The organism is Hymenobacter lucidus, from assembly GCF_020447265.1.
GTDB lineage: Bacteria > Bacteroidota > Bacteroidia > Cytophagales > Hymenobacteraceae > Hymenobacter > Hymenobacter lucidus.
This window is the reverse complement of record NZ_JAJADR010000004.1, coordinates 403,701-461,020: the sequence shown is the minus strand read 5'-3', so window position 1 is coordinate 461,020 and position 57,320 is coordinate 403,701. Positions and strand designations below refer to the sequence as shown.

The window sequence follows — 57,320 nt, the reverse complement described above, 5'->3', positions numbered from 1 at the left end:
ATCGTCTTCGCACTCAATACTAAATAGTTGATATACACTATTGGATAAATTGTTTTAAAAGGCAAAAATTATTTTGGTTTTGACGCAACCATGCATTGCGAATGGTGTTGCCGTTTTCTACATTTGGAAACTTCATCTCCCCTTCAGAAACTTTCTCAATTTCACCGGCAACTGCACTCTATGGCCTAAAGCTCTACGTTCCTTTAACCCGTAGCCTTTATGGACACCATGCAGCCGAGCGATTCCGCTCTCATATCCCTTTACATCGCCGGTAAGGAAGATGCTTTCGCCCTATTGTTAGATCGGCACAAAAGCCGCGTTTTCACCACTATCATGTTGATTGTGCGCGATGAAGACGTTGCCGAAGACCTGCTGCAGGATACTTTCATCAAGGCTATCCACACCATGAAGAGTGGGCGCTACAACGAGGAAGGCAAATTCTCGTCCTGGATCTGCCGTATCGCCCACAATCTGGCCATCGATTTCTTTCGGCGCGAAAAACGTAGCCCTTTATTGAACCTTGATACAACAAGTCATGCGTTCAACTCGTTGTCGTTGGCAGAAGAGGGAGCGGAAGCAACCATCACCCGTGAGGAAACTTACGCCCGTCTTCGAGAGCTGATTCAGGACTTGCCGGCCGTACAGAAAGAAGTGCTCGTCATGCGCCACTACGGCGACATGAGCTTTCAGGAAATTGCGGATGCAACCGGGGTCAGCATCAACACGGCGCTGGGGCGTATGCGTTACGCGCTGATCAACCTGCGGAAGAAGATGGCCGCACAACCCGTTTTCTATGATCAAAACCTTTACCCACGAGAAACTGCTCCGGTACGTATACAACGAATTGCCGGCTAACGAGCACCAGGAAGTAGAGCAGACGCTGCTCCACGACGCCGAGCTGGCGACAGTGTGCGCCGACCTCTTACTGGCCCAGCGCTGCCTGGAAGGCCTAAAAAGCACGCCTTCCCAGCGCACCACCGATTCGATTTTACAGTACTCCCGCACCTTTCTCAAGGCTGGGTAAAACGTACAATCCTCTTAAGTCATCCTGAGTTTGCTGAGTGTCTTGGCGCGCTGGTCTGCTTCGTTTCCCACGAAGTCGGGCGGTAACCAAGCTTCCGGCTAGCTCAGGATGACTTTTTTTGGCGTTATTTTGCCGCTCTCCCAGTGCTTATAGCTTTCTGCCATGCGCAAGCCCGAGCGGTTCCGCCACTTCCTCAATTACTTTACCACGCACTTTCCTGAACCTCAAACGGAGCTGCACTACGGCAATCCGTACGAGCTTATCGTGGCCGTGGTACTCAGCGCCCAGTGTACCGATAAGCGGGTTAATCAGATTATGCCGGCGCTGCTGGAGCGGTTTCCTACACCGGCTCACCTAGCCTTAGCATCGGCCGAAGAGATTTTCCCTTTTATCCGCAGCGTCTCCTACCCCAACAACAAAGCCAAGCACCTAGCTGGTCTGGGCCGTCTGTTGGTTTCCGAATTCAACTCGGAAGTACCTAGCACCATCGAGGAATTGCAGCGCCTGCCGGGCGTCGGCCGCAAAACGGCCAATGTCATCGTCTCAGTGATTTACAATCAGCCGGCAATGGCCGTCGACACGCACGTCTTCCGGGTGTCGCACCGGCTGGGGCTAGTACCGCAAAAAGCTACTACGCCGCTGGCCGTGGAGAAGGAGTTGGTGCGTTATATACCGGAAAGTCTTATTCCCAAAGCCCACCATTGGCTTATTCTGCACGGGCGCTACGTGTGCGTGGCCCGGAGCCCAAAGTGTGAAATATGCCCACTGAAGGGATTTTGCAAGTATTATGCTACCCATTTTGGCAAGCCTAGCGCGGAGGATCTGAATCCAGCTACCAACGTAGAAATCTGATTCAGCCTGTCCATTGGTACAACTTAGTATAAAACCAGTTCTCCTGGGTTTAACAGCCCGTACTGCTTTCCAGAATGTCTTGCACGGTTTGCGCAATCTGCTGTCGGTCGAATTGCGCGGCGGCTACTACCTGGCCATTGCGGCCGGCTTCCGCCAGTTTATCGGGCTGTGCCAGCACTTCCGTCAGCAGCCTTTGTAAGGCGTCGGCATTGCTGCCCGGTACATACCAGCCGCAACGGTACTGCTGTACAAAACTCTTTGTCCAGCCCTGGTTGGTGACGACGACCGGTGTGCCGACGGCCAGGCTATCATAGAACTTGGCCGGCGAGTTGGCGTCCAGCACGGGCATATCCAGGAAGGAAACCACGGATATATCGGCCAGCTTAAACCACGAAAAAACGGCGTGGCGCGGCTGGGGCGGTACTATCCGAATGGCAGCACACCGGGCCGCGGCGGCCCGCACCAGTGGCTCATGAAAGCCCAGCCCCATGAATAGCCACACAATATCGGGCTGGGTGAGGGCCAGCTGCTCGGCGGCGGATACCAGGGTCGGAATATCATTGGCCCGCCCAAAAGTACCGGCGTACAACACCACGCGCTTGCCCTGCAAGCCGTGCGCAGTCCGCAGATTCGCTACGGTTTCGGCAGTAGCCAGCGCTGCCAGCTCCAGGTCAGTGCCGTTGAGCACCGTCGTGATTTTAGCGGGCGAAATGCCGAGGTTTTCGACGTAGCGCGTCATGTCGGGCGACAGGGGCAGTATATGACTAGCACTTTGGTACAGGCTTTTTTCCAGGGCAAATAACCGCCGTTGCGCCAAACCGCTCGGCACGGCCCCCATAGCAATAGGGAAAGAGGGCCACAGATCCTGCACTTCGAACACCCACGGCACCCGCCGCCACCGGGCTACCCGGGCCGCGGCCCAGGCGGCCGTCAGCGGCGTGCTGATGCCCCAGATAACGTCGGGGCGCTCCAGGCGCAGGCCTTCCCGCACGGCATAGGCCGCGTATTGCCCAAACGACAGTACGCGCCGGGCCACACCCATCTTGTTTTCGTAAGGTACCTCAGCGGCTCGAATTTCTACGCCTTCCGGCAGCCACGGATACTCCTGCGTCAGGCGCTGGGCTTCCCAGGTGCTGGTGGTAATGAGCGTAACGCGGTGCGACCGGGCCAGGTGCGCCAGCAACGAGTAGTGCCGGCTCGTGGCCGGACAGTCGGGGTTGGTGTGGTACTGGCTGAAAACGGCAATGTGCACCGGCTTTTTACTTACGAATTAGGGATTAGCAATTAGGAATTCGCCCCTAATTCCTGAAAGAACGAAATGCAGGTTACTGCGCCGCTATTGGCTGCTCCTACTGTTTTATCACTTCCGCCGGGGCCGGTAGCGCGACTCGTTCAGGATGCGCTGGGGGTCTTTCTGCGCCATGAGCTGGGCCAGGGTTACGTTGGGATGCTCGCCCATGTACTTGCGCACAATCTGCCAGCCCACCCAGGCCCCTACCCGACCGGGGCAGGTTTTGTCGATTTCGGGCACATTAGGCCGCTCCCCGATATACTTTTGAATCGTGAACGGGCTGGTGTTGTAGATGAGGTTCTTTTCAATGAAGTGGGCCCACACCTTGCCTTCGTTGAACTGCACGTTGGCCAGCTCCTTGTCCGTGAAGCCAATCAGCAACGAATCGGCGGTGCAGGGCAACACTTTCTCGGCGAAGTAGAGCGACTTGCCAAACTGCACCATCTCGCTCAGCATTGTCTGGTCGGTGAGCTTCTTCTGGTTGTACTTGCTGGAAATGGCCAGCGCGGCCGTGGGCAGCATGTAGGCCGGCTCATAGCGGCGCAGAATATACTCGGGCACGTTGGGCCGGTAACTAGCTTTGGGGCCGGCAAAGAAGTCGATGCTGAGCACCATCAGGCTATCATTCACGAACATATCCTGGCTCAGCCCGCTCACGAAAGTCTTCACCGGCGGCACCGGAAACGCGGGAAAATAGTAGCGCACGTGCTGAAACAGCTGCTTGAGCTGGCCCCGCAGCGCCTCGGTGTCCTTGAAGGCGGCTTCCGAATCCTGCCCCAGCTTGCGTAGCCCCGGCTCAGTGGAGAGCCCCACCAACTGCTTGGCCAGCACCTCTTCCGAGGGAAACTGCTTGCGCCCCAGAAAATAGGTAGCAAAAGCCGGCTGTTGGCGGATAAACTCCTTGGCCTCATCCACTGTCTTGATTTTAAAGAATGGCTGCTCCAGTCGTTCCAGTAGCACCGTTACGGGCACTTTGGCCACTTCCGGGTCGGGTTGGCAGGTTTCGTTGGAAGTGCAGCCGCTCAGCAGCACGCCGGTGCACAGAAAACAGGCCAGCAAAAGGCGCATATAGGCAGGAATGTACGTCACGCTTCTATCTTTAGGGCGAAAATAGCCAAAACGAAACGCCGCACGGCTGTCTTTCGTCTAAAGCCTGACTCTTTTCCTCTTCTTATGAAAAAATTGCTTCTCGCAATGCTGACGCTGGGTGCGTCGGCTGGCACGGCTTCGGCACAGGTTGAAATTGGCTTGAAACTCTCGCCGTCCATTACCTATCTGCGCGCCGACTCCCCTTCAGCCTTGAATTTCCAGAACGAAAAGAGCAAGCTCAGTCTGGGTGGCGGCTTGGTGGTCGACTATTTCTTTGGGCAGAATTACGCCTTCAGCACCGGCCTGTGGCTCACCGGCAAAGGCGGCACCATCAGCTACCGTGACCGTGACCCAGCTTCGGTTTCGTCAGATCCCAGCCTGACCCGGGAACAGAAAATCGGTCTGCAGTACCTGGAAGTGCCCATTAGCGTGAAGCTCTTCACCAACGATATTGCCACCGACACCAAACTCTACTTCCAGCTTGGTGGCACGGCCGGCGGCGTTATTGCCACCCGCATTAATGGTGAGAAACGCTATACCGACCCCAGCAACGGCAACGCCGAAACCGAATCTTCCAAGCACGTCATCATCCCCGACTTGTCGGGCCTTGTTGGCGCCGGTGTTGAGTATCAGTTGGGCCAGAGCACCAAGGTATTCGGCGGTATTTCCTACCACCGCGGCCTAGTCAACATCGACAAGTACTTTGATAAGGACCGGGGCTTCCAGGACGTAACGCTCAAAAACAACGAAGTAGCCCTGGATTTCGGCCTGAAGTTCTAAACCGGCTCTGTCCTTGCGAGGTGCAGCCGTGGCAACCAGTCCTCTGCACAGTACGACACAGCCTTCTACCAGAAAGCCCTTTATCGTTGGTTCGATAAAGGGCTTTTCACCTTAGGAAACTCGCCACATTCCAGAGGACGGATTGCTACGTCTGCGCCTCGCAAGGACAAGTTGTACATACCCTCCACATTTAGCACATTCCTCACATTAAGAATTAGCACATTAAAACGAAAAAGCCCCCGCTGCTCTTGCCGAGCAACGAGGGCTTTCTTCTTATCAGGAAGGTTTTCGCAGAAAAACCGTCAATCAGTAATTTCTTCCACCTCCCGGTCCTGGAGGCGGCTCATGGCGGCGGCGGGGGAATGCAATTCGATTTCCTCGCCTCGCTCATCCTCGATGCGGTAGTCAGTGAGGCCCAATGAAGTATCCTTCATGATTTTCACCCACTTATAATATTTCAAATACCACTTCATCTGCTTCGACACCAATCCCTTGGTGTAATAAGCGTGCAGGAAGGGGTGTACGTACAGCGTGATGCCCGACTGGTTTTGGGTAACCAGCAGGTCCTCAATGCTATTGTCGATTTCGTCCGTTACGAGGATAGAGGCCGAAATCTTGCCCGTGCCGCCACAGGTGGGGCACACTTCACCGGTCACAATGTTCTCGGCGGGGCGTACGCGCTGCCGCGTAATCTGCAGCAGCCCGAATTTGGTAATGGGCAGAATCGTGAAGCGCGCTTTGTCGTTCTTCATGATGTCCTTCACGGCATCTTCCACCTTTTTGCGACTATCGGCACTCTTCATGTCGATAAAATCGACGACGATAATGCCGCCCATGTCGCGCAGGCGCAACTGCCGGGCTACCTCCTTAGCTGCCAGCATGTTGATCATGAGAGCCGTAGCCTCCTGGTCACTTTCCTGGTTGCTCTTGTTGCCCGAGTTGACGTCGATGACGTGCAGGGCCTCGGTGTGTTCAATCACCAAGTAGCCGCCGCCCGGTACCGTTACGGTTTTGCCAAACAGCGTTTTAAGCTGCTTTTCAATCCCGACGTGCTCAAATACTTTCACCTTGCCGGTGTGGAGCTTGAGCAGGCCGAGCCGGTCGGGCGCAATTTTCTGGAGGTAGCTGCGCATTTCCTCATACATCGGCGCCGAATCCACAGTAATGGAGTCGAAGCTTTCGTTGAGCATGTCGCGAATCATGGAGCTGGTGCGGCCCAGTTCCCCCAGCACCTTGTCGTTCGGCTTGGCCGTGCGCAAGGCAGTGAAGAGCTGTTCCCAGTTGGCCGTCATGCTCTGCATATCCCGGTCGAGCTCAGCCACCTCGCGGCCTTCGGCCACAGTGCGGATGATTACGCCAAAATTGTCGGGCTTGATAGATGCAATGAGCCGCTTAAGCCGCTCCCGCTCCGTCTTGCTGACGATTTTCTTGGATACGCTAATCGTATTGGAAAAAGGAACCAGCACCAGATACCGGCCCGCCATGGAAATATCCATGGATAAGCGCGGCCCCTTGGTGGAAATCGGCTCTTTCACAATCTGAACCAGCAGCTGCTGGCCCTTCTTGAAGACGTCGGCGGCCTTGCCGACTTTGTCGAGCTGCCCGTCGAACTGGAAGTTCTTGAGCGCCCCGACGGTAATTTTCTGCGATTGTACGCCTCTGCTCCACTTCAGCAGCGAAGGGAAGTTCTCCCCCAAGTCGCCGTAGTGCAGAAACGCGTCTTTTTGATACCCGATGTCAATGAACGCGGCGTTCAGACCGGGCATAACTTTCTTGACCGTACCCAGGAAGATGTCACCAACGGAATAGTTGGTGTCATTGCGGTCAAAGTGGTATTCAATGAGCCGCTTATCCTGGAGCAGGGCAATCCGTTCTCCTTCCTGAGTAGAATTAATGACTAATTCGTTACTCAATGGGTCAGATAAGTTAAGTGAGCACCGAAATCAGCCGCAGCCCTATCCCCCGAAACCGTCAAAGGGAAGCCAGTGCACAAGGCACCAGCTTCCCTTCTTAGCCACGGGAAAAGCGAACTTTTAGCCACTCTCGAGATACTCTACGTGAGAGATAGACGGCCTTCGAAGTCAAAGCGTTTGACCGGCCGCCAGCAAACCCGGAAAGGGCTTACTTCTTCTTGTGACGGTTCTTGCGCAGACGCTTCTTCCGCTTGTGAGTGGCAATCTTATGACGCTTTCTCTTTTTACCGCAGGGCATGTTTGATGAGGTTAGGGTTGTAAAAAACTTAATTCAATTTCTGCAATTGCTCGTCCACGGAGGCGGTGAAGCCGGGGTCCGTGCTCAAGCTTTTGGCCTTGGTGAAGGCCTTGCGGGCGTCTTCCTTGGCGCCGGTCAGGGCCAAAGATACGCCCAAGTAGAACTGTCCGTTGGCATTTTCCGGATTTACCAGCGTTAACTCCCGGAACCGCTCCACCGCTTTATCGTTCTGATTGCTTCGCAACGACAAGACACCCAGGTTGTAGAGGGCCTCTTCGTTTTTAGGATCAGCAGCCAGCACTTCGCGCAACAGCGTTACGCCCGCCACCGGATTGTCGCCAGCCATCAGCGCCATTCCCAGGTTGGTTTTGGCCTTGAGGTTATCGGGGTTGTTTTTCAACACCCGCTCATAGAGCTCCTTGGTTTTGGCACCCAACAGCTTCGCCCGCTCCTCAGTAGTAGCAAAGCTAAAGGCCTCGTAGTAAGCATCGGCGGCACGCTGCCAGGCTTGCTCACCGGGGCGGGCCACGGCAATCTGCTCGAAGTAGTAGCCGGCACTGTCGAACTTCTCGACGGCGCGGTACTTGCCCGCCAGATCCGAAGCCAGCCGCAGCTTAGCAGCGGGGTCAGGCTCGGCCGTGTACTTCGCCAGCAACGCCCCGATTTCGCGGCGCTGCTCGGGAGCTATTGCCATGTGCGGCTGCTCGGGAGTAGCGCCAGTCGGGGCCGCGCCATCTACGGAAGCCGTAGAGGGTGCGGCCGCGCCGTTGTCACGGTTGGCCGTGCGGGCCGCGTCTTTGCTCAGTTCCGCTTTACCTTCCTTGGGTTTTACGATTCCTTTTGGCAACAGGAATAATCCGGCCACCAGTGCGAGGGCGACGGCCAGAACTAAAAGCTGATGGGAAGAAGGACGTGAAGCCATGTGGAAAAAGCAGGCCGCCGGGCTCCCAAACTTGGAATCCCCGGCGGCTCGGCCGGCAATGTTACGAAGAAAGAAAGTTAGGCCTGAGCCGTCTCTTTGATCTTCTTGCTGTTTTTGATCTTACCGATGAAGGTCTTCGACGGCTTGAAGCTCGGAATGAAGTGCTCGTCGATGATGATCGAAGTGTTTTTTGAGATGTTGCGAGCGACTTTCTTTGCCCGTTTTTTGTTTACGAAGCTACCGAAGCCACGCACGTAAATGTTGTTGCCATCGGCCATCGAATCTTTTACCACTTTGAAAAATGCTTCAACGGTAGCCGATACGTCGGTCTTCTCAATGCCGGTCTTGTCGGCGATTTCGGCGATTACTTCTGCTTTAGTCACGCTGGTATGTGTACTAAGGTGTGAAAAATGTATGCTGGGCAAAAACTCCCGATTCAACACGTAAGCCCTTGCCCGGTAGGCTTTTCGCTTAAGAATTCGGGCCACAAAGGTAGTCCCCTTTTTTGGTTTTGCAATACTTTTTCCGCAATCCATTTAGCGTCCCATTTGTTCTTCAAACATCTATATATCAAACATTTGTCTCTTTCCGTTTTTGCTTCTGCTCATCCCTATTTTGCCCAGGCTCTCTTGGAATGGTACCCGCGCCACCGCCGCGACCTGCCCTGGCGCCACACCCGCGACCCATATGCCATCTGGCTCTCCGAAGTTATTTTGCAGCAAACCCGGGTAAAGCAGGGCTTACCTTATTACCTGGACTTTATCACGACCTACCCCACGGTGCACAACTTAGCTGCCGCGCCCGAGGATGAAGTGCTGCGTCACTGGCAGGGGCTGGGCTATTACTCCCGCGCCCGCAACATGCACCACACGGCTCAACAGGTAGTGCGCGAGTATGAAGGCGTCTTTCCCAATACCTATACTGAGTTGCTTAAGCTGCGTGGCGTGGGCCAGTATACGGCGGCGGCTATTGCCTCCTTTGCCTTTGGCGAAAAAGTAGCCGTGCTGGATGGCAATGTGTACCGGGTGCTGGCGCGCGTGTTTGGTATTGCCTCCGATATAGCCGCGCCAGCTACTCGCAAGGAGTTTCAGGCCCTGGCCGACACGCTGATTCCGGCCGCCGCGCCCGATGAGTTTAACCAGGCCATTATGGAGTTTGGAGCTATTCAATGTACACCCCTGAAGCCGGACTGCCTGTTTTGCCCATTGCAAAGTCAGTGCTACGCCTTTCAGCACGGTATGGTGCAGGAACTGCCGGTAAAAAGCAAGGCCAAAGCCAGCCGCACGCGCTACTTCCATTATATAGTACTACGGCACGGCGACACGCTGTATCTGAAGAAGCGCGTTGCCAAAGACATTTGGCAAGGCCTTTACGATTTCGCCCTGACCGAAACCGATGCCGCTGAGCTACCGGCCCTCGACCTGGTAGAAGCCGTAGCCGGGGTAGGTGGACAGATAGCTACTGGCCAGGCCGAGGAGCCGGTGCTGGCCTTACGCCATGTGTTGAGCCACCAGAAAGTAGAGGCGCGCTTTCACTCGGTTTGGCTGGCCCAGCCCCTGCCGGTGGCGGCGCTGGCGGCTTCTGGCTTGGCGCCTTTTACGGCTGAACAGGCCCACGATTTGCCTAAACCGGTGCTCATTGCTAATTACATTGACAAATTCTGGAAATAAAAACTAAAATATTTGGTTTTATAATCAAAAAGCCCTATTTTTATAAAAGGTAAAGATATTTTATCGACAACTCTTAACTACTTAACAACCAAGCAATGGCTGGCATCAACAAAGTAATTCTGGTAGGCAACCTGGGCAAGGATCCAGAGGTTCGGCATTTGGAAGGTGGCTCGAGCGTAGCCCACTTCACCTTAGCTACCAACGACTACTACAAGGATAAATCTGGGACCCGCGTGGAGCGGACCGAGTGGCACAACATTACGGCATGGCGCGGCTTGGCTGAGATGGCTGAGAAGTACCTCAAAAAAGGCCAGCAGATCTACGTTGAGGGCAAGTTGCGCACCCGCCAGTACCAGGATAAAGACGGCCAGACGCGCTACATCACCGAAATTGTAGCCGATGAAATTTCGATGCTGGGCGGCCGGCCGCACACTGAGGGCCAAGCCAACGGCCAAAGCACTGAGCAGCCGGTGGAAGCCCAGACCTTCCGCCAAGAGCCCGAAATCGACCAATTGCCCTTCTAAGAGAACTGGTAGCCCCTGATTTCAGCAAAGCCCTGGCACGTCGCCGGGGCTTTTTGCGTTGGAGCCAATAATAGTAGTAACCAGGCTTTTTCTGCCTTGCATTGCTCGGCTGGATAGGTATCCGATTCTAGTTACCTTTGAACAGTAAATTTGCGCTGCTCTAAATGCCTGTATCCCCACTTTTGCGCGGTCTGCGGGCCACTCTGGCCTTTGGCATCCTGTTGCCGGCCTGCTCGTCGCCGGCCGACTATACGCCCAAGCCCAAGGGCTATAACCGCATCGATCTGCCGGCGGCCAGCTACCAGTTGTTGGCGCCGGGGCGCCCGTACAGCTTCGAGTATTCGCGGCAGGCCAAAGTGTTGCGCGACTCGTCGTACCTGGCCCAGCCCAACTGGATTAACATCTACTACCCCCGCCTGAAAGCCAACGTGCAAATAACCTACGTACCGCTAAGGCAAGACCCAAAGCTGCTCAACAAGCTGCTGGAAGATGCCCGCAAGCTCACGGCCAAGCACCAGATTAAGGCTTCGGCCATTGATGAAAGCGTGATAAAAACACCCGGCGGCATGCGGGTCGCCATTTTTGAGCTGTCTGGAGAAGTGCCTAGCCAGTTCCAGTTCTACACCACCGACAGCACCCACCACTTCTTTCGGGGCGCGCTGTACTTCCGCACGGCCACGGCTAACGACTCGCTGGCCCCGGTTATCGACTACGTGAAGAAGGACGTGGTGCACATGCTCAATACCTTGAAATTCCGCTAATCATTTGACATTTATCAATTAACATTTAACAGCCTGCTGCTCATCAGGGGTAAGCCGCCTGGCAACGTGAACTTGTTAAATGATAAATGTTGATTGTTAAATGAAATGAGTTTTTTCAATACCAAAATTGAGAATCTGCGGGGCGTGGGCAGCCAGCGGGCTACCCTGCTGCAAAAGGAGCTGAACATCTTCACTTACGGTGACCTGATTCAGCGCTATCCTTTCCGCTACCTCGACCGGACCCAGTTCTACCAGATTGTCGATTTGCACGAGGATTTGCCTTACGTGCAGGTCAAGGGCGTTTTGCGTAACCGTGAAGTCATCGGGGAAGGCCCGAAGAAGCGCATGGTGGCCAAGGTTTCGGATGGCAGTGCCGAGCTGGAGCTGGTGTGGTTTAAGGGAGTAAACTACCTGGAGAAAGTCATCAAAAATCACCAGGAGTATATCGTATTCGGCAAGCCGACCGTGTTCAACGGCCGGCCCCAGATGGCCCACCCCGACCTGGAGGAAGTAACCGAAGCCAAGCCCGGCCAGAGCTTTCTGCAGCCGGTGTACAATACCACCGAGAAGCTCAAGAACTACCACCGCATCGACAGCAAGGCTATTGCGCGCATGGCCAGCGACTTGCTCAAGATTGCTCTGCCGCACGTACAGGAGTCGTTGTCGCCGGAGCTGGTGCAGCACTACGGCCTGATGGGCAAGGCCGAGGCGTACCAGCAGATTCACTTCCCGCAGAGCACCGAGCTGCTGCAGGCAGCCCGGTTCCGGCTCAAGTTTGAGGAGCTTTTTTACGTACAACTCAAGCTCCTGCGCCAGCGCGACCAGCGCAAAGTGACCTTGGCCGGCCAGATTTTCAAGGAAGTACCCACGCTGGTCGACTTCTACAAAAACCACCTCACCTTCGATTTGACCGGCGCCCAGAAGCGCGTAATTCACGACATCTACAAGGATTTTTGCGCCGGCCGGCAGATGAACCGCCTCTTGCAGGGCGACGTAGGCTCGGGCAAAACCATCGTGGCCTTCATTTCGATGCTGATGGCGGCCGATAACGGGGCCCAAAGCTGCCTGATGGCGCCCACCGAAATCTTGGCCGACCAGCACTACGTGGGCCTTAAGGCCTACGCCGATCAGCTCGGCATCAAGCTAGGCAAGCTCACGGGCAGCACCCGCACCTCGGAGCGTCGCGTGCTGCACGAGCAGCTCCGCGACGGCACCATGCACATGCTGGTGGGCACCCACGCGCTGCTGGAGGATGTGGTGCAGTTCCGCAATCTGGGCCTCACCATCATGGACGAGCAGCATCGTTTTGGGGTGGCCCAACGCTCGAAGCTGTGGCAGAAAAACCCCCACGTAATTCCCCACGTGTTGGTAATGACAGCTACGCCGATTCCCCGAACGCTGGCCATGACGCTCTACGGCGACCTGGATGTGTCGGTGATTGATGAGCTGCCTGCCGGCCGCAAGCCCATTGTGACCGTGCACCGCTACGATGCCAATCGGCTGAAAGTATTCCAGTTTCTGCGCGACCAGATCAACCTCGGGCGGCAGGTGTACATCGTGTACCCGCTGATTGAGGAATCGGAAACGCTGGACTACAAGGACCTCACCGATGGCTACGAGAGCGTAGCGCGGGCTTTTCCGGAATTCGAGATAAGCATCGTGCACGGCCGGATGAAGGCCGAGGAAAAGGATTACGAAATGCAGCGCTTCGTGAAGCGCGAAACCCAGATTATGGTGGCTACTACCGTCATCGAAGTGGGCGTAAACGTGCCGAATGCCTCCGTAATGGTGATTGAAAGCGCCGAGCGGTTTGGCCTTTCGCAGTTGCACCAGCTGCGGGGCCGCGTGGGCCGTGGCGCCGACCAGAGCTACTGCATCCTGATGACGGGCTACAAGCTCAGCAAAGACAGCCGCACCCGCATCGAAACGATGGTGCGCACCAATAACGGCTTCGAAATAGCCGATATCGACCTAAAGCTACGCGGCCCCGGCGACCTGATGGGCACCCAGCAAAGCGGCGTGCTCGACCTGCTCATTGCCGACCTGGCCAAGGACGGCCGTATTCTCTCCGAATCGAGGGCAGCGGCCCAGCGGCTGCTGGCTGAAGACCCTGGCCTGAGCCAACCCCAGAACCTGAACATTCGGCGCCACATTGAGTCGCTACCAGCTACGGCCGTCAACTGGAGCCGGATCAGTTAAAGCGGCTTTTGGCGGTGCGCAATCGTTTGGACATAAAAAAAGGCGACTTATAAAAGTCGCCTGCCGATACTTTTTACTCGAATGACTCCGCGGAACGGGAAGAGGGAGAAGGTGCCGTAGCCTGCCATAGCCGGCTTCCACCACCGTGCGAGGTGTGCTCTAACCTTACCTGTCGGGTAAAAAATGAAGCGGCCTGCACAGGTAGCTTGGGCTGAACACGCTTGGCCTCGGCCAGGGACGTTTCCGATTCTTTGGCAAACTTACCAACCACAATCAGACCGAAGAGTAAGACGAACTTGAGTAGAAATTTCATAATGCTGGAATGCTAGACAATAGGCGGCGCGGCAATCACAAAGTTTAAGCCAAAAGCCCTTGTCAGGGAGAAAAACACAAAACTTTGATCATCTAAAGCACACTTTCTGTGCTGACAAGCAACTACTCAAAGAAAAACGGACTGTTCAGATTGAATCGATATTGTATTCAAATATTACAATATTGGTTCAACTGCCGGCAGAACTGTTTCTTCTTTCGCTCTGCAAAGTAACGCAAGGGGTACCTCAGAAACGACTATCAGAACGTTATCCTAACGTGAACAAATCATGATAACCCGAGCCGGTTGCCACTGGGGAGCGTGGCCTTTACGGGCGGCACCCAAAGTTGGATACCTTTGGAGAGTACATTTTTTTGTTCTTTGCACTTTTTCACACTTAACTGCCTTTTTACGTGCGCTTTAAATTTCTTCTTACCGTTGGCACGCTGCTGGCCGGCCTGCTCACGGCACCGATAGGAGCTTCCGCCCAAAAGGTAAAGTCGGTACCGTTCAGCTACTTACCCGAAAGCTCGGAAGACCGTTATAACCAGCGCGTAACCCGCAAGATGCTCCCTCTCAGCGGGGGTGGGTTCGTTATTCTGGCTCACAAATCGGCGACGCAATACGCCGTGGAGCGCTACGATGCCGAACTGAAGCAGCTCTGGACAGCCGCCGTGCCCGTGGCCGCGGGCGAGAGTGTGGAAGCCTTTGGCCACGGCACAGAGCAGGCTTTCGTGGTCATTCACCATAAAGAAGAGGCCAGCCAGAATCTGTCGGCAGTACTGGTAGACCTGCGCAACGGCCAGAAGGCCGCTCCCAAGAAACTTATCGACGCTTCGGCCCGCGACCGGCGGCCTGGTGTGGCCGTTTCGCCCGACGGCTCCAAGCTGGTAGCCTTCCGCTACCTCACCCGCGATGTGCAGATCCGCGCCATCAGCGCCACGGTGTACGACCAGAAACTCACCAAGCTCAAGGACCGCACCTACGACTTCCACGACCTGGGTGACTTCTTCTCCCCTACCGTGCACATCGGCAACGACGGCGCGCAATATGTGGCCCTCATCAGCGACCAGATGAAGAAGCTTACCGTGCGCCGCTACCTCAACGACAAGCCCGAAACCAAGGTGATGTCGGTGGCCGTAGGCGGCAGCTTCGGTGGCAAGTCGGTAGCGGTGTTCGATGCCAAGTTTGGCCTGCAGCCCAATAATACGCTGTATGCCGCCGCCATTTGCACCGAGCGCGAAACCGGGCAGTACTACAGCCTGAAAGTGGTGAAGTTCGACTTTGCGGGCGAAGGCGACATGAAATTTGCCCCCGAATTCCGCTTCACGCCCGAATATCTGGCCGAGGTGAACAAGGCCGGCCAAACCAGCGCCAAGCGCCTGGAGGATGTGTACCTGTCGGAACTGCTGCTGACCGGCGAAAAGCAGCTGGTGGTCATTGCTGAGAAGAAGTATGAGGAAGGCGGTGACGACTCGCCAGTGCACGCTCGGGAGCTGCACGTATTCGGCTACAACGAGTTTCAGAGCCCCACCTGGCACAGCATTATTGCCAAAGACCAGGTAGCGCCGCCCGCCGAGTCGTTTACTGGCATCGGCTTCCGGGCCGCCGTGTTTGGCCCCGAGGTGCAGATTCTGACCCAGGAGAAAATCAACGGTAAATCCGACCTGTACGTGCGCCGCGTGAATATCCAGACCGGCGTGGTGGCACCCGCAAAGGGCCTTGGCCTGAGCGTAGCCAACGACCAGAACCTGGCCTACGTGAAAGACTTTACCGGTTGGCTCGACGCTAAAACGATTATCGGCGTGAGCCGGCCCAGCAAGAAGTCGGCGGCCTTGATGCTCAACAAGATTGTGGTGAAGTAAGTAGCCCGAATTTGGCTTGCTGCGTCGTATTCCGAACCAGAGCCAGTTCTATACAAGTAATGGTGCATTGGATTGAGAAGCAATTGTAGTTCCTTGCTTCTCAATCCAGTGCACCATTACTTTTTAGTATCCAAGCCTTATCCAAATGCAACACTCTACTCCTGCCGGGCTTTTGCGCCCTCAACTTGTACGACACTGGTCGAAATCCTTCCTGCTACTCATTCTGGCATTTCTTAGCTCGTACGGCAGCTACGCCCAGCTGCCGGGCTGGGCCAGCGGCCAGGTGCTGTTCTCGACCTTTACACCGCAGACGATTAAGTGCTTAACCGACCCAAACGGCGACCTTATCGTGTACGGCACCGGTGGGAGCATCACGTTCGGCACTTTGCCGGCGGTGAGCGGCTTGTACGTGGCCAAAATGAAGGCTAGCACTCGTCAGTGGCAGTGGGCAGTGCAGGCCAACTCCCTGCAAATGAGCAACACCAGTGCAACCGTAGATAGCAATGGCAACGTTGTGGTGGGCGGTACTTTCTACGGCTCCGCTACTTTTGGCTCCTTACCCCTGGTGCCGGGCGGTGATAGATACACTTCTTATTTGGCCGTTATATCCGGCAGTGCCGGGCAGTGGCTCTGGGCCAAAAGTACCCCAAACTTCTCGGTCAAAGCACTAGCGGCAGATGCTAGTGGCGGGGTTATCGTGAGTGGGCCTTTGTTCGATGACGTGGTATTCAGCAATCTGCCCGTAGTCCGCGCTTACACCCGCGCCGACTCTTATGTGGCACGCATGACGACCATTACTGGAGAATGGCAATGGGTAAAGCAAATTACCCCGACGGCCGCAAACTCTTCAACCCAAATCTTCCCTACGGTGGCCGCCTGGACTACTTCAGGGGAGTTTATTGTGGCCGGCACGTTTTCCGGCACTTATCCTTTCGGCAGCAGTGCGACGCTGACCAGTAAGCCAAACATCTTTGAGTTCTATATAGCAAGCTTAGATACCAATACCGGCCAGTGGCGCTGGGCAACCCAGAGCGAAACGGCTAATGGGCAGTCTTCTAACCCAGTCATAAACCTGGTCGTGAGCGGTAACGATATTCTGATTGGCGGCAAAGCCTCAGTGAATACGAGCTTCGGCAGCTCGTTCACAACGGGCTCCTCTAGCACCTACTTAGGCCGCCTTGATCGGATGAGTGGCGCATGGCAATGGTTTGGCACGATACCCGGCAGCAGTGCCAACATCTCATCCATCACCCCCACGGCAGCAGGCTACGTGGTGGTGGGCACATTCACCGGCCGGCTACCTTTCAGCGCCAGTAACGTTCTGACCAGTGCGGGGAACACCGATATTTTTGTGGCGGGTCTCAATAACGCCGATCAGTGGCAATGGGCTACCCGAGGCGGCGGCATAAACAAGGAAGTGTCTACTGGTGGCACAGTTCTCGGCTCAGGCGAAATCGTGGTAGCGGGCTCCTACAGCCCTAGAAACCGTACGGAGTTAAGTCCGCAGTTAAGTTTAAGCCATAGCTCTACTTTTGGCAATGAAAGCTTCTTTCTGGCCAGCTTGAATTCCACTTCTTTTCTGCTGAATGATATCAGCCCTTATCTTAATGCGCCCGGCGTTGTGCCCGCCAGTGCGGTTGTGGCTACTTTCAATCAAAGTATTGCGCCGACCACGGCTACCAATCTGCGGGTAAGCAGCAGCCTGAGCCAGGGTCGGCGCACCGGAACCCTCGTCTTAAGCAGCAGCGGCAATGCGACGAACAACGTAATAAGTTTTCAGCCCACACTTCCGTTTCTGCCCAATGAGCTGGTGAGCGTTTCCATTCCACGCACCATCCGTAGTCTTACCCAGCAGGACATAGCGCCATTTCTTTACCAGTTTCGCACGGCCGCCGGCGGTTCGGGACGGGGCTTGCTTACGGGCACCGACAGCCTGAGTGGCGCCCGCACTGCAGATTTCGCCCGCTGTGCCGATATGGATAACGACGGTGACCTGGACTTGGTAACCAGTGGAGCCACCGGAAGCAGCATTCAGGTCAGCTTCAACGACGGGACGGGGCATTTCCCCCGCATTGCCACTATTGCTTCCACTGGTACGGTAGCGGGCTTAGCCCTAGAAGACATCGACGGCGACAGTGATATAGACGTAACTTATACCGCCCTGCACGCCGCCGCCCCCGACTCGGCCATTGTGCAGTTCAACACGGGTGCCGGCACGTTCAGTGGCCGATCTGCCGTGGCCGTGGGAGAAAATCCGCGCGGGCTCTGCTTTGGTGACTTGGATGCCGACGGTGATGCTGACCTGGTAATAGCCAATGCCAATGCCAGTGGCACGCTAAGCATCCGCCTGAATGATGGAACAGGGCGTTTTACGGGCACGACGACGATACCAACCGGCAGCAGCACCCGCAGCGTGGCCATCGGTGATTTGGATAATGATGGAGACCTGGATATTGTGGGAGCCAATGAAGGCAGCAACACTGTGTCGGTAGCCTATAATAATGGCGCGGGCGGCTTCGGCATCCCGGTCTCGGTAGCCACCGGGCCGGCACCGCATACTGTCGTCTTAGGCGACCTGAATGCGGACAATACCTTGGACATTGCCACGGCGGGGCAAGGCGGCTCGAAAGCCATTACCCTGCTGCTCACATCTACCTTTTCCGGGCAGGAATATGCCCCCACAAACTACGCCGCCCCGGACGCATCCGCTATAGAGCTGGCCGACCTCGATGCAGATCAAGACCTGGACATTTTGGTACTGGATAAAGCCAACCGCGTTGTTCGCCCGCTAGTCTGCTTTCGGCCGGGTGATTTTGGCGGTGCCCCCGCAGTGCGGGTCAATTTACTCCCCGAAACCTTGCTTGTCGGCGACTTGGATGGGGACTCAGACCTTGATATGGTAACCGTAAACCGGACTGGCTCGCTAAGCCCCCGGTTCAATACGGGCCTGGTTACGGCCGTTGTAGCGGGGTCGAAAGCCGGCCCACCAGCGGCGGTGTATCCGGTGCCGGCTCATGATCATCTTACCGTACAGCTCCAGCCCGGTACCGGCTCCACCTCATTGACGTTGTTCAATACCCTTGGTCAGCAAGTGCTGGCCCGGCTAGCTCAGCTGCCCGCCGCCGATGGCACGCTGCAAGTTCCGCTGTCCAGTCTTCGCCCGGGCATGTACCACTTGCGCATCAGCACCCCGAAAGGCACCAGCGTACAGCACGTAGTAATCGAATAGTCGACCATTCGACGAAGCTGTCAACCAAACAAAGAAGGCCGCCCCTAGCTTAAGGGCGGCCTTCTTTGTTCAACCAAACTAATTATTCGTGCCTAGTACACGTACTCGTTGGCCGCAATCAGCACGTCGGCAATGCGGCGGCGGGCTTCCTTGGCGTTGTAGAGGTCGGCTTTGGTGAAGCGCTTCAGGCCCATGGCCAGCAGCTTCTGCTCGTCGCCTTCGGTCATGGTGCCGATGGCGTCCTTACCGAACTTGTTCACCAAGTCCACCGTGTCGTAGAGGTACACGCGGGCAATGTCAATCTGGGTCGACACAGCCTCTTCACCTTTCACGCCGGCTTCCTTCTCCACGCGCAGAATGGTGCTTTCGGCGGTGTAGACCTTAATGGCCATGTCGGCAATGTTCATCAGTACTTCCTGCTCTTTAGCCAGGGAGTTCATGTACTTCTGCACCGCCGTGCCGGCTACCATCAGAATAGCCTTCTTCAGCTTGGCAATAGTCTTTTTCTCGGCGGCAAACAGGCCGGTTTCTTCTTCGGTGTTGAAGTCCGGAATAGCCATCAGTTCCTGCTGCACGGCCTGGGCCGGGCCCATCAAATCCAGCTCGCCCTTCATGGCCTTTTTCAGGATCATGTCGACGGCCAGCATCCGGTTGATTTCGTTGGTGCCCTCGAAGATGCGGTTGATGCGCGAATCCCGGTAGGCGCGGTCCATGGGGTAGTCGGCCGAGAAGCCGTAGCCACCGTACACCTGCACGCCTTCGTCCACTACGTAGTCCAGCACTTCTGAGCCTTCCACTTTCAGAATGGCGCACTCCACGGCAAACTCGCGGGCGGCACCCAGCAAAGCTTCGTTATGGCTCTGGCCTTTGGCCAGCAGCTCCTGCTCCATGCGGAAAATGTCCATGCCGGCGCGGTAGATAGCCGATTCAACGGCGTAAATCCGCACGGCCTGCTGAGCTAGCTTATACTTGATAGCGCCAAACTTGCTGATCGGCATTTTGAACTGCACCCGCTCGTTGGCATACTTCACGCTCAGCGTAGCGGCCATCTTGGTAGCACCCAGGCAGGCCGCAGCCAGCTTGATACGGCCAATGTTGAGGATGTTGAAGGCAATGAGGTGTCCCTTGCCGATTTCGCCCAGCACGGCCGTCTTCGGCACCTTGGCATCCGAGAGGAACACCTGGCGGGTCGACGAGCCTTTAATGCCCATCTTGTGCTCCTCGTTGCCGAGGCTCAGGCCGGGCGTGTCTTTGTCCACGATGAAACCGGTGAACTTGTCACCGTCTACCTGGGCAAATACCACGAATACGTCGGCGAAACCGGCGTTGGTAATCCACATTTTCTGGCCGTTCAGCACGTAATGCTCGCCGTCTTCGGTCAGAATGGCTTTGGTTTTGGCCCCCAGCGCATCAGAGCCCGAGCCGGGCTCGGTGAGGCAGTAGGCACCCATCAGCTCCCCGTTAGTGAGGCCGGGCAGGTATTTGGCTTTCTGCTCCTCGTTGCCGAAGTACAGAATGGGCAGCATGGCAATGCCGGTGTGGGCCGCAAATGCTACCGGGAACGAGTGGCCGCCGCCCACGCCTTCGGTTACCCGCAGCGAGGTGGGGAAGTCCATATCCAGGCCGCCGTACTGCTCCGGGATGCTCACGCCGAACAGGCCCAGTTCCCCGGCTTTTTCCATCAGACCACGCATCAGGCCTTCCTCGTGGTTGTCGAGGCGCTCCAGCAGGGGCTGCACTTCTTTGTCCACGAAGTCCAGCGCGGTCTGGTGCATCATGTTCTGCTCCTCCGAGAAGTCGGCGGGGGTGAATACGTCCTGGGCGTCGGTTTCTTTGATGATGAATTCGCCGCCTTTTACAAGCTTGTTGGATACTTCCATGGCCAGGGTGAGAGGTTGGGTTAAGGAATGTTTATGTCGAAAGTCAAGGACAAAGTACTCGGCTTACCTACTAAAATAGAACAAAGGCAGGCCGCAATACATTCGTACCGAAATATACGAAATTATGTTATGCTTGCAGCGTACTTTACCCGAAAAAAAGAAGCCTCATGGTCGTGAGGCTTCAGTAATGAGGTTTAGCCGCGAAACGGACCGTAATAGGCATCGGTCAGCTCGGAGCTGGTGGCTTCGGCTACTTCGGGCCGGGCCGCCAGCCACTGCTGCAGCTGGTCGCGCTTTTCCCGGGCCTGGGCTTCGGCCAAGCGCTTCACCGGCGTGGCCGCAAAATCGTTCAGCGTGCCGCCAATGATCAAATCCAGGTCTTCCACCTGCTCCAGCAGCGTGTCGGAGAATTCCAGGTAGTTGTTGGGCTGATCGTCGTTGAGGCGGTACGACACGTTCCAGCTGAATTCCTGGAACTCTTTGCGGTACGTTTTCTTGCGGAGGCGCTTTTTCATAGACGAAGCTAACAAAGAACTTCTACTCGGACCGGGCGGGAGCTGAGTTTTCCGGTGGAGAAGCGCTGCCACGCTTTCCGGCCCGCACCCGGCCCGAGTAAAAGCGTGAACTTACTTGAGCAGCTCGTAGATGCCGGCTACGCCTTGGCCACCGCCCACGCAGGCGGTTACCATGCCGTACTTTTTGTTCTGGGCCCGCAGCTCGTGGAACAGCTGGATGCTGAGCTTGGCGCCCGAGCAACCCAGCGGGTGGCCCAGGGCAATAGCGCCGCCGTTCACGTTCACCTTGCTTTGGTCCATGCCCAGCTCGCGCATTACGGCAATTGACTGGGAGGCAAAGGCTTCGTTAAGCTCAAAGAGGTCGATGTCTTCGAGCTTCATGCCGGCCTGTTTCAGGGCTTTCGGCACGGCTTTGATGGGGCCCATGCCCATGATGCGCGGATCGATGCCTTCGGTGGCGTAGGTTACCATGCGGGCAATGGGCTCCAGGTTCAGCTCCTTCACCATGCGCTCCGACATGACGATGACGAAAGCCGCGCCGTCGGAAGTCTGGGACGAGTTACCGGCCGTAACGGTGCCATTGGCGGCGAATACCGGCCGTAGCTTGGCCAGGGCCTCTACCGACGTGTCGCCGCGGGGGCCTTCGTCGGTATCCACCACGTACGAACGGGTTTTCTTCTTGCCCGAAGCCGCGTCGAGGTAAGTTTCCTCCACCGTGATGGGCACAATCTGCTCTTTGAACTTGCCGGCCTCAATAGCCTTAATGGCCTTCTGGTGGGAGTTGTAGGAGAACAGGTCTTGGTCTTCGCGCGAAATCTTGTAGTCGTTGGCTACGGCTTCGGCCGTTAGGCCCATGCCCAGGTAGTAATCGGGGTGCTTCTGGGAGAGGTTGTAGTTGGGAACCGTCTTCCAGCCTACGGTAGGCACCATGCTCATGCTTTCGGTACCACCGGCCACGATGCAGTCGGCCATGCCGGCGGCAATTTTACCGGCGGCCATGGCAATGGTTTCCACACCCGAACCGCAGTAGCGGTTCACAATCAGGCCCGATACGTTCATGGGCAGGGCTAGCAAGGAAATCAGACGGCCCATCTGCAGGCCTTGCTCAGCTTCCGGCACGGCGTTGCCCACAATCACGTCGTCGATGCGCGTGGGGTCGAGGGCGGGCACGGAGGCTACCAGATGTTTGATAACGTCCGCGGCTAGGTCGTCGGGACGGGTGAAGCGGAAGCCGCCACGGTTTGCTTTACCAACCGCGGTGCGGTAACCGGCTACGATATATGCATTCATGGTATTGGAGTCTTAAAAAGAGGTGGGATTAGAGCTGCTTTTTACTGGTTCCCCTCCTTATTGAAAGGAGGTGTGGCTGAAGGCAGGGATGGTTACTAGAGCTAGAGAATTAGGATCTAGTATTCGTTCAACGATTGTCAACCACCCCGCCCTTCGGGCACCCCTCCTCATCTGAGGAGGGGAACTAGGTTTAGCTCTAGTTTCTCAAAGGTTTGCCGGTGGTCAGGATGCTCTGGATACGCTCCAGCGTTTTCCGCTCACCGGTCAGGCTCAGGAAGGCTTCGCGCTCCAGATCCAGCAAGTACTGCTCACTCACCTGGGTCGGCGACGACAAATCCCCACCGGTCATGACGTAGGCCAGCTTGTTGGCAATCTTAACATCGTGGTCGGAAATGTAGTTGCCGGCGCGCATGGCGTGCACGCCCGTCAGGAACATACCCAACGCACCGCGGCCGTGCACCTTGATGTCAGTTTTCTGCACGGGCTGGGTGTAGCCGGCATCAGCCAGGGCAATAGCCTCGGCTTTGGCTTGAGCAATGAGGCGGTTGTTGTTGACTACCACTTCGTCGCCGCGGCGCAGGAAGCCCAGGTCGAAGGCCTCAGCGGCCGAAGTCGATACCTTGGCGGTGCTGATGGTCACGAAGGCGTTGCGGAGCAGGTTGAACTCGGGCTCCCCCTCCTCGTACTTAGCGGCCGTGCGCAGGGTCATTTCCTTGGTGCCACCACCGGCCGGAATCAGGCCCACGCCAAATTCCACCAGACCCATGTAAGTTTCAGCCGCGGCCACCACCTTGTCGGCGTGCAGGTTCAGCTCGCAGCCACCACCCAGGGCCAAGCCGTGGGGCGTGCCCACCACCGGAATGCTGCTGTAGCGCATGCGCATCATGGCATTCTGGAACTGAGCAATCATCATGTTAATCTCATCGAACTCCTGATCCAGGGCGTACATGTACACCAGGCCCAGGTTGGCGCCGGCCGAGAAGTTAGGCGCGTCGTTGCCGACCACCAGGCCGCGGTAGCCCTGCTCGGCAATATCCACGCCCTTCATCAGGCCCTGAATAACGTCGGAGCCCAGGGTGTTCATCTTGGAGTGGAACTCCACGTTCAGAATACCGTCGCCGAGGTCGATAACCGAGGCCCCGGCGTTTTTCCACAGGACTTTGCCCGTGGCACGCAGGTTGTCGAGGATGATGAAATTCTCCACGCCGGGAATGGCCTGGTAGGACTTCGACTCCAGGTCGTAGAACTGCTTGACGCCCTGCTCACTCACCTTGTAGAAGGTCGAGTTGCCGGCGGCCAGCATTTCCTCAATCCAGGGCGCTACAGTCTTGCCATAGGCCTGCGCCAGCTCCAGGCCTTTCTGCACGCCCAACGCGTCCCAGGTTTCAAACGGGCCCAGCTCCCAGCCGAAGCCGGCGCGCAGGGCATCGTCAATCTTGTAGAGTTGGTCGGTGATTTCCGGAATCCGGTTCGAGACGTAGGCAAACAGGCTGCCGAAGCTCTGCCGGTAGAAGTCGGCGGCTTTGTCTTTGCCGGCCACCAGCACCTTAAACCGGTCGGCGACCTTGTCGATGGCCTTGGTAGCTTCCAGGGAAGCAAACTTCACCTTCTGGCTGGGCTTGTACTCCAGTGTATTCAGATCCAGGGCGTGGATTTCGGACTTGCCGCCCGCGCCCTTCACTTTCTTGTAGAAACCCTGGCCGGTTTTGTCGCCCAGCCACTTGTTCTCGCCCATTTTCTTGACGAAGTCGGGCAGCACGAACACGTCCTTGGCTTCGTCGTTGGGCAGGCCCTGGGCCAGGCCGTTGGTGACGTTGATGGTCGTGTCCAGACCGACCACGTCGGAAGTGCGCAGGGTGGCCGACTTGGCGTGGCCGATAACCGGGCCGGTCAGCTTATCTACTTCTTCCACCGTCAGGCCCAGGCGCTGCATGGTCTGCATCACGTCGAGCATGGCGAATACGCCCACGCGGTTGGCAATAAAGCCTGGCGTGTCTTTGGCCAGTACGGTGGTTTTGCCCATGTACAGGTCGCCGTAGTGCATCAGGAAATCCACTACCGACTGGTCCGTTTCGGGCGTCGGGATGATTTCGAGCAGCTTCAGGTAGCGGGGCGGGTTGAAGAAGTGGGTACCGGCGAAGTGCTTGCGGAAATCCTCCGAGCGACCTTCGGCCATCAAATGAATCGGAATACCCGAGGTATTCGACGTAATCAAAGTGCCGGGCTTGCGGAACTGCTCGATGCGCTCAAACAGGCTCTTCTTAATGTCGAGCCGCTCTACGACCACCTCAATCGTCCAGTCGCAGGTGGCAATATCCTTGAGGTTGTCGTCGAAGTTGCCGGTCTTGATGCGCGAGGCGTCGGCCTTGCGGTAGAGCGGCGAGGGGTTCGAGGTAATAGCGGCCTGCAGCGAGGCATTCACGATGCGGTTTTTTACCGCCGGCGCATCGAGCTTCAGGCCCTTCTTTTCCTCGTCGGGGGTCAGCTCCTTAGGAGCAATATCGAGCAATAACACCTGCACGCCGATGTTGGCGAAGTGCAGCGCAATGCGCGAGCCCATCACACCGGAGCCCAATACGGCTACTTTTTTGATAATACGATTCATTCGGGAAGGAATGAGGTGGGTGAGAAATGAAAGAATCAGGTGGAATTCCTGGCGCTCAACTACTCGTTATGCCGAGTTTACCGAAGCGCGAAGGCACTGCAATTGTTTGGCTGTCAGAAAGCAAAACACTCCGAGCCCGGGCCGTTAGGCCGCCGGTTCGGAGCGCAGGGGTTTCAGCTTAAAGTCGTCGAAGAGAGTTTTGCCCTCAATCATGCCCGTAATCTGACCTACAACCTTGAACATGACTTCCAGCTGGGCCTGGGGGATTTTCTCCCGCACCTTCTGGTTGAAATGGCGCACGGTCTGGCGGGAGACTTCCTTTTTGCGTAGGCCTTCCTCGGTCAGGAAAATGCGGACCGAGCGTTTATCCTGGGTATCAGCTTGCTTGTAGATCAGGCCCTTCTCCTCCATCGAGCGGAGGATGCGGGTCAGGCTGCGGGTTTCGAGGCCCAGCAAGGGCGCAATTTTGGTAGCCGGAGTACCAAGTTCCTGGTCTATATTGAGCAGGACAAAGCCGATGCTGGTGGTAATGTCGTGCTTGGCGGCCTGCGTATTGTACATGCGCGAAATGGCGTGCCAGGCTACTTTGATATTATAATCGACGGTTTCTTCCGGTGTCATGATTGTTGCGAAGTCGGGTAAACATACAAAGAATATGTTATGCTTGCATACTAAATAACGAGAAAAAAGTTTGGGGCAATCCTCTTCTTCCACTGCTGGAAGCTACGGCTACCCCAAACTTTTCTACTACTCACCGATTACGTTTTACCGCCGGTCGTCCTGCTGGTAAAGGCCCTCGATGAGGTCCTTGTTGTTCTCGGAAATAATTTTGCGCTTCACCTTCATCGTGGGCGTCATTTCGCCGGTTTCCACGGTCCACTGCTGGGGCAGCAGCACGATTTTCTTGACCTGCTCCCACTGGGCGAAGCTTTGGTTGTACTTCTTCACCAGGTCCTCGTACATCTCCACCACTTTCTCCTTCTTGATGAGTTCCTCGTTTGAGCAGTTGCAGTCGACGCTGTTGCGCTTGCACCAGCCTTTCAGGTCGTCGAAGGCGGGCACTACCAGGGCCGAAGGGAATTTTTGGTCGGCGCCTACTACCATGGCCTGTTCCACGAGCGGTGACTCCTTGAGTTTGCCCTCAATAACCTGCGGGGCAATGTACTTGCCGCCCGAGGTCTTAAACATCTCCTTTTTACGGTCCGTGATTTTAAGGAAACGGCCGTTAACGAACTCCCCGATGTCGCCAGTGTGGAACCAGCCGTCGGCATCGATTTCCTTGGCTGTCAGTTCGGGCTTATTGTAGTAGCCTTTCATTACCGATGCCGACTTGGTCAGAATCTCGCCGTCGGGGGCAATCTTCACTTCCATATTGTCGATGAGCGGCCCAACGGTACCAATCAGGTTGTTTTCCGGCTCGAAGCCGCCCACGGCAATAACGGGCGAGGTTTCCGTCAGGCCATAGCCTTCCATCACCCGGATGCCGGCTGCCCAGAACACACGGGCCAGGCGGGGCTGCAGCGCGCCGCCACCCGATACGATGCACTTCAGGTTGCCGCCCAGGGCCTCCCGCCACTTGTTGAAGATGAGCTTGTTGGCCAAAGCCAACTGGGTGTTATAGAAGAAACCGTGGTCTTTCTGGGTGTCGTATTTCAGGCCCAGATCCAGCGCCCAGAAGAACAGATTTTTCTTGACGCCGTCCAGCTCATGGCCTTTCGCCACGATTTTATCATACACTTTCTCCAGCAAGCGGGGCACGGTGGTGAAAATCTGGGGCTTCACCTCGCGCAGGTTGTCGGCAATAACTTCCATGCTTTCGGCGTAGTAGATACTCACGCTGTTGATCATATACAGGTAAGTCACCATCCGCTCGAAGATGTGGCAGAGCGGCAGAAAGCTTAGGGCCGTATCGTCTTTGGTGACGGGCACGAAGGGCTGGGAATTGCGGCAGTTGCTCAGGATGTTGTCGTGGCTGAGCATTACGCCCTTGGGGTTGCCGGTGGTACCCGAGGTGTAGATTAGGGTGAGCAGGTCGTCGGGCTGCACGGCGGCTTTCATGGGCTCCAGGGTGGCCACGTCGCCTGTTTTGCCCATTTCCAGCAGCTCGCTGAAGTGGCGGGCGCCTTCAATCTTATCGAAGGTGAAGACGTGCTTTACCTCGGGCAAATCAGCTGTGGCCTCTTTTACCTTGGCGTAGAGCTTCTCATCGGCCACAAACACGGCTTTCACGCCGGCATCAGTGAAAATGTACTTGTAGTCTTCGACCGTGATGCTAGGGTACATCGGCACGCTAGTGGCCCCAATTTGGGCAATACCGAAGTCGGCGAACATCCATTCGGGCCGGTTCATCGAAATGATGGCGACCTTATCATCCTTCTTAATACCGAGCTGCAAAAGGCCCAGACTCACCTGATTGGCGTGGTCGATGACCTGCTGGGTGCTGATTTTTTGCCACGTTCCGTCAATTTTAGCGGCCAGACAATCGGCTTTGGGGGCAGTAGCAAGTTGGTGCGACAGAATATCAAACGAGCGGCGGACTTCCATTGGTAGAGTGGGATACTGGTGGTGGGAAACGCAAAGAGGCAGAGCGCAAGGCCCGGTTCTAGTACGCTGGGATGAGCAAGGCAGCCAGCCCGGAAGGGCCAAGACAGCTTAAATAAATAGATTTTTTGGCGTAATGCCTATTACGGCCCAGCTTGAGGCATAGCTCAGGGCCGAAAAACTGGAAGGGGTGGCGGGTTTTGCGTAGTTTTGCCTATCTGCACCGTCCGCGCCCGATGAATCTGGCCATCTTCTTTGATCCGCTCCGTGAGGAGCTTACCGCCGCCTCGGCAGCTTCTACCACGCTCGCCAACTATGCTACGCGCTTTCTGGACTCGTTTCCGGACTGGCGGGTGGCCGACTTGGCTCTTATCGGGCTGAACGAGTGGCGCGGTAGTGCCGGCGGGCAGCCCGAAGTTCACGGGGCCGATGAGGTGCGCCGCCGCTTTTACCAGCTCCAGAAAGGCACCGGTAGCCTGCGTATTGCCGACTTGGGTAACCTGCGGCCCGGCCTCACGCTGGAAGACACCTACCTGCGGCTGCGCGAAATAGTGGCGACGCTGCTGGAGCACAATACCGTCCCGATCCTGCTCGGCGGCAGCCAGGACCTGGACTACGGGCAGTTTCTGGCCTACGAAACGCTGGAGCGGCCAGTGAGCTTTGCCATGGTCGACTCCCGGGTGGATATGGCCGAGCACGACACGGCTCCACCCGAAGATTCGCACCTGCGCCGCATTCTGATGCACGAGCCTAACTTCGTGTTCAACTTTGCCCAGCTGGCCCACCAGCAATATTTGGTAGCCCCTGATGTGCTGGCCGCCCTGGAAAAGCTACACTTCGAAACCCTGCGCCTGGGGCAAGTGCGCGACGATATCCGGCAGGCCGAGCCGCTGCTGCGCCAGGCCGATTTCGTGAGCTTCGACGTGGCCGCGTTGCGCTGGAACGACGCGCCGGCCTACTACCCGGCCAACCCCTTCGGCCTCACCAACGAAGAAGCCGCCAAGCTGGCTTGGTACGCGGGACACAACGACCAACTCAGCTCCTTCGGCCTCTATGGCTACCGCCCCGACCACGACACCCACGGCCTGGCCGCCTCGGCCCTAGCGACCATGCTGTGGTACTTTATCGAAGGCTTTTACCACCGCCGTAACGAAACCGATTTTCAGAGCCGCCGCTTTATCCGCTACGCCGTGGGGTTGCCCGGCTCCCCGGCCAAGTTGGTTTTCTACAAGGCCAAGCGCACCGAAAAGTGGTGGCTGGAAGTCGAAAGCCTGGCCGATAGTGCCGTGAAGCGCATCGTGCCCTGCAGCTACGAAGACTACTTCAAAGCCGCCCAGGGCGACTTGCCCAACCGCTGGATTCTGACCCAGGCCTTGCTTGGTTGATTGTTACTTGTTTTTTGTCCGTGCTTCGCGGCAGTCATTCCGAATTCCGCTCATGAACAAGCCGCCCGACCCGAATAACATCGAACAATCAACGCCCAACAACCAACACCCAACAGCCACCAATCAGCTCCCCGAATACACCCTTGCCCAGCTGGCGTTACGCAATGGGCAGGACCGGGACGAAATCTGGGTGGGTTACAACGGTCTGATTTACGACGTGACCCGCTCGCGCCTGTGGCGCCGCGGCAACCACTACGAACACTGGGCTGGGCAAGACTTGACCAAGGAGCTGCAGAAGGACGCGCCGCACACCGAGCACGTTTTCGACAAGTTTCACGCCATCGGTCGGCTGAAAACGCTTACTTCTTCTGCTTCCCAACGTTAGAGTGAGTTATCAAAGCTCACCATTTCACAACTTTACCGTTTCACCTTGGGTACCACCGAAAGTCCTTCCCACTTCAACAACCTCGAAACCCTCTCGACGCGTGAGCTGCTGGCTGGCATCAACAGCGTAGACCAAACGGTGCCGCTGGCTGTGGCCAAGGCCCTGCCGCAGATTGAGGCTCTGGTGGAAGCAACGGTGGAGCGGCTGCAACGAGGCGGACGGCTGTTTTACATCGGGGCCGGCACCAGCGGGCGGCTCGGCATTCTGGATGCCTCCGAGTGTCCGCCTACTTTTGGTGTGCCCCAAGGCTTAGTTATCGGCCTTATTGCCGGCGGCGACGATGCTATTCGCAAGGCGGTGGAAAATGCTGAAGATGACCCGCAGCAGGCTTGGCGCGATTTAGCAGCTTACAATATCTCGGCCGACGACATGCTGGTGGGCATTGCCGCCTCGGGCCGCACGCCTTACGTTATTGGCGGTATGGCCATTGCCCGCCGCCACGGTATTGCCACTGGTTGCATCGTCTGCAATCCCGCATCTTCTGTTGCCGCCCTGGCCGACTTTCCGGTAGAAGTTGTCACCGGCCCCGAGTTCGTAACCGGTAGTACCCGCATGAAAGCCGGCACCGCTCAGAAGTTAGTGCTCAATATGCTCACCACTGCCACCATGATTCGGCTGGGCAAGGTAAAAGGCAACAAGATGGTGGATATGCAGCTCTCCAACCTCAAGCTCGTGGATCGGGGCGAGAAGATGATTATGGACGAGCTGGGCATCGGGCAGCCCGAAGCGGCCGAGCTACTGAAGCAACACGGCTCGGTGCGGGCGGCTCTGGAGGCCTACCGGAAGTAAGCAGCGGCTATATGCTAGGCCATTTTACACGGCACCACTTAAGCAAAATTGCGCTACTACTTGTCGGCTGCCACCTGGTATTACTACGGGCCATATTGTTGCTGGAAGCAGATGACGCGGCTGATAGCCTGGCTACGGGAGGATTTCTGCTGCTGCCGCTCTGTGGCCTGTTGCTGCTCGTGGTTTTCTACGCATTCAAGCAGCGGCGCTGGCTGTTAGCAGCTGCCACACTGCTTTTTATCCTCCCAATTATCGTAATAAGCTCTTTCTCCCTGTACTGTATCTACTATTGAGTGTCTCTCCTAAGTATAGGGGGTAGCCATTGCGCCAACGGAAAAAAGCTGACAGCGTTAGAATGAACACCCCCCTCGGAGCTTTTTTGGCCGCGGGTTGTTACCTACGCATCCTTCCATTACAACTGCTGCTGCCCGTGCATACCATCGAGCCACACTACAACTGGATTGACCAGTATTCCGCTGCCGAAGACCCCCGCTCCCCGCTGTTCGAGGCCGAAAACAGCCTCGATTCCTTTACCAATACGATTTACGGCTATTACATCCATCCGCAGTGGGACAGTCTCGACTCGGACACGCTGTTCCTGAAAATCCTGTTTGTGGATTATGATGAGGGCATCGGCATCCTGGAATTTATCGGCGAGTGGAACGACGCCATCGAAAACGACATCATGAGCCTGAAGCGTAACATCATCGACTTGATGGTACACGAAGGCATCCGCAAGTTTATCCTGGTTGGCGAAAACGTGTTCAACTTCCACGGCTCCGACGACTCATATTACGAGGAATGGTTCGAAGACGTAGAAGACGGCTGGATTGCGGGCGTCAACTTTCAGGAGCACGTTATCCGCGAAATGCGCCAGTTCAATGTGGATAACTACGTCAATTTTGGCGGCCAGCTCGACGAGCTGCCGTGGCGCACGCACGAGCCGCGCAAGCTCTTTAAGCTGGTCGATAAGATTATCAGCCACCGGCTCGGGTAAATGGGCCACTCCAGCACGTCATTCCGAGCGAAGCCGAGGAATCTCGCGTACTGATGTTGCCACAGCAATCATATACCGTGGCACGCAAGAGGTGTCTCCTCGCTGCTTGATGCGCAGAAGGGTCGATATGACGTTCTTTTTACCCTATGCTCCCAAAATGGCACAAAAAAGAGGCTCCCCAGATTGGGGAGCCTCTTTTTTGCCTTTTCAGGCAGAGCAATTACTGCTGGGTCGTGGTAGCACCTTCAGCTGGGGCTGGAGTAGCCTGGCTTGGGTTGTTTACGTCAGCAGCATCTTCCATTTTGTCAGCGGTAGCGTCAGCCGAGTCGCGAACTGCGTCAGCCTGATCTTCCATAGCGTCAGCTTTGGCTTCGCCGCTAGCTTCTACGTTGTCAGCAGCGTTTTCCTGAGCGTTTTCAGTTTTGCTGTCGCACGAAGCGAAGGTGAACGAAGCAGCAGCCAGAGCGAGGAACAGAACCTTTTTCATCTTGAGAGGAATTGTGGGTTGTTGAAAAATTCAAGTCAGTTTGGGATGAACTTCTCACCTTGTGCTACGCAGCGCGGCGCGAAATTCAGGACTTGATACTGCCCAGCTCAGAAGGTAACCCAGCTGGTGAAAAATATTTTTCACCAGCTGGGTTGGTCTGCTTACTTCTTGCGGAAGATGATGCCGATAGGCACGCCCTCGAAGCCGAAATTGTCGCGCATCCGGTTCTCGAGGTAGCGCACGTAAGAGTCGCTCACGTACTGGGGCAGGTTGCAGAAGAAGGCAAACACTGGGTTGTGCGTGGGCAGCTGGGTTACGTACTTGATGCGCACCATTTTGCCCTTCATGGATGGTGGCTGGTGCTCCTCAATCACGCGCAACATCACCTCGTTCAGCTGGGATGTTGGGATTTTCTTAGTCTTGTTCTCGTACACCTGAATGGCCGTTTCGATAGCCTTATGCACGCGCTGTTTGGTAACAACAGAGGTGAAGATGATGGGCGGATAGGCAATAGGCGCAATCTTTTCCCGAATCTGCTCTTCGATAACCTTCGTGGTGTTGGTTTCCTTGTCCTCCACCAAGTCCCACTTGTTGACCAAAATCACGATGCCCTTGCGGTTTTTGTCGGCCAGGGCAATGATGTTCACGTCCTGGGCCTCGATGCCGCGGGTGGCGTCGAGCATCACGATGCAGACATCGGACTCTTCCATGGCCCGAATAGAGCGGAGGACGGAATAGAATTCGATGTCCTCTTTCACCTTGGTTTTGCGACGCAGACCGGCGGTGTCAATCAGGATGAACTCGTTGCCGAAGGCGTTGTAGCGCGTCTTGATGGCGTCGCGGGTGGTACCGGCAATGTCGGTCACGATGGTGCGCTCCTCGCCCAGCAGCAGGTTTACCAGGCTCGACTTGCCCACGTTGGGGCGGCCGACTACGGCAATCTTGGGCAAATCGGACTCGGTAACTTCTTCCCACGGATCCTCAAAGTGCGACACCACGGCGTCGAGCAAATCACCGGTGCCGGAGCCGCTCTGCGACGAGATGGTGAAAATGTCGCCGTCGCCTACGCCCAGAGCGTAGAACTCGCCGGCCGCGTGGGCCCGGGCGTTAGTATCGGCCTTGTTACCAACCAGGTAAATCGGCTTTTTGCCCTGGTAGCGGCGCAATACGTTGGCAAACTCCTCATCGAGGCCGTGCATGCCCGCGTCCACGTCGACCATGAACAAAACCACATCGGCTTCATCAATGGCCAGCTTTACCTGGCGGCGGATGCTTTCCTCAAACACGTCGTCGGAGCCGTGCACGTAGCCACCAGTGTCGATGACCGTGAAGTGCTTGCCGATCCACTCGCCGTAGCCGTAGTGCCGGTCGCGGGTTACGCCGCTTTGGTTGTCCATAATAGCCTTGCGGTGACCCACGAGGCGGTTGAACAGGGTGGATTTGCCCACATTGGGGCGGCCCACAATTGCAATGGTATTCTTCATGCGTCTGACTCCAGCCGCCGGCCCGACCAAGTTCGGCAGTGCCCGGAGTAGTTAAGTGAATGTGAGGTCGGAAAGGTTGTGATTTAGTGAGTTGGTGATTTAGTGAGTTTGATGTTCGAATTGCACAAATGGCGTCACTTGCGCAATTCGAACATCAAACTCACTAAATCACTAAGTCACCAACTCACCTATTGGCTGTACCCGAAGCGGTTCAGAGCTTTCGGGTCAGTGCGCCAGTTTTCGTTGACTTTGACGTGGGTTTCGAGGAAGACTTTCTTCTGGAAGAACTTCTCCATTTCCTCGCGGGCCCAGGTGCCCACTTTTTTCAGGGCGTCGCCCTTGTTACCGATGATGATGCCTTTCTGACTAGCCCGCTCCACGTAAATCGTGGCCCGGATACGGATGATATCCTCTTCCTCCTTGAACTCCTCGATGCCGACTTCGCAGCTGTAGGGCACTTCCTTTTTGTAGAGTTTGAAGATTTTCTCCCGAATCATCTCGGCGGCAAAGAAACGCTCGGGCTTGTCGGTGAGTTCATCTTTAGGATAATAGGCCGGGTGCTCAGGCAGATAGCCCAGCACTAGATCCAGCAGCTCGCCGGTGCCAAACTTTTCGAGGGCCGAAATGGGCAGCACGCGGGCCGCATTAGGCAGCTGTTCGCGCCAGTACTCCACCTTGGCTTCTACTTCGGCCTGGTCGGCTTGGTCGATTTTGTTGATGAGCAGCAGAATGGGGGTGTCCACCATTTTGCGCAGGCGCTCCACTACGGGCTCCTCGTCGTGCTTTTCGTAGATATCTGTCACGAACAAAACAACGTCGGCATCTTCCAACGAGCTGTATACAAACGACATCATAGCGTTGTGCAGCTCATACTTGGGCTGAATAATGCCGGGCGTGTCGGAGTAGACCAGCTGGAAGTCGTCGCCGTTCAGAATGCCCAGGATGCGGTGGCGCGTGGTCTGGGCTTTGCTCGTAACGATGCTGAGCCGCTCACCCATCAGGGCGTTCATCAGCGTCGACTTGCCCACGTTGGGTTTGCCGATAATGCTCACAAAGCCAGCGCGGTGCGGTTTAGGTTCGGGATTCACAGTGTTTTCTAAATAAGTCTGCAAAGGTACCGTTTTACGGGCAGATGCGCACGGTGCCCGCCAAAATCAGCCTGAGCAGCGCGGCAAACCCGCCAGAAGCGCCGTTACGCAACCATGACCAAAATCAGGTGTTCGGCAGAAAAATGCGGGGCTCACCCAAACCCTAGAGGCCCTACCTTTGTCTACTGACGGACGACCGTTCTTTCTCTATGCCAACTCCCGCTTCCCCGCAACGTCGCATCGGCGTGCTGCTCGTAAATCTCGGTACGCCCGACTCGCCCCAAACGCCAGACGTACGCCGCTACCTCAACGAATTTCTTACCGACGGCCGCGTCATCGACATGCCGGCCGCCGTGCGCTATCCGCTGTTTCAAGGCCTGGTGGTGCCGCTGCGCGCGCCCAAATCGGCCAAGATCTACCAGCAGCTCTGGACCGAGCGAGGCTCTCCCCTGCTCTACCACGGCCTCGACTTGCAGAAAGCCGTGCAGGCGCAGTTGGGCAAAGACTACGTAGTGGCCTTCGGCATGCGCTACCAGAACCCAAGCATTGAGAAGGCGCTGGAAGAGCTGCGCGACGCGGCCGTGGACCGCATCATCGTGCTGCCCCTGTTTCCGCAGTACGCGGCGGCCAGCACCGGCTCGGTGCAGGAAAAGGTGATGGACATTGTGAGCAAGTGGTGGGTGGTGCCCAGCATTTCCTTCATTAGCACCTTCACCGACGACCCGGCGTTCATCGGCACCTTCGTGACACTGGGAAAAGAGGAAATGGCTAAGCACAAGTACGACCATGTCGTGTTCAGCTACCACGGCATTCCGGAGCGGCACGTGCTGAAGGGAAGCCAGAAAAACTACTGTAAGCTGGGCAGCTGCTGCAACAGCTACAATAAGAACAACCGCTACTGCTACCGCGCCCAGTGCTTCGAGACTTCCCGCCTGCTGGCGGCCGGCCTGGGCCTCGCGCCCGAGCAGTACACCACCACCTTCCAGAGCCGCCTGCAAAGCCGTTTGCGCGACCCGTGGCTGCAGCCCTATACCGATGAAGTGCTGAAGGAGCTGCCGGCCAAGGGCATTCTGAACGTGCTGGCCTACAGCCCGGCCTTCGTAGCCGACTGCCTGGAAACGACCATCGAAGTAGGCACCGAGTTTAAGGAGCTGTTCGAAGAAGCCGGCGGCAAGCACTGGCAGCTGGTGCCTTCCCTAAATTCGCACCCGCAGTGGGTGGACGGCGTAGCAGCCATGATTCAGCGCAATTAGCCACGTTTTTTACAGGCTTACACAAAAGGGGCGGCGGAAATGATTTCCGCCGCCCCTTCGTGCTTTTCAGCCGTTAGCTTATCCGGCGCCGTACCGCGTCGTTGGCATCCGGCCGGCGGTTTTGGTAAAAGTGCTGCTCGTTGTAGGTTTCCTGGTCGTAGAAGCTGCCGGTACGGGCCTCGGGTAGCGGCAGCTTCAGGCTGCGCAGCATGGCTTCCTCGTATTCCCGGGTAATTTGGATTTCCTCATACGGCGGATATTCCAGCACCGATTCCTTGTTCAGCGAGGGCACAAATACATTGTCGCCTTCCTCATCCAGCGCGGCCACGCCCACCGGAATCAGGATGTGGCGCTCGTGGCGGTTTACGTTGAGCGAAGCATCCAGCTCCACATCGAGGTAGCGCACTTTCAGGGCTTCCTCTTCCACGATAAGCTCAAATACGTCCCCGAATTTGTGGCCGTCGCCGCCGCGCACGGCCCAACCGCGTACGTCGGGGCTGTTATCGGCTACTTCAAACTCGGTGAGGTCGCGCAAGCGGCGCAGGTGCATACCTTCGGGTGAGGGTATTGGGGTCGTTTCCATACAACAGCGGGCAGAAGGGCAGGTAAGTTTCGTTTGGGAGAAGGTGGCCGCAGCTTAGGAAGCCGGCTCGTTGAGCGTGCGCACGATTTCGGCGGCTTTGGTGAAAAACGCCTGCAGGGCTGGCTGGTCGGCGGCGGTGCTGCGGCCTGAGAGCTGCCGGGCCTGCTCACTCAGCTCGGCGGCGGGCTTTTCCAGGTCCGGATAAGCTTTCTGCTGCATAGCCTGCACCAGGCCGGCTACCGCCACGAAGCCCGGCCGCAGGCTAGCATTAGGCTCTGAGCTGCGGCTGATGGCGCTGGTCAGGTCGTTGCGCCGCTCACTGACGGTGGCATCACGCAAGTCGGCGCGGTCGGCCAGCTCGCCGAGGGTGGCGCTCAGCATCTGCAGGCCCCGCCGGCCGTAGTCGGGACTATCGGCTTCGTTGGCGGCAAAGTTGGCCAGCTCCTCGGGGGTGGCAGGTGCTTCTTCCACGGCCATATCAGCTACGGCGGCCCCGTTACCGCCATCGGCCGGCGGGGGCGTGGCCCGAGCCGCTGCATCCACTTCAGCCGCCGAGGCCGGTGTGGCACTGGTAGTGGCAGGGACGGTAGTGGGCTCTACCCGGTCGTCGGGCGAGGAGCGAAACAGGAAGTAGCCGATCAGGCCCAGCACTACCAAGCCGATTAAAACCAGAATCCAGAGACTGGGGGAAGACTTTTTACGCTGAATGTTAATGTCGGCCATACGAGTCGAAAGCTGCTTTTGCAGTGAGTACGCAAGGAAGGCAAAATAGATAGGATGCCCTTCCCTATTGAGGCTGAAGCAAGAATAAAAGCAAACTCCGGCCGGATTCTCTTGCCGATCAGGCCGGGTTGGGCTGCTGTTCGGGAAGAGAATCCGGCCGGAGTTTGTGGCGGCGCGCTTGATGATTTCGTGTTATGCAGGCACTTTGCGGTACATTTTGGCCAGCTGCTCCACGGCATAGTCTACCTCGGCAGCGGTGTTGTACTTGCTCATCGAGAAGCGAATGGCACCCCGCTGTGGGTCGCAGCCCAGGGCCGTGAGTACGTGCGAGCCGGCATCGGCACCACTGCTGCAGGCCGAGCCACCCGACACCGACACGCGGTTGATGTCCAGGTTGAAGAGCAGCATCTCGCTGTTGGCCGATGGCGGCAAGCTTACGCTCAACACCGTGTACAGGCTCTGCCCGGCCTCGGCCGACAGCCCGTTGAACTGCACGTCGTCAATTTCGGCGGTCAGGCGCGTGATGAACCGGTCTTTCAGGCCCTGGATGTGGTGGTGGTGCGTGTCCATGTCGCGACAGGCAATTTCCAGCGCCTTGGCCAGACCCACGATGCCATACACGTTTTCGGTGCCGGCCCGCACGTTGCGCTCCTGAGAGCCGCCGTGAATCAGGGGGCTGACTTGCTCGCCGGGGCGGCGGTAGAGAAATCCGACGCCTTTCGGACCGTGGAACTTGTGCGCCGAGCCCACCAGGAAGTGGTTTTTGAGCTGCTGCACATCGTGTCTGTAGTGACCCATCGTCTGCACCGTATCGGTGTGGAAAATGGCTTTGTGCTCCTGGCAGATGTCGCCGATGCTAACGATGTCGTTCAGGTTGCCGATTTCGTTGTTGGCGTGCATCAAACTCACGAAGGAGCGGCTGTTGGCTTTCAGCAATTCGTCCATGTGGGCCAGATCGAGGCGGCCCCGGGCGTCGTGCTGCACGTAGCTAAGCGTGATGTCGCCGGTTTTTTCCAGGGCCTGCAGCGTGTGCAGCACCGCGTGGTGTTCTAGTTTCGAGGTAATGGCGTGGCGCAACCCCAGCGTGCGGATGCTACCGAAAGCCGCGTAGTTGTCGCCTTCGGTGCCACCGGAGGTAAAGGAAATTTCGGCCGGCGCGGCGTTAATCAGGTGCGCAATGGTTTTGCGGGCATTCTCGATGGCAGCGCGCACCTTGCGGCCGTGGCCGTGAATGCTGCTGGGGTTGCCGAAATGTTCGCGCATGAATGGCAGCATGGCATCCAGGACTTCCGGATCGAGCGGGGTAGTCGCCGCATTGTCGAAATAAACGGCCATGGGTGTGGCCGTCGATGCGTGCGAATCGGGGTGGTGAGGCATACGCGCAACTGGTGGAGAGAGGTGGAACCGCGTGAGGCACGGCGGCACAAAAATAAAGGATTCCAGCTTGGCAGCCGGAATCCTTTCTATATAGCGCCCGAAAAGTGCTTTAGCTCTTCACCGAGATAATCTCCTTGATGTCAGCAATAATCTTGTTGGCCAGGTGCTCGGCGGTGGCGTTGGAGTCCGATTCGGCGTAAATCCGGATGATGGGCTCGGTGTTCGACTTGCGCAGGTGCACCCATTCCTTGTCGAACTCGATTTTCACGCCGTCAATCGTATTCACCGGCTGCTTGGCGTAGCGCTGCTCCATCTGGGTCAGCACGTCGTCGGTGTTGATTTCCGGGGTCAGTTCAATCTTATTTTTGGAGATGAAGTAGCCCGGATACGAGGCCCGCAGCCGCGTCATGGTCAGGTTCGACTTGGCCAGGTGGCTAAGGAAAAGAGCAATACCCACCAGCGAGTCGCGGCCGTAGTGCAGTTCGGGGTAAATAATGCCGCCGTTGCCTTCGCCGCCGATAATAGCGTTGGTTTCCTTCATCTTGGTTACCACGTTCACCTCCCCTACCGCGGCGGCGGCATACTGCCCACCGTGCTTTTCGGTTACGTCGCGCAGGGCGCGGGTGCTGCTCAGGTTGCTCACCGTGTTGCCGCCGCCGTTCTGCTGCAGCACGTAGTCGGCCACGGCTACCAACGTGTATTCTTCGCCAAACATGCTGCCGTCCTCGTTCACTAGGGCCAATCGGTCCACGTCGGGGTCTACCACGATGCCCAGGTCGAAGGAGCCTTTCTCGAGCACCCGGGCAATGTCGCGCAGGTTTTCGGGCAGCGGCTCAGGGTTATGGGCAAAGTCGCCGGTCGGCTCACAGAACAGCTTTTCAACCGTTTTCACGCCCAGCACCTCCAGCAGCATCGGCACCACGATGCCGCCCGTCGAGTTCACACAGTCGATAACGACCCGGAAGTTTTTGGCTTTGATGGCCTCCACATCTACCAGTGGCAACGCCAGAATGGCCTTGATGTGCTTTTTGAAAAAGGTATTGTCGGTGCTATACTGGCCGAGCTTGTTGACGGGAGCGAAATCGAACGACTCGTTGTCGCCTAGGGCCAATACTTGCTGCCCGTCCTCGTCCGAAATGAACTCACCTTTGTCGTTGAGCAGTTTCAGCGCGTTCCACTGCTTGGGGTTGTGTGAAGCCGTTAGGATAATGCCGCCGCCCGCTTTTTTGGCCGGCACGGCTATTTCCACGGTTGGTGTGGTGCTCAGGCCCAGGTCGATGACGTTGATGCCCAGCCCGCGCAGGGTGCCTTCCACCAGCTTGCTGACCATCTCGCCCGAAATGCGCGCGTCGCGGCCGATGACGATGGTATTGTTTTGCGTTTTTTCCAGTACCCAGGTGCCAAAAGCCGCGGCGTACTTCACGATGTCAATTGGAGTCAGGCCTTCGCCTGCTGCGCCGCCGATGGTGCCTCGGATGCCGGAAATGGATTTGATCAGTGCCACAAGCAATGGTTATTTTGAGGTGCAAAAGTAGAGAAACGCCCCTGCTTTTCTACGAAAGTATTTCCTGTTTACTGCCAGCATGCCACACGCCGCGTCTGCTACATACGTATAGCCGGCCCAGCGCGGGCACCGTATATTTGACCTGATGGAAACACAACAGCCTATGCCCAACCGGCGCGCCGAGCAACTGACCGCCTTTGGCCGCCTCCTCGACGTGCTGGACCGCCTGCGGGCCGAATGTCCGTGGGATAAGAAACAAACCATGCAGACTTTACGTCATCTCACTATTGAGGAGACGTATGAGCTCTCTGACGCCATTTTGCGCGACGACTTGGCGGATGTGAAGAAGGAACTCGGCGACGTGATGCTGCATCTCACGTTCTACGCCAAAATAGCCTCCGAAACGGGCCGTTTTGACATTGCGGACGTACTCAACGCCCAGTGCGAAAAGCTTATCTTCCGCCACCCGCACATCTACGGCGACGCGGTAGCCAACACGGAAGAAGACGTAAAACGCAACTGGGAGCAGCTGAAACTGCAGGAAAAAGGCAACTCGTCCGTGTTGGGCGGCGTACCGACTTCATTACCGGCCCTGGTGAAAGCCATGCGAATTCAGGAAAAAGCCCGGGGCGCGGGCTTTGACTGGGAAAAACAGGAGCAAGTATGGGAGAAGGTCCAGGAAGAGTTAGGAGAATTCGGAGTTGAGTATGCACACACTGACCCCACTCAACTAGATCAGGAACGCGCGGCGGCAGAGTTTGGCGACCTGCTTTTCTCACTTGTCAATTTTGCCCGGTTCGCCGGTATTAATCCGGAAGAGGCCTTGGAACGCACCAACCGAAAGTTCATTCAGCGCTTCCAATACCTCGAAAGTGAGTCGGCCCGTGAAGGCCACCGTTTGGCCGAAATGAGCCTGGCCCAAATGGACACCTATTGGGAGCGAGCCAAAAAACTGAACTTAACTGAGCAAGAAAAGGAAGACCGGAAATAGCCTTTTTTTAAGTCCCTACCCGTTTTAAAGCGTTTAAACGCAATTTCCATTTGGCAGCACGTAGGTTTTTATTTAGGTTTGCCAAGGATACTCTGGTTTCCGGACGAGCCCCGCGCACGAGCAGACCCACACTTTCCGTTCTCGAAACGGGCCCAGTGTGCGGGTGAGCGGGGCCCTGCTGTCTTTAGGGTATCCACGTTTAACTTCTTTACTTTTTCACCTTTAAGTTCAACCTTTCACCACCAACCCACTAATTCTCCGGAACAATGGAACAAAAGAATGCCATGAATAAAAACGTGCGGCCCACCGCTCCCGCTGCTCCTAAGAGTGAAGCGAAAGGCGGTTCCGCGTTTGCCGCCATCGTGATTCCACTGGCGTTGATCGTATCGATTATCATCTACAAATTTGTATTTGGTGCCGCGGCCAACTTCCAGGGCGGCAACCCCGAGAATAACCCCCTGCCGGGCAACTACCTCGGCATCATTTACAAAGGTGGTGTCATCGTACCGATCCTGCTGACGCTGTTCTTGTTGGTAATTACCTTCTCGATTGAGCGTTTCCTGACCATCAGCAAGGCTAAAGGCACCAAGAGCATTGAAGCCTTCATCCGCAACGTGCGTCAGAAGCTGAACGTGAACGACATCACCGGTGCTCTGGCCGCCTGCGACCAGCAGCGTGGTTCGGTTGCCAGCGTGGTGAAAGCCGGCCTGGGCAAGTACCAGGAGATGGCTCGTGACCGTAGCCTCGACAAAGACCAGAAAATCTCGGCTATCCAGAAGGAAATCGAAGAGTCGACGGCTCTGGAACTGCCTATGCTGGAAAAGAACCTCGTTATTCTGTCGACCATTGCTTCGGTAGCTACCCTGATCGGTCTGCTCGGTACGGTATTCGGTATGATCAACGCCTTCTCGGCTCTGGCAAACGCCGGTGCTCCTGACGCTGTAGGTCTGGCCAACGGTATTTCGGAAGCACTGATCAACACGGCCCTGGGTATCTTGACCTCGGCTCTGGCTATCATTGCCTACAACTTCTTCACCAGCAAGATTGACGAGCTGACCTACAGCATCGACGAAGCTGGTTTCAGCATCATTCAGACGTTTGCTTCGCAGCACGGCGAAAAAGAAACTTATACTGCTTAATCTGCGGTTACCGCACTAAAGCAGCGTTTCTAAACGTTTCTGAATAAAGCTCTTTAACCAAGCTCGCAATGCCAAAAGTAAAACCGCATAGAACGTCCCCGTCGTTGGATATGACTCCGATGGTGGACTTGGCATTCCTGCTGGTGACCTTCTTCATGCTCACCACCAAGTTTGCTCCCGAGGAAGCTGTGGTGGTGGATACGCCCTCTTCTACTTCGGAAATTCGCCTGCCCGAAAGCCACGTTATTACGATTTCGGTGGACAAGGACAAGCGGGTATTCTTCGGAATGGACGACGCCAAACCCAAGATTGAGATGTTGACCCGAGTAGGTGCTAAGTACGGAGTAAGCTTCACAGCTGCTCAGGCGAAGACCTTCTCCAACCTGTCAAGCTTTGGCGTACCGGTACAGCAGCTTCCCGACTTCCTGAGTCGCGACAACGAGCAACGCAAAGCCATCAAGCAGCCCGGCATTCCTGCCGACTCCTTGAACAACCAGTTTATCGACTGGGTGGTAGAAGCGCAGGCCGCTAGCCGCAAGGAATTCCAGAAGCCCGCCTACATTGCCATTAAAGGCGACGGTAACGCGGACGTACCCACTGTGAAGAAAGTCATCAAACTGCTGCAGGATAAGAACATCAACCGTTTCAACCTGATTACCGACTTGGAGTCTAAGCCGGTAGCCGGGAAATAACCGACGCAGAGAAATGGCAGAAATACAACAACAAGCTGACTCCGGTAAGGGCGGGAAGAAACGGGCCAAGAAAATGTCGACCAAAATCGACATGACTCCCATGGTAGACTTGGCCTTCCTCCTGCTCACCTTCTTCATGCTGACCACCACGTTCAGCAAGCCGACGGTAATGGACCTCACGATGCCTGTGAAGCCCAAGCCCGGTGACCCACCGATTGAGCTTCCTGCGCGCAATGCCTTCACGGTAATCCTGGGCGAGAATAACAAAGTCTACTATTATGCCGGTTTGCTGCGCGATGGCGAAGCCAAACCGGAACTGGTAGCCAGCGACTATTCGGCCAATGGTATCCGCAAAGTATTGCTGGAACGCAAGCGGGCCAACAAAGACTTGGTTATCCTGATCAAACCGGTTGACAAGTCGAATTACAAGAACATGGTTGACATCCTCGACGAGATGAATATCACTAACCAGAACAAGTACGCGCTGGTGGATATCTCGAAAGTGGATGAGGACCTGGTTAAAAGCTCAGGGCTATGATGGATAACACGCAATTAGCTCAAGCATCCTTCAACGACATCGTTTTTGAGGGACGCAACAAGGCTTACGGAGCTTACGTGCTCCGGCGGTTGTATAACAAGCACGTCACTCGGGCTCTTCTCATTGCCATTGCCCTCCTGGCCTTGATGGTTAGCTTCCCGCTCATCGCGCGGATGTTTGCCAAAGACGAAAAGGTGGTTGATGACAAGATGCTGAAGCAGAACGAGCTGATGGAGGCGCCACCGCTGGACGAAACCAAGCCACCGCCACCGCCGCCACCACCCGAGGCGCCACCACCGCCACCACCAAAACTGACCACTATCAAGTTTACCCCGCCCGTTGTAAAGAAGGACGAGGAAGTACGGAAGGTAGAGGAAGTGCCGGATGTCGAAGAGTTGAAGGATAAGGTAGTAGCTACCGAAACCGTAAAAGGCAACACCGACAACCCCGCTGACTTGTCAGGTCTGGAAGGTGAAGGCAACAAGGTAGTAGAGGAAGTAGTAGAGAATAAGGTCTACACCTACGTAGAGCAGATGCCTACTCCTCCCGGTGGTATGGAAGGTTTGCTCAGCTATCTGGGTAAAACTATTAAGTACCCTGCTCTGGCCCTGCGCAACCAAGTAGAAGGCAAAGTGTTCATTAGCTTCGTAGTAGGTCCCACGGGCGGTATTACGGATGTGAAAGTAACCAAAGGCATCGGTGCTGGCTGCGACGAAGAAGCAGTTCGCGTTATCAAAGCCATGCCTGCCTGGACTCCTGGTAAGCAGAACGGTCGTCCGGTAAGTGTTTCATACACGGTTCCGGTAACCTTCGCCATCAAGTAGTAAAAACCTGCTTTTCAGCTTCGGCTGAGTTGCAAGAGAAGCCCGAATTGAGCAACTGCTCGGTTCGGGCTTTTTCGTGCAAAAAGAATTCGGCTTGCCGCATACTTTTCTGTATACCAGTGCCGTTTTGGAGTTGAAAGCCAGGAGGAAAGAGAGTAATGACGGGAAGTTAGGCTTGGGTAATGCGTGCCAGTGACTATTGTTTCACCTTTATACCATACCCATGAACACCACCAACCTGCACACCGCCTCCTTCGACGACATCGTCTTTGAGGGCCGCAACAAAGCCTACGGTGCCTTCGTCCTGCGCCAACTCTACAACCGCCACCTAGCCCGCGCCCTGGCCATCACCGTGGCTTTGTGCCTGCTTCTGGTTAGCCTCCCCTTAGTGCTGGAGCGTATCTGGCCAACCGTTTTACCAGCTGCCAAGGCGCCGGAGATGACACCTACGACATTAATTGAGGTGGTATTGCCTCCCCAGTCCAAAGCAGTAACGCCGCCACCGGCTGCCAGGCAGCAGCCAGTAGTAGTGACGCCCCGGCCGGCCGACATTCCTACCCAGGTAGTAAAAGATGACAAGTTGATAAAGCCGCAGCCCACTACGGAGCCTGCCGACGCAAACTCGACGATGCCAACCGATGCCACAGCGGGCCCGGGTACTATAATCGGGGTTGCAACGGGCCCCACAGGCCCGGTTACCGACTCGGGCACGGCAGCGCCGGCCGTGCCCGCCAAGCCTTTTACCTACGCGGAAGTAATGCCGGAATTCACGGGCGGTATGAAAGCCCTACAGAAGTACATGCAGCGTAATATGCGTTTCCCTAGGGAGGCAGCAGCGGCGGCAATATCGGGTAAGGTATTCGTTTCCTTTACCGTGCAGACCGACGGCTCCATTTCCGACGTGCAGGTGATGAAAGGCCTGGGCTACGGTACCGATGAAGAAGCGGCCCGCGTTGTGAAAAATATGCCACCCTGGACGCCGGGGCGTCAAAACAGTCGGGCTGTAGCGGTACGCTATACATTGCCCATTACGTTCCAGTACGAGTAGTCAATTACCCGCCCATCAGCCACGGTTAACAACTCACTTTGAGAGCATTAGTAGATTTGCCCTTTTATATATAGCCAAAAATCAGCCGGTATACGTTATACCGGCTGATTTTTGGCTTTTTTTGTAACCAGTACTTTTCGTCTTTGCGGGGGAAGTAAATAGGTTGAGCGAACGGGAAACTGGTGTTTTTACGTTCTACGCTTAGAACTTCTTCTTTTTGCCATCTATGCTGAATCGTCCAACTACTGAGGAGCGCCTGAATCGGAATTCGTCCCAGCGGCTTGTGCAGTACTTTACGCTGGCCATGGCCGTCATCTACATGGCCTTGGGCGTGCTGATGTGGCTGCCCCAGGCTAATGTGTTTGCCCTGCCCACTACTACCCGGCGTATTCTGGGCGCGGTCTTCGTTTTTTACGGAATTCTTAGATTTGTTCGCACCTACCGCCAGCACTTCCAACGAAACAAATCCCATGATGCGCGTTAACATAAAAATGGTTGGTTCGGCGCTGGCGCTGGGAGGACTACTACTGACCGGCTGCAACCAGCAAACCGGCCCCGTGGAAGACTCTTCCGATACGCCCACCAGCGGCGCTATCAACATCAGCGTTGATGAGACGTTTGAGCCCATTCTTAAGTCACAGATTGATACTTTCCAGAAGCTGTATCCATCGGCCCGCGTAACGGCCACGTACAAGCCCGAGGAAGAAGTAATGCAGGATCTGATGGCCAATAAGATTCGGGTAGCCGTGGTGTCGCGGCAGTTGAACGCCGCAGAGCAAGCCAAGTTCAACCAGCTCAAAATTGTGCCCCGCATTGCCCGGCTGGCCGTTGATGGCTTAGCTATTGTATTGCATCCCAGCAACCCCGACTCATTACTCACGCTGGCGCAGCTGCAGAACATTTTTACCGGTAAAACCCAGGACTGGGCACAGGTAAGTGGTAAGAAAGCGCTGGGCAGCATCAACGTGGTATTCGACACGAACCACTCCAGCACCACCCGCTACGTGCAGGACTCGGTAACGAGAGGTGCCGCGCTGACGACCCGTGTTTTTGCGGCCAAATCGAACCCTGCACTGCTGGATTACGTTGCTACTCATCCTAACGCTATTGGCATCATCGGGGCCAACTGGATTAGTGACCGGGACGATGCTTCGGTACAGAAATTTCTGAAGAATGTGCGAGTTGCCAGCATCAGTGCGCAGCCCAACCCGCAAAAGCCAGATGACTACCAGCAGCCCTACCAGGCCTATCTGGCCCTGAAAACCTATCCGCTGCGTCGGGAAGTTTACCTCATCAGCCGGGAGGCCCGCGCCGGGCTTGGCACCGGTTTTGCATCTTTCGCTGCAGGGAATAAAGGCCAGCTCATTGTTCTCAAGTCCGGGCTGGTACCCGCTACCGGTCAGATGCGAATTCTGAACACCAGTAAGCGCTAGCCCTGTTTTTTGTCTTTCCATTAACAACGCTTTCCACCAAACCTTTTGCTCATGAACTTCAAGCCCTGGAAGCTCTCGCTCCTCGCTGCCTTGTCTGTTTCCGGCTCTGCCGCCTTTGCTCAAACGACTCCTCAAAAATCGATTGAACTCGGACGCTACAATGAAGCCCGTGCGGCTCTGCTGCGTCAGGGTGCATCGGCCGAAACCTCGTTTGAGCTGGGCCGCTTGTATCAGATGCGGGAAATGCCCGACTCGGCAGCTTACTACTTCAACCGCATTTCGCTGAACCCGAAAGATGCTACCACGATGGTAGCAGCTGGCCGTGCCGCTTTGGCACAGGGCAAAACGGCAGAAGCTGAAATTCAGTTTGACAATGCTGTGAAAGCCACCAAAGGCAAAGATGCCAAGGTGCTCACCATGATTGCCCAGGCGTATGCCGAATCGAACGTGAAGGATGTGTCGAAAGCCCTTTCTTACGTTGAAATGGCTCACAAAGCCAACAAACTGAAGGATGACCCGGCGTTGATGATTGCCCGCGGCGACATCTACCTGAAGCAAGAAAACGGCGGTGGTGAAGCTATGAACAGCTACGACCGGGCCGTAATGGCTGATCAGAACAATGTGCTGGCTTACTACCGCAAAGGTCAGTTGAACGTTCGTTCGCGCAACTACAACGATGCTCGTACAGCTTTTGACAAAGCCATCAGCCTCGATGCCAACTACGCTCCGGCCTACAATGCCCTGGCGGAAACCTACTTCTACGCTGGTAAATACGACGAGGCACTCTCCAACTTCCAGAAATACACTGGGTTGGCTGAGAAATCATCGGATACGGATGCAAAGTATGCGTCCTTCCTATTCCTGACCAAGAAGTATCCCGAGGCGCTGGTTGAGGTCGATAAGGTACTGGCCCGCGACCCCAATAACGTGACCATGAACCGTCTGAAAGCGTATTCGCTGTACGAGACCGGTAAAAATGAAGAGGCCATTGCGGCCATGGACAAGTACATGAAGACCACTCCAGCTGAGAAAATCATCAAGGAGGATAACGTATACTATGCCAAGATGCTGGCCAAAGGCGGCAAAGGTGAGCAAGGTATTGCCATGCTGCAGAAAGCAGTGGCTGCCGACCCCACCAATGTTGACTTGCAGAAAGATCTGGCTCAGGCGTACATCAGCTCGAAGAACTACCCGCAGGCCATTTCCACCTACCGCAGCATCATGAAGACCAAAGGTGGTGGAGAACTGACAGATCAGGTGCTGCTGGCGCGGGCCTACAGCTCAAACAAGCAGTATACTCAGGCTGATAGCCTCTACAACATTGTGCTGACGGCTAAGCCAAACTACGTACCCGGCTACCTCATGCGCGCCCAGGCCAACTATGGTCTGGACCCCGACTCCAAGCAGGGCCTCGCTAAGCCTTATTATGAGAAGTACCTGGAAGTAGCCAAGGCTGATCCGGCCAAGTATAAGGACGGCCTGGTAGAAGCGAACAGCTACCTCGGCTACTATTACTACCAGAAAGGTGAGAAAACCACGGCCCTCCCCTACTATCAGCAGGTGCTGGCTCTAGACCCCAGCAACCAGAACGCTAAGTCAGTAGTGGATAGCATGACGGCCCGCCCGAAAACGGCAACCAAAGCTCCTGCCAAGAAGAAGTAATCTACTTCTTCAGCTTACAAAAAAGCCCTGTCTCAGCTGAGAGAGGGCTTTTTTTATGTCTTACACTTACAGCAGGCTAGGCGTGGTCCTGGTCGGCGTACTGCTCCCACTTTTCCAACGCGGCTGTGAAGTCGGCGGGCAGCTCGGCTTCGAAGTGGGTGGTGTCGCCGGTGACGGGGTGCACGAAGCCCAGGGACTTAGCGTGCAGGGCCTGCCGGGGCATTACCGCAAACGTGGCTTCCACGAAGGCTTTATAGGCCCCGGTGCGCTGCCCGTACAGCACTTTGTCACCGCCGTAGGTAGCATCCGAAAACAGCGGGTGGCCGATGTGCTTCATATGCACCCGGATCTGGTGAGTGCGGCCGGTTTCCAAGTTACACTGCACCAACGCCACGTGTCGGAACGTTTTAAGCACTTTATAATGCGTTACAGCATGCTTCCCCTGGTCGCCCTCGGGATATACCGTTTGCACCTTGCGGTCCTTCACACTGCGTCCTATATGGCCGCTAACGGTGCCCTCCGATTCTTTAGGGATGCCCCAGACCAGCGCCAGGTAGGTGCGCTCGATGGTATGGTGGAAAAACTGCTGCGACAGGTGTGTCATGGCCCACTCCGTTTTGCCGATAACCAGCAGCCCGGATGTATCCTTATCGATGCGGTGCACGAGGCCGGGCCGGATTTCGCCGTTGCGCCCCGTCGGCAAATTATTGAGGTGATAGGCCAAGCCGTTGACGAGCGTACCCTGCCAGTGGCCGAAAGCCGGATGCACCACTAGTCCCGCCGGCTTGTTCACAATCAGGAATGACTCATCCTCATAGCGAATGTCGAGGTCCATAGGCTCGGGCATTACCGTCACGTCGCGCGGCGGCTCGGGCAGGGTGATGGTGATAATGTCGAGCGGCTTGATGCGGTAGTTCGACTTTACCACCTTCTCGTTTACCTGCACCGCCTCAGCCTTAATGGCGTTCTGGATTTTGGTACGGGAGGCATTCGACAGGCGATTCATCAAAAACTTGTCGAGCCGGGTCATCACCTGACCTTTGTCGACGACAATGCGGTGGTGCTCAAATAGCTCATCACCTTCGCCATTTTCCTCGTCAAAATCAGGATCGGACGACGGGGATTTAGATAAATAGGTCATCTGGGGCAACTGGAGGGTACTGGAATGCAAACAAGAAAGCCGGAGCAGTACGCTCCGGCTTGCTGGCTAGAAAAAGCAAAGGCTGCTTATTTCTTCGACTTGGTTTTGGTCTTGGAAGGCGTAGCAGGCGTGGCAGCCGGCGTAGCAGCGGGGGCCGCTTTTGGCGCAGCGGCGGCAGCACCAGGCGTTACACCCATTTTCTTCAGTACGAGGTCCGAAATGTCGCCTTCCTTGGGGCCGTGCAGCAGCACTGGGCTGGCACCGTCCGAATTTAGCACGTAGGTGTAGCCATTCTCGTCGGCTACGGCATCAATGGTCTTTTGCAGCTTGTCCAGAGCAGGCTTCAGCAGGGTCTGCTGCTTCTGCTGCAGGCTCTGGTCGGCGCTGCGCTGGAACTCCTGGATGGAAGTCTGCAGGCCGGTCAACTCTTTTTCTTTATCGGCGCGTACTACTTCGGTCATCGTGGCCGCACCGTTCTTGTAGGCTTCAGCTTTGGTCTGGTAATCGGAATATTTGCTTTTCAGCTGGGCTTCGAGCTGAGTGCTGTAGGCTTTCAGGTCCGACTCAATCTGCCGGCTTTCCGGCATTTGGCTCAGAATGTATTCTACGCTGGTATAACCAATTTTCAGGGGGGCTTGCGCCAGTGCCGAGGTGGCCGTGCTGAACGTAAGGACGGCTACAGCCAGGGCAAGACGGAATTTGTTCATGATGTTCATTAAGGGGAGAAACTTTCAGGAAGTTGGGTTACAAAGGCAAAGTTAATTTTTTCGGCCAGCCGGACGCGTATTTGTTGCTTTGGTGGGCTGACGGGTTTTGCTGGCCGGCGTAGCAGTATCAGTGTCGGTGTCCACGTCGGTGTCGCCGGCGGGCGTTTTGGGTGTCGTAACAGTACGAACCGCACCTTTCTGGCCGGGCTGGTTACGGTCTTCAGAAGCTAAACCCAATTCTTCCAGTACAAATTCCGTGTAGTCATGGGTTGGGTTGGTATAGAGCATAGTGAGGTCGCCGGCTTTGTCGAAAATAATGGCCAGCTGCTTTTTCTTAGCCACTTTCTCAATGGCTTCAAACACCTGATCCTGCACGGGCTTGGTGAGTTCCTGGCGCTTTTTGAACAACTGGCCTTCGTAACCGAAGATTTTGTTCTGGTAGGCTTTCACATCCTGCTCCTTCTTCAGAATCTCGTCCTGGCGCTTTTTCTTCATCGGCTCCGTCAGCAGCACTTCTTCCGCCTGATAGTTCCGATACAGCTTATCCAAGTCTTTCTTCTGGCTCTCAATTTCCTTCTGCCAGGTGCCCGACAGCGTGTTCAGTTCCTGCTGGGCCTGGGCGTAGGCGGGCATCTTGCCCATCACAAACTCGGAGTCGACGTAGCCAAACTTCTGGGCCATAGCCGCTGGAGCAGTCAGCACCAGCAGGGCGCCCAGCAGAATAGAATGCAGCTTTTTCATATCAAGTAGCTAAAGGAGCTGGCCGGGCCGACTGCCAAACAATTAGCGAATCTGCTGACCAATGATGAAGTGGAAATGACCTTTGTCTTGCGCGGCCTGGCCGGCACTGTACCGGGGCACCGCATCGAAGCCGTAGCCATAGTCGAACCCAAGCAAACCGAATGCCGACATGAAAACCCGGGCCCCTACCCCCACCGAACGGTAGAGCTTGTAGGGGTTGTAGTCTTTATAAGATTCGAAGGCATTGCCCGCTTCCGCGAAGCTTAATATGTACACCGTAGCGGCCGGGTTCAACGAAACCGGATAACGCATTTCCAGTACGTATTTATTGTAGGCTACCCCACCGCTCGACACCGAGCTCTGGATAGAGTTGGCACTGTTGGGGTCGTCGTAGCCCCGCAGACCTACGTATTCGGTGCCCACCAGGAAGTTGGACGAGCCGCCGTAGCCCAAGCCCGAGCCGCCGAGCTTGAACCGCTCGAAAGGCCCAATGGCGCGTTTGGAGTTGTAGGTACCAATGAAGCCGAAGTGGGCCCGGGTGTTCAGCACCAGCTTACCCACGATGGGCGTAAACCAGGAAGCATCGAACATCCATTTGTGGAATTCTACCCACTCGTTCACATTGGGGTGCGAGCCTTTGAAGATGGAATACGGCGGGGTCAGGCTCAGGCTCAGCGCCAGCGACGAGCCCCGACGCGTGTAAGTCGGATTGTCGATGCTGTTGCGCGACAGCGTGGTGTTGAGCGTGATGTTGGCCGCGTTGCCGGTGCCGTTGGGGAAGCTCTGGAAATACGGATAGTTCTTCAGCTTGTACTGGCTAATCGACAGCGAGTTGCTCAGCGTGAAGTAGTCATCCGGCACCCTTAGACGACGACCCAGTCCGATGGTGGCGCTGTTTACTTTGATAGACTGGTCGGAGTTGGCATCAAGGCTGGTACCTACGCGCTGAATGCTTTTGTTCAGGCTAAACGACAGCGAGTTGGGCTTGCGGCCACCCAGCCAGGGCTCGGTGAAGGAAAACGAGTAGGCTTGGTACTGTAGGCCGTTGGCCTGCACGTTCAGGGCCAGGCGCTGACCATCACCGGCGGGTACTGGCGTCCAGTTACGCAGGGTGCCGGCTTTGCGGAGCGAGAAGTTGTTGAATACCAGGCCCACCGTACCGATGAAGCCCGCGTAGCCGCCCCAGCCGCCCGAAAGCGTAATCTGGTCGGAAGGCTTTTCCACTACAGTGTAGTTGATATCTACCGTGCCCTCGGCTGGGTTAGGCACCGGGTTCAGACCAATTTTTTCCGGGTCGAAATAGCCTAGGGTGGCAATTTGGCGCTGGGAGCGAATCAGCAGTTCCCGGTTGAACTTGTCACCGGGCAGCGTCTGCAATTCACGGCGCAGTACATGGTCACTAGTCTTGGTATTGCCGGCAATATTTACCTCCTTAATACGAGCCTGTACCCCTTCGCTGATGCGCATCTCGATGTCAATCGAATCACCTTCCACTTTGGTCTCGACGGGCTCGATGCTGAAGAACAGGTAGCCGTCGTTCATGTAGAGCGAGGTGATATCCTGGCCCGTGGGGTTATAGTTCAGGCGCTTATCCAGCGTTTCCTTGCTATAGGTGCTGCCTTCCTTGATGGCCAGCACGGAGGCCAGCGTTTTGTCGTCGTAGAGGTAATTGCCGCTCCAGGTAATGTTGCGGAAGTAGTACTTCGGCCCTTCATCCACCTTGATGCTCAGCGCCAGCCCATCTTCCACGCGCGTTAGCGTATCTGACACGATAGAAGCATCCCGGTAGCCTTGGCTGTTATAGAATTCGAGCAGCTTCTGCTTGTCCTCTTCGTATTCGCTTTTCTGGAATTTGCCCGCGGTGAAAGGATTGTAGACCTTCCGCTCCTTGGTTTTCTTGAGCTTACCTCTCAGCTTTTTGTCGCTGAAGGCTGTATTGCCCTCAAAGTCAATTTCCCGAATCCGGATTTTCTCGCCCTTGTCGACGGCAATATTTAGCACCACGCTGTTGGACAAGCTGGAGTCCGGCGTCTGTACAATCGTGACTTTGCTATCGAGGAAGCCCTTGTTGGTGTAGAACTTCCGAACCTGAGCTTTGGTGTTATTCAGCAGCGCGTCAGTTACTACCTTACCGCGAATCAGCTTGATTTTGTTTTTCAGGTCGTCGGCCTGGCCTTTACCGATGCCGGTAAACTCAAACTTCGACAACCGAGGCCGCTCCTTCAGGTTGAAATCCAGGTAAATTTTGCTGCCTTCCGTGCGCGTAATCGATACGCTCACGTCGCCCAGAATACCTTGGTCCCAGAGGCGGCGGATGGCTTTGCCGATTTCCTCCCCCGGAATCAGGATTGGGTCACCAATTTTCAACCCAGTCAGGCCAATCAGCGTATTCGTATCCAAGTAGGAAGCACCACTGACCGTGATACCGCCCAACTCGTAGCGTTTCGGCTCGTCGCCGGTGGCTACCGGTGCCTGCGCCCACGCCTGGGGTGCGGAGGCCGCTCCACCCAGAGCCAATACCGTCAGCAGCAGGAAAAATTTATTAGGCAAAGAAATCATTCGAAGAACTTACGAAACGGTTAGCTGCTCACTGGTTTTGCCGAAGCGCCGTTCCCGGCGCTGATAGGCTTGTATGGCATCATAGAGATGTTCGCGCCGGAAATCCGGCCACAGTACATCCGTGATATAAAGTTCGGTGTAGGCCAGCTGCCACAGCAGAAAGTTACTGATGCGCTGCTCGCCGCTGGTCCGAATCAGTAATTCGGGGTCGGGCATGCCGGCCGTGGCCAAGTAGCCCGCAATTGTCTGTTCAGTTACTTCCTCCGCCCTTACCCTGCCAGCTGCTACCTCTACAGCCAGCCGTTTGGCAGCCTGCGTAAGGTCCCAGCGTCCACTATAGCTCAGGGCCAGCACCAGCGTCATGCGCGTCCCGGCCTTGGTCAGCTCCATCGACTCGCGCAATTCCCGCTGGCAGGATTCGGGCAGGCTGGTAATTTCCCCAATAGCCTCCAGTCGGATGCTGTTTTTGAGCAGCGTAGGCGTTTCCTGTCGGATGGTATGTACCAACAGCTGCATCAGGGCCATCACCTCATGCTTGGGCCGGGCCCAGTTTTCGGTCGAAAAAGCGTAGAGCGTCAGGTATTGTACCCCCAGCTCGGCCGCGCCTTCTACCGTATCCCGAACGGCGGTAATAGCACTTTGGTGCCCAAAAATGCGGAGTCCACCTTTTTGTTTGGCCCAACGTCCATTGCCATCCATGATGACGGCAACATGGGCGGGTATATTCTGAGTGTCTAGTTCGGACCGGGCGGCCATCAGTACTTTTTGCGTAAAGAGGCTGCAAGTTACGCAAATGGTTGCATTAAGCCCGGCTTTGTCCCACTTCTAGCGCAAGAGCTTCGGATTGGCCTTGTACGAGTCGGGACAGTTAATTTTATAGAAAGTATAGGAAACACTTAATCCGTTATAGAAATACCAGTCTTGGTCGTGCTTATTCACCAGCAGCGGGTTTTGGGTCCCCAAGTTGTCCAGCTCGTCGGTAAAGGCCTTGCGGGCCCCAGCTTCCAATCCCAAGTTCCAGCGTGGCGACAAGGCCAGCTTGAAACCAATACCCGCCGGAATGGCTACTCCCAGCGTAGTACCGTCCTTCTTAAGCTGGTCGATTTCAGCATTAGTGGTCGTGCGGGTACGGGCCAGGAAACCCGCTACGCCCACAAACACATATGGCGTGAAATGCACCTTTTCCTTACGGTTGCGGTAGTCGAAGAAATTATACTCGACGGCACCCGCCAGCTCCATAATGTTGCCTTTGGTATTAGTCTGCCGGTAAGCTGGTAAGGGAGCCGTTCGGCCGTTCACGCCCTTCACGTTAGCATCATCGGCCCGCATAAGCCCCCATAGGAAGCTACCGCGGAGCGTAATAGGGGCTGAAATGTCCTTGCGGTAGAAAGCTGTGGCGGCAGGGCGGTTGTTGCGAAACTGGTAAGCAGGAGCTATTTCACCTTTGTACACCATTCCACCGATACCAATACCAAGTTCACTGGTATTCTGAGCCACGGCAGAAGGGGCAAAAAAAACACTCCCTGCTTGCACAAGGCAAACAAGGAGTGTTTTGAAGAGATTCGAATGCGTCATTAGACTGGCTGTAAGTGAAACTTGACAGCCAGCATAACTGGCTATCGGAATTTGGGGCTTTTAACGCGGGGAGCGAGAATGTAGTTTACATTAAGACCCGTAACGATGTACCAGTCGTTCTCATTGCCTTTACCGCGCATTTCTCCTGGGTTGTTGAAGTTGACGAAGGAAGCATCGTCGTTGCGGGTGATACCGCGGCCGAAATACTTGGCAGCATCGCTACCCAGTTTGGCATCTTCGATATACGTGTTGCTAACATCATCCAGGTAGTCGGTGAACGTCTTGCGCCAGCCGATTTCGAGGCCAATATCAAAGCTTTTGTTGACTTTGTAACGAACACCACCACCGAAGGGGATGGAAATGCTCGTCAGGCTATAGTCTGTGCCTTCGGTCTTGAGGGGCTGAAGATTTACGTAATCACCTTCTGACAAGCTCTGAGGAACGCTACCACCTTTCACCAACCCTTTGGGGTTGTGGTGAAATACTGCCACACCAGCAAATACGTACGGTACGAAGTCCGGACGCTTGATGTAGTTGTTACGGTTAGCAATCAGGTCGAAGATACCAACAGCCGACAGCTCAAGGATGTCGTTGCGGAAGTTCATGTTCCGGTGGTAACGGTATTTAGCATCTGGATCCGTCTTGTCTGCTGCTTTCTCGTCGTCGCCGGTGATGCGGCCGTAGGCGAAGGAAGCCCGGGCCGAAATCCGGGGAGCAAAACGGTGAGTGAAGTTTACGCCGATGTTGGGGCGAGTAGCGGCGAAGCGCAGGCTAGGAATGGTAGCTTTAGGTACGATGTCACCGAAGTAGTTCATCGCATTGATGCTTACGCCGACGGAGTTGTACTGCTTCCGCTTACTGAACTGTTGCGCACTCGCCTCTGTGGCGACCAGCGAAACCACTAGCAGCAGAGCCAAGATGTTGGTGAAGAGTTGCTTCATATTGAGCGAGATTATGGATATGCAAAGGTTAAGAGCGTCGTTATATCCGTACGGACACGAGTTCAGTTAGTGACAAAAGTAGAGGTTGCTGGGAACTTAAAAAAGAAATACAAGAAAAAGTCAATGTATTAGAGCAAGATACCTGCCGGATTACGCTTATCCAGCCCCCAGTTCAACTTATTGCGCAACGTAGTCAGAAAGTTAACATGGTTGAGTTTGACCAGTCGGACCGCAAAATTCTCGCGGCGAACCGCAATCTGGATGCCCGCATCGACGGCCACCGAGCGTGAATCGAGCGAAAGCAGGAAGTTGTTGCTCCGGCCTTCAATCTCGAAGGAAATCACGCTACGGTCGGAGACGATGAGCGGACGGACATTCAGATTGTGCGGACATACGGGAGCAATGATAAAATTGTTGGTCTGCGGCAACATTACTGGTCCGCCACAGCTGAGCGAATAGCCCGTAGAACCCGTGGGAGTAGCCACAATCAACCCATCGGCCCAATACGAATTCAGATATTCGCCGTCGATATACGTGTGCACGACAATCATGGAGGACGTGTCGCGCTTCAGGATAGAAAATTCGTTGAGACCGAAGTTGATACCGTCGAACACTTCCGGATCTGTCTCAACCCGGATCAGGCTGCGCTCCTCCAAAACGAAATGGCCTTTAAACAGGGCATCAATGGCCTGCGCAATACGCTCGACGGTGATGGTAGCCAGAAAACCCAGGCGGCCGGTATTGATGCCCAGAATTGGAATCTGCAGGGCGCCAACGTAGGTGACGGTGTCGAGTAGGGTACCGTCGCCGCCGATGCTGAAGACGAAGTTCACGTCGCGCAGGGAGTCGCCGCGGCGGAAAGTACCGATACCTTCGGGCAACACCAGCCGGTTGTCGAGGTAGGTCCGGAAGGCCTCAACGATAATAATTTCCGCATTGCGGGCCACGAGGTCATCGAGCAGTGCCTGCAGAAAGGGCAAGGTAGGCTCGTCGAAGGGTTTGCCCAGAATAGCAATTTTCATATCAGAAGCATAACCAGCCTGCACCGCAGGCCAGATCAGATGGGAAATTCGGTACGCACAAAAAAACCACCCAGGCCGCGGGCATTGCGGGTATACTCCAGGGTCAGCACCCGGTCGTAATACGTAACCAGGTGCAGGCCGATGCCCGCCGCCGCCTGCACCTGGTTGGGCAGCCGATTGTTGATGGCAGTACCGCGGCTGGCTACGTAACCGGCATCGGCAAAGGTATTTAAATATACCACCAGCGGAATACTGTTGATTTTCGGGTTATTGATACCGTGGAGCTTAAGCCGGCCGGCGTCCAGCAGCCGGTACGAGATGCCCTGCTGCACGAGCCCATAGTGGCTACCGTCGATTACGTACTGGTCGTAGCCGCGCACTAGCTCGGTAAAGCCCAGGGCCCGGTTGTCGGCGTAGGCAATACGGCGGCCCAGACGCACCTGTCCCAGCACCGTGGCGCTGTAGTAGAAGTCGTGGCCTAGAGCTACGTATTTGGCCACCTGCGCCCGGAAAGTGGTGGTCGGCGGGGCTACGGCGCGGCGAAAGACGCGCTGCACGATGCTGGCCTGAAAATAATGACCCGTAAGCGGGTAGGCGAAGGTGTTGCGGTGGTTGAAGATGGTTGTCAGGCTAA

General features: G+C 56.0%; 51 protein-coding genes (1 of these 51 only partly in view). 23 read left to right on the top strand and 28 right to left on the bottom strand.

What is annotated here, in order from left to right:
• Nucleotides 1–219: 219 nt before the first annotated feature.
• From LGH74_RS16035 to nth, 3 genes are all read left to right on the top strand, one after another.
• A complete protein-coding gene (locus LGH74_RS16035) occupies nt 220–855 on the top strand; it encodes an RNA polymerase sigma factor (protein ID WP_226177209.1) in 636 nt (211 codons plus the stop codon).
• Complete coding sequence (locus tag LGH74_RS16030; RefSeq protein WP_226177208.1) at nt 794–1,024, top strand: hypothetical protein; 231 nt, start codon at nt 794–796, stop codon at nt 1,022–1,024. The genes LGH74_RS16035 and LGH74_RS16030 overlap by 62 nt, the downstream gene beginning before the upstream one ends.
• 162 nt (nt 1,025–1,186) lie before the next feature.
• The gene (gene nth, locus LGH74_RS16025; RefSeq protein WP_226177207.1) at nt 1,187–1,876 is read left to right on the top strand and encodes an endonuclease III; all 690 of its coding nucleotides are present in this window, start codon (nt 1,187–1,189) and stop codon (nt 1,874–1,876) included.
• Between the two features lie 49 nt (nt 1,877–1,925).
• Here the strand turns inward: nth and LGH74_RS16020 are convergent, their stop codons facing one another.
• Both LGH74_RS16020 and gldB read right to left on the bottom strand, forming a co-directional pair.
• Entirely contained in the window at nt 1,926–3,128 is a 1,203-nt protein-coding gene (locus tag LGH74_RS16020) for a glycosyltransferase family 4 protein (RefSeq protein WP_226177206.1), read from the bottom strand.
• Nucleotides 3,129–3,236: 108 nt separating this feature from the next.
• Nucleotides 3,237–4,235 carry a gliding motility lipoprotein GldB gene (gene gldB / locus LGH74_RS16015; RefSeq protein ID WP_226177205.1) on the bottom strand — a complete coding sequence of 333 codons (999 nt, stop codon included), beginning with the start codon at nt 4,233–4,235 and terminating at the stop codon, nt 3,237–3,239.
• Between the two features lie 105 nt (nt 4,236–4,340).
• Between gldB and LGH74_RS16010 the strand changes: the two genes are divergently transcribed.
• A complete protein-coding gene (locus LGH74_RS16010) occupies nt 4,341–5,036 on the top strand; it encodes a porin family protein (protein WP_226177204.1) in 696 nt (231 codons plus the stop codon).
• A 302-nt stretch (nt 5,037–5,338) separates the two neighbouring features.
• Here LGH74_RS16010 and LGH74_RS16005 read toward each other — a convergent pair whose 3' ends face one another.
• The 3 genes from LGH74_RS16005 to LGH74_RS15995 form a co-directional block, all read right to left on the bottom strand.
• Nucleotides 5,339–6,949: an Rne/Rng family ribonuclease gene (locus LGH74_RS16005; protein ID WP_226177203.1), complete on the bottom strand. Its 1,611-nt coding sequence runs from the start codon at nt 6,947–6,949 to the stop codon at nt 5,339–5,341.
• Nucleotides 6,950–7,275: 326 nt separating this feature from the next.
• Nucleotides 7,276–8,169, bottom strand: coding sequence for a tetratricopeptide repeat protein (locus tag LGH74_RS16000; RefSeq protein ID WP_226177201.1), 894 nt, complete (start codon nt 8,167–8,169; stop codon nt 7,276–7,278).
• A 77-nt stretch (nt 8,170–8,246) separates the two neighbouring features.
• Nucleotides 8,247–8,552, bottom strand: coding sequence for an HU family DNA-binding protein (locus LGH74_RS15995; protein ID WP_100338688.1), 306 nt, complete (start codon nt 8,550–8,552; stop codon nt 8,247–8,249).
• Between the two features lie 195 nt (nt 8,553–8,747).
• Between LGH74_RS15995 and mutY the strand changes: the two genes are divergently transcribed.
• The 6 genes from mutY (at nt 8,748) to LGH74_RS15965 (ending at nt 18,727) form a co-directional block, all read left to right on the top strand.
• Nucleotides 8,748–9,839, top strand: coding sequence for an A/G-specific adenine glycosylase (mutY, locus tag LGH74_RS15990; RefSeq protein WP_226177199.1), 1,092 nt, complete (start codon nt 8,748–8,750; stop codon nt 9,837–9,839).
• 95 nt (nt 9,840–9,934) lie between these two features.
• Nucleotides 9,935–10,363 carry a single-stranded DNA-binding protein gene (locus LGH74_RS15985; RefSeq protein ID WP_226177197.1) on the top strand — a complete coding sequence of 143 codons (429 nt, stop codon included), beginning with the start codon at nt 9,935–9,937 and terminating at the stop codon, nt 10,361–10,363.
• 164 nt (nt 10,364–10,527) lie between these two features.
• Nucleotides 10,528–11,124, top strand: a complete 597-nt coding sequence (gene gldD / locus LGH74_RS15980; protein WP_226177195.1) for a gliding motility lipoprotein GldD — start codon at nt 10,528–10,530, stop codon at nt 11,122–11,124.
• A gap of 105 nt (nt 11,125–11,229) precedes the next feature.
• Nucleotides 11,230–13,323: an ATP-dependent DNA helicase RecG gene (gene recG / locus LGH74_RS15975; protein ID WP_226177193.1), complete on the top strand. Its 2,094-nt coding sequence runs from the start codon at nt 11,230–11,232 to the stop codon at nt 13,321–13,323.
• A gap of 723 nt (nt 13,324–14,046) precedes the next feature.
• Nucleotides 14,047–15,498: a hypothetical protein gene (locus tag LGH74_RS15970; RefSeq protein ID WP_226177191.1), complete on the top strand. Its 1,452-nt coding sequence runs from the start codon at nt 14,047–14,049 to the stop codon at nt 15,496–15,498.
• Between the two features lie 172 nt (nt 15,499–15,670).
• Nucleotides 15,671–18,727: an FG-GAP-like repeat-containing protein gene (locus LGH74_RS15965; RefSeq protein ID WP_226177189.1), complete on the top strand. Its 3,057-nt coding sequence runs from the start codon at nt 15,671–15,673 to the stop codon at nt 18,725–18,727.
• 92 nt (nt 18,728–18,819) lie between these two features.
• Here the strand turns inward: LGH74_RS15965 and LGH74_RS15960 are convergent, their stop codons facing one another.
• From LGH74_RS15960 to LGH74_RS15935, 6 genes are all read right to left on the bottom strand, one after another.
• Nucleotides 18,820–20,607 (bottom strand): acyl-CoA dehydrogenase FadE, encoded by a 1,788-nt coding sequence (locus tag LGH74_RS15960; RefSeq protein ID WP_226177188.1) that lies wholly within the window; start codon nt 20,605–20,607, stop codon nt 18,820–18,822.
• Between the two features lie 194 nt (nt 20,608–20,801).
• Nucleotides 20,802–21,122 (bottom strand): 50S ribosome-binding protein YggL, encoded by a 321-nt coding sequence (locus LGH74_RS15955; protein WP_226177187.1) that lies wholly within the window; start codon nt 21,120–21,122, stop codon nt 20,802–20,804.
• A gap of 111 nt (nt 21,123–21,233) precedes the next feature.
• Nucleotides 21,234–22,412 (bottom strand): acetyl-CoA C-acyltransferase, encoded by a 1,179-nt coding sequence (locus LGH74_RS15950; RefSeq protein ID WP_226177185.1) that lies wholly within the window; start codon nt 22,410–22,412, stop codon nt 21,234–21,236.
• A gap of 196 nt (nt 22,413–22,608) precedes the next feature.
• The gene (locus LGH74_RS15945) at nt 22,609–25,017 is read right to left on the bottom strand and encodes a 3-hydroxyacyl-CoA dehydrogenase/enoyl-CoA hydratase family protein (RefSeq protein WP_226177183.1); all 2,409 of its coding nucleotides are present in this window, start codon (nt 25,015–25,017) and stop codon (nt 22,609–22,611) included.
• Between the two features lie 144 nt (nt 25,018–25,161).
• Nucleotides 25,162–25,638 carry a MarR family winged helix-turn-helix transcriptional regulator gene (locus tag LGH74_RS15940; protein ID WP_226177181.1) on the bottom strand — a complete coding sequence of 159 codons (477 nt, stop codon included), beginning with the start codon at nt 25,636–25,638 and terminating at the stop codon, nt 25,162–25,164.
• A gap of 144 nt (nt 25,639–25,782) precedes the next feature.
• Nucleotides 25,783–27,561, bottom strand: a complete 1,779-nt coding sequence (locus LGH74_RS15935) for an AMP-dependent synthetase/ligase (protein WP_226177179.1) — start codon at nt 27,559–27,561, stop codon at nt 25,783–25,785.
• A 233-nt stretch (nt 27,562–27,794) separates the two neighbouring features.
• On the opposite strand from LGH74_RS15935, the gene LGH74_RS15930 reads away from it, so the two are divergent.
• The 4 genes from LGH74_RS15930 (at nt 27,795) to LGH74_RS15915 (ending at nt 31,174) form a co-directional block, all read left to right on the top strand.
• Nucleotides 27,795–28,943, top strand: a complete 1,149-nt coding sequence (locus LGH74_RS15930; protein ID WP_226177177.1) for a formimidoylglutamase — start codon at nt 27,795–27,797, stop codon at nt 28,941–28,943.
• Nucleotides 28,944–28,995: 52 nt separating this feature from the next.
• Nucleotides 28,996–29,328 (top strand): cytochrome b5 domain-containing protein, encoded by a 333-nt coding sequence (locus tag LGH74_RS15925; RefSeq protein WP_226177175.1) that lies wholly within the window; start codon nt 28,996–28,998, stop codon nt 29,326–29,328.
• Nucleotides 29,329–29,373: 45 nt separating this feature from the next.
• Nucleotides 29,374–30,177, top strand: a complete 804-nt coding sequence (gene murQ / locus LGH74_RS15920; RefSeq protein ID WP_226177173.1) for an N-acetylmuramic acid 6-phosphate etherase — start codon at nt 29,374–29,376, stop codon at nt 30,175–30,177.
• Between the two features lie 430 nt (nt 30,178–30,607).
• The gene (locus LGH74_RS15915; protein ID WP_226177302.1) at nt 30,608–31,174 is read left to right on the top strand and encodes a hypothetical protein; all 567 of its coding nucleotides are present in this window, start codon (nt 30,608–30,610) and stop codon (nt 31,172–31,174) included.
• A gap of 220 nt (nt 31,175–31,394) precedes the next feature.
• Here the strand turns inward: LGH74_RS15915 and LGH74_RS15910 are convergent, their stop codons facing one another.
• The 3 genes from LGH74_RS15910 to era all read right to left on the bottom strand — a co-directional run bounded on the left by LGH74_RS15910 (nt 31,395) and on the right by era (nt 34,233).
• Complete coding sequence (locus LGH74_RS15910; protein WP_226177171.1) at nt 31,395–31,661, bottom strand: hypothetical protein; 267 nt, start codon at nt 31,659–31,661, stop codon at nt 31,395–31,397.
• A gap of 161 nt (nt 31,662–31,822) precedes the next feature.
• Nucleotides 31,823–33,145, bottom strand: a complete 1,323-nt coding sequence (gene der, locus LGH74_RS15905) for a ribosome biogenesis GTPase Der (protein WP_226177169.1) — start codon at nt 33,143–33,145, stop codon at nt 31,823–31,825.
• A gap of 188 nt (nt 33,146–33,333) precedes the next feature.
• Nucleotides 33,334–34,233 carry a GTPase Era gene (gene era, locus LGH74_RS15900; RefSeq protein ID WP_226177168.1) on the bottom strand — a complete coding sequence of 300 codons (900 nt, stop codon included), beginning with the start codon at nt 34,231–34,233 and terminating at the stop codon, nt 33,334–33,336.
• 209 nt (nt 34,234–34,442) lie between these two features.
• Between era and hemH the strand changes: the two genes are divergently transcribed.
• Complete coding sequence (hemH, locus tag LGH74_RS15895) at nt 34,443–35,486, top strand: ferrochelatase (RefSeq protein ID WP_226177167.1); 1,044 nt, start codon at nt 34,443–34,445, stop codon at nt 35,484–35,486.
• A 73-nt stretch (nt 35,487–35,559) separates the two neighbouring features.
• Here hemH and LGH74_RS15890 read toward each other — a convergent pair whose 3' ends face one another.
• From LGH74_RS15890 to glmM, 4 genes are all read right to left on the bottom strand, one after another.
• Nucleotides 35,560–36,069, bottom strand: coding sequence for a PRC-barrel domain-containing protein (locus LGH74_RS15890; RefSeq protein ID WP_226177166.1), 510 nt, complete (start codon nt 36,067–36,069; stop codon nt 35,560–35,562).
• A 54-nt stretch (nt 36,070–36,123) separates the two neighbouring features.
• Nucleotides 36,124–36,792 (bottom strand): PLD nuclease N-terminal domain-containing protein, encoded by a 669-nt coding sequence (locus tag LGH74_RS15885; protein WP_226177165.1) that lies wholly within the window; start codon nt 36,790–36,792, stop codon nt 36,124–36,126.
• A gap of 192 nt (nt 36,793–36,984) precedes the next feature.
• Nucleotides 36,985–38,127 (bottom strand): cysteine desulfurase family protein, encoded by a 1,143-nt coding sequence (locus tag LGH74_RS15880; protein ID WP_226177301.1) that lies wholly within the window; start codon nt 38,125–38,127, stop codon nt 36,985–36,987.
• Between the two features lie 151 nt (nt 38,128–38,278).
• Nucleotides 38,279–39,673, bottom strand: a complete 1,395-nt coding sequence (glmM, locus tag LGH74_RS15875) for a phosphoglucosamine mutase (protein ID WP_226177164.1) — start codon at nt 39,671–39,673, stop codon at nt 38,279–38,281.
• A gap of 145 nt (nt 39,674–39,818) precedes the next feature.
• Here glmM and mazG point away from each other — a divergent pair, with 145 nt between their 5' ends.
• The 6 genes from mazG to LGH74_RS15845 all read left to right on the top strand — a co-directional run bounded on the left by mazG (nt 39,819) and on the right by LGH74_RS15845 (nt 44,905).
• Nucleotides 39,819–40,664 (top strand): nucleoside triphosphate pyrophosphohydrolase, encoded by an 846-nt coding sequence (gene mazG, locus LGH74_RS15870; protein WP_226177163.1) that lies wholly within the window; start codon nt 39,819–39,821, stop codon nt 40,662–40,664.
• A gap of 266 nt (nt 40,665–40,930) precedes the next feature.
• Nucleotides 40,931–41,803: a MotA/TolQ/ExbB proton channel family protein gene (locus tag LGH74_RS15865; RefSeq protein WP_226177161.1), complete on the top strand. Its 873-nt coding sequence runs from the start codon at nt 40,931–40,933 to the stop codon at nt 41,801–41,803.
• Between the two features lie 68 nt (nt 41,804–41,871).
• Nucleotides 41,872–42,495: an ExbD/TolR family protein gene (locus LGH74_RS15860; RefSeq protein WP_226177159.1), complete on the top strand. Its 624-nt coding sequence runs from the start codon at nt 41,872–41,874 to the stop codon at nt 42,493–42,495.
• A 13-nt stretch (nt 42,496–42,508) separates the two neighbouring features.
• Nucleotides 42,509–43,033, top strand: a complete 525-nt coding sequence (locus LGH74_RS15855) for an ExbD/TolR family protein (protein ID WP_226177156.1) — start codon at nt 42,509–42,511, stop codon at nt 43,031–43,033.
• Nucleotides 43,030–43,857: an energy transducer TonB gene (locus LGH74_RS15850; RefSeq protein WP_226177154.1), complete on the top strand. Its 828-nt coding sequence runs from the start codon at nt 43,030–43,032 to the stop codon at nt 43,855–43,857. Before LGH74_RS15855 ends, LGH74_RS15850 begins: the two co-directional genes overlap by 4 nt.
• A gap of 223 nt (nt 43,858–44,080) precedes the next feature.
• The gene (locus LGH74_RS15845; protein ID WP_226177152.1) at nt 44,081–44,905 is read left to right on the top strand and encodes an energy transducer TonB; all 825 of its coding nucleotides are present in this window, start codon (nt 44,081–44,083) and stop codon (nt 44,903–44,905) included.
• A 64-nt stretch (nt 44,906–44,969) separates the two neighbouring features.
• Here LGH74_RS15845 and LGH74_RS15840 read toward each other — a convergent pair whose 3' ends face one another.
• On the bottom strand, nt 44,970–45,392 hold the full coding sequence (locus LGH74_RS15840) for a hypothetical protein (protein ID WP_226177150.1): 423 nt from the start codon (nt 45,390–45,392) through the stop codon (nt 44,970–44,972).
• Here LGH74_RS15840 and LGH74_RS15835 point away from each other — a divergent pair.
• Nucleotides 45,376–46,338: a PstS family phosphate ABC transporter substrate-binding protein gene (locus LGH74_RS15835; RefSeq protein ID WP_226177149.1), complete on the top strand. Its 963-nt coding sequence runs from the start codon at nt 45,376–45,378 to the stop codon at nt 46,336–46,338. The two genes, LGH74_RS15840 and LGH74_RS15835, sit on opposite strands and share 17 nt — an antisense overlap.
• 51 nt (nt 46,339–46,389) lie before the next feature.
• Nucleotides 46,390–48,000 carry a tetratricopeptide repeat protein gene (locus tag LGH74_RS15830; protein ID WP_226177148.1) on the top strand — a complete coding sequence of 537 codons (1,611 nt, stop codon included), beginning with the start codon at nt 46,390–46,392 and terminating at the stop codon, nt 47,998–48,000.
• Nucleotides 48,001–48,076: 76 nt separating this feature from the next.
• Here LGH74_RS15830 and LGH74_RS15825 read toward each other — a convergent pair whose 3' ends face one another.
• The 9 genes from LGH74_RS15825 to LGH74_RS15785 form a co-directional block, all read right to left on the bottom strand.
• Complete coding sequence (locus tag LGH74_RS15825; protein WP_226177147.1) at nt 48,077–49,141, bottom strand: RluA family pseudouridine synthase; 1,065 nt, start codon at nt 49,139–49,141, stop codon at nt 48,077–48,079.
• Between the two features lie 86 nt (nt 49,142–49,227).
• The gene (locus LGH74_RS15820) at nt 49,228–49,848 is read right to left on the bottom strand and encodes an OmpH/Skp family outer membrane protein (RefSeq protein WP_226177146.1); all 621 of its coding nucleotides are present in this window, start codon (nt 49,846–49,848) and stop codon (nt 49,228–49,230) included.
• A 51-nt stretch (nt 49,849–49,899) separates the two neighbouring features.
• Nucleotides 49,900–50,589, bottom strand: a complete 690-nt coding sequence (locus LGH74_RS15815) for an OmpH/Skp family outer membrane protein (protein ID WP_226177145.1) — start codon at nt 50,587–50,589, stop codon at nt 49,900–49,902.
• 42 nt (nt 50,590–50,631) lie between these two features.
• On the bottom strand, nt 50,632–53,148 hold the full coding sequence (gene bamA / locus LGH74_RS15810; RefSeq protein WP_226177144.1) for an outer membrane protein assembly factor BamA: 2,517 nt from the start codon (nt 53,146–53,148) through the stop codon (nt 50,632–50,634).
• Between the two features lie 9 nt (nt 53,149–53,157).
• Complete coding sequence (uppS, locus tag LGH74_RS15805; protein WP_226177143.1) at nt 53,158–53,904, bottom strand: undecaprenyl pyrophosphate synthase; 747 nt, start codon at nt 53,902–53,904, stop codon at nt 53,158–53,160.
• A gap of 69 nt (nt 53,905–53,973) precedes the next feature.
• On the bottom strand, nt 53,974–54,723 hold the full coding sequence (porG, locus tag LGH74_RS15800; RefSeq protein WP_226177141.1) for a type IX secretion system protein PorG: 750 nt from the start codon (nt 54,721–54,723) through the stop codon (nt 53,974–53,976).
• A 41-nt stretch (nt 54,724–54,764) separates the two neighbouring features.
• Nucleotides 54,765–55,664, bottom strand: a complete 900-nt coding sequence (locus LGH74_RS15795; protein ID WP_226177139.1) for a DUF6089 family protein — start codon at nt 55,662–55,664, stop codon at nt 54,765–54,767.
• A 128-nt stretch (nt 55,665–55,792) separates the two neighbouring features.
• Nucleotides 55,793–56,686, bottom strand: a complete 894-nt coding sequence (locus LGH74_RS15790; protein ID WP_226177137.1) for an NAD kinase — start codon at nt 56,684–56,686, stop codon at nt 55,793–55,795.
• Nucleotides 56,687–56,721: 35 nt separating this feature from the next.
• Nucleotides 56,722–57,320: the final stretch of a BamA/TamA family outer membrane protein gene (locus LGH74_RS15785; protein ID WP_226177135.1), read on the bottom strand. Its footprint extends 844 nt past the window's final position; only the last 599 of its 1,443 coding nucleotides appear in the window; its start codon lies off the right edge, out of view; its stop codon occupies nt 56,722–56,724.

What these genes read in the sequence shown, in the direction of transcription:
- recG (WP_226177193.1), top strand. Translation starts at nt 11,230, where the DNA reads ATGAGTTTTTTCAATACCAAAATTGAGAATCTGCGGGGCGTGGGCAGC.
- gldB (WP_226177205.1), bottom strand. Translation starts at nt 4,235, where the DNA reads ATGCGCCTTTTGCTGGCCTGTTTTCTGTGCACCGGCGTGCTGCTGAGC.
- LGH74_RS15955 (WP_226177187.1), bottom strand. Translation starts at nt 21,122, where the DNA reads ATGAAAAAGCGCCTCCGCAAGAAAACGTACCGCAAAGAGTTCCAGGAA.
- LGH74_RS15945 (WP_226177183.1), bottom strand. Translation starts at nt 25,017, where the DNA reads ATGAATCGTATTATCAAAAAAGTAGCCGTATTGGGCTCCGGTGTGATG.
- uppS (WP_226177143.1), bottom strand. Translation starts at nt 53,904, where the DNA reads ATGGCCGCCCGGTCCGAACTAGACACTCAGAATATACCCGCCCATGTT.
- nth (WP_226177207.1), top strand. Translation starts at nt 1,187, where the DNA reads ATGCGCAAGCCCGAGCGGTTCCGCCACTTCCTCAATTACTTTACCACG.
- LGH74_RS16010 (WP_226177204.1), top strand. Translation starts at nt 4,341, where the DNA reads ATGAAAAAATTGCTTCTCGCAATGCTGACGCTGGGTGCGTCGGCTGGC.
- LGH74_RS15950 (WP_226177185.1), bottom strand. Translation starts at nt 22,412, where the DNA reads ATGAATGCATATATCGTAGCCGGTTACCGCACCGCGGTTGGTAAAGCA.
- gldD (WP_226177195.1), top strand. Translation starts at nt 10,528, where the DNA reads ATGCCTGTATCCCCACTTTTGCGCGGTCTGCGGGCCACTCTGGCCTTT.
- der (WP_226177169.1), bottom strand. Translation starts at nt 33,145, where the DNA reads ATGAAGAATACCATTGCAATTGTGGGCCGCCCCAATGTGGGCAAATCC.
- LGH74_RS15880 (WP_226177301.1), bottom strand. Translation starts at nt 38,127, where the DNA reads ATGGCCGTTTATTTCGACAATGCGGCGACTACCCCGCTCGATCCGGAA.
- LGH74_RS15885 (WP_226177165.1), bottom strand. Translation starts at nt 36,792, where the DNA reads ATGGCCGACATTAACATTCAGCGTAAAAAGTCTTCCCCCAGTCTCTGG.
- LGH74_RS15820 (WP_226177146.1), bottom strand. Translation starts at nt 49,848, where the DNA reads ATGAACAAATTCCGTCTTGCCCTGGCTGTAGCCGTCCTTACGTTCAGC.
- LGH74_RS15825 (WP_226177147.1), bottom strand. Translation starts at nt 49,141, where the DNA reads ATGACCTATTTATCTAAATCCCCGTCGTCCGATCCTGATTTTGACGAG.
- LGH74_RS15960 (WP_226177188.1), bottom strand. Translation starts at nt 20,607, where the DNA reads ATGGAAGTATCCAACAAGCTTGTAAAAGGCGGCGAATTCATCATCAAA.
- LGH74_RS15925 (WP_226177175.1), top strand. Translation starts at nt 28,996, where the DNA reads ATGAACAAGCCGCCCGACCCGAATAACATCGAACAATCAACGCCCAAC.
- LGH74_RS16035 (WP_226177209.1), top strand. Translation starts at nt 220, where the DNA reads ATGGACACCATGCAGCCGAGCGATTCCGCTCTCATATCCCTTTACATC.
- LGH74_RS15890 (WP_226177166.1), bottom strand. Translation starts at nt 36,069, where the DNA reads ATGGAAACGACCCCAATACCCTCACCCGAAGGTATGCACCTGCGCCGC.
- LGH74_RS15850 (WP_226177154.1), top strand. Translation starts at nt 43,030, where the DNA reads ATGATGGATAACACGCAATTAGCTCAAGCATCCTTCAACGACATCGTT.
- LGH74_RS15855 (WP_226177156.1), top strand. Translation starts at nt 42,509, where the DNA reads ATGGCAGAAATACAACAACAAGCTGACTCCGGTAAGGGCGGGAAGAAA.
- LGH74_RS15835 (WP_226177149.1), top strand. Translation starts at nt 45,376, where the DNA reads ATGATGCGCGTTAACATAAAAATGGTTGGTTCGGCGCTGGCGCTGGGA.
- hemH (WP_226177167.1), top strand. Translation starts at nt 34,443, where the DNA reads ATGCCAACTCCCGCTTCCCCGCAACGTCGCATCGGCGTGCTGCTCGTA.
- LGH74_RS16030 (WP_226177208.1), top strand. Translation starts at nt 794, where the DNA reads ATGATCAAAACCTTTACCCACGAGAAACTGCTCCGGTACGTATACAAC.
- LGH74_RS15930 (WP_226177177.1), top strand. Translation starts at nt 27,795, where the DNA reads ATGAATCTGGCCATCTTCTTTGATCCGCTCCGTGAGGAGCTTACCGCC.
- LGH74_RS15790 (WP_226177137.1), bottom strand. Translation starts at nt 56,686, where the DNA reads ATGAAAATTGCTATTCTGGGCAAACCCTTCGACGAGCCTACCTTGCCC.
- LGH74_RS15910 (WP_226177171.1), bottom strand. Translation starts at nt 31,661, where the DNA reads ATGAAAAAGGTTCTGTTCCTCGCTCTGGCTGCTGCTTCGTTCACCTTC.
- LGH74_RS15985 (WP_226177197.1), top strand. Translation starts at nt 9,935, where the DNA reads ATGGCTGGCATCAACAAAGTAATTCTGGTAGGCAACCTGGGCAAGGAT.
- LGH74_RS15940 (WP_226177181.1), bottom strand. Translation starts at nt 25,638, where the DNA reads ATGACACCGGAAGAAACCGTCGATTATAATATCAAAGTAGCCTGGCAC.
- bamA (WP_226177144.1), bottom strand. Translation starts at nt 53,148, where the DNA reads ATGATTTCTTTGCCTAATAAATTTTTCCTGCTGCTGACGGTATTGGCT.
- LGH74_RS15845 (WP_226177152.1), top strand. Translation starts at nt 44,081, where the DNA reads ATGAACACCACCAACCTGCACACCGCCTCCTTCGACGACATCGTCTTT.
- LGH74_RS15840 (WP_226177150.1), bottom strand. Translation starts at nt 45,392, where the DNA reads ATGTTAACGCGCATCATGGGATTTGTTTCGTTGGAAGTGCTGGCGGTA.
- mazG (WP_226177163.1), top strand. Translation starts at nt 39,819, where the DNA reads ATGGAAACACAACAGCCTATGCCCAACCGGCGCGCCGAGCAACTGACC.
- LGH74_RS15815 (WP_226177145.1), bottom strand. Translation starts at nt 50,589, where the DNA reads ATGAAAAAGCTGCATTCTATTCTGCTGGGCGCCCTGCTGGTGCTGACT.
- LGH74_RS15860 (WP_226177159.1), top strand. Translation starts at nt 41,872, where the DNA reads ATGCCAAAAGTAAAACCGCATAGAACGTCCCCGTCGTTGGATATGACT.
- porG (WP_226177141.1), bottom strand. Translation starts at nt 54,723, where the DNA reads ATGACGCATTCGAATCTCTTCAAAACACTCCTTGTTTGCCTTGTGCAA.
- LGH74_RS16000 (WP_226177201.1), bottom strand. Translation starts at nt 8,169, where the DNA reads ATGGCTTCACGTCCTTCTTCCCATCAGCTTTTAGTTCTGGCCGTCGCC.
- LGH74_RS15795 (WP_226177139.1), bottom strand. Translation starts at nt 55,664, where the DNA reads ATGAAGCAACTCTTCACCAACATCTTGGCTCTGCTGCTAGTGGTTTCG.
- LGH74_RS15935 (WP_226177179.1), bottom strand. Translation starts at nt 27,561, where the DNA reads ATGGAAGTCCGCCGCTCGTTTGATATTCTGTCGCACCAACTTGCTACT.
- LGH74_RS15830 (WP_226177148.1), top strand. Translation starts at nt 46,390, where the DNA reads ATGAACTTCAAGCCCTGGAAGCTCTCGCTCCTCGCTGCCTTGTCTGTT.
- LGH74_RS15865 (WP_226177161.1), top strand. Translation starts at nt 40,931, where the DNA reads ATGGAACAAAAGAATGCCATGAATAAAAACGTGCGGCCCACCGCTCCC.